Raw genomic sequence first — 57,671 nt, 5'->3', positions numbered from 1 at the left:
TTATTTAAAGATAGAAGAACAAATTCTACTTTTAGAACGAAAAATAGAAGAAACAATTTTAAAGCAAAATGAAGAGCAAATTGAAAAGTGGAATCGAATCATCTGTTCAATTTCTCCTAATGGGAAACCACAGGAACGAACACTAAATATTCTCTACTATATTAATAAATATGGTTTTGATTTTGTTCATGAGCTTTGTGATTTAAACCTATCATGGGATTACGCCCATCAAATTGTAAAAATTTAAGCCGATATTCAAAATATTGCCTTTATTAATATGAATAGTTGTTTTTTATAAGAAACAAACATTGAAATAAGCTGAATTTTATAATAAAAATGAAATCCTGCTGCACTGTTAGCAGGATTTTTTTGTTTTTTAAAGAATTTTTTAGAAAAGGTGGTAAGAAGTGGGGGAATGTGGTAAGTTTGTGTTAGAAAGTGGGGGAATAGGATGTTTATCGGTGAATATCAACATAATATCGATGTAAAAGGACGTCTTATTATACCTTCTAAATTTCGAGACAAGCTTGGTGAAAACTTCATTGTTACAAGAGGTTTGGATCAATGCTTATTTGGCTATTCATTGGCCGAATGGAGTGTAATTGAAGATAAACTGCGCACACTACCACTAACTAAAAAAGATGCGAGAGCATTTACCCGTTTTTTCTTCTCAGGGGCAATGGAATGTGAGATGGATAAGATGGGGAGAATTAATATAACACCTAACTTACGCAGTTATGCAAAATTAGAAAAAGAATGTGTAGTAGTTGGTGTTACAAATCGAATTGAGATTTGGGATTTAACAACTTGGAATACATATATGAATGAATCAGAAGAGTCATTTGGTGAGTTAGCAGAAAACTTAATCGGATTTGACTTGTAAAAATTAACAAATTGAAAGTAGTGAAAGCATCATGTTTGAACATATTACGGTTTTATTAAAAGAAACTGTTGATTCTTTAGATATTAAGGAAGATGGCATTTATGTAGATTGTACACTTGGCGGTGGAGGTCATAGTGAATACTTACTATCTCAACTTTCGTCAAAGGGTAGATTAATCGCTTTTGACCAAGATGAAACAGCAATTAGACATGCAAAAGAGCGATTGAATAAATATGAAAATCAATTAACGATTGTAAAAAGTAATTTTAAGCATATAAAAGAAGAACTTCATAATTTAGGCATTTATGAAGTAGATGGAATCTTATTTGACTTAGGTGTGTCTTCGCCCCAATTAGACGTTGCTGAACGTGGATTTAGTTTTCATCAAGACGCACCACTTGATATGCGTATGAATCAAGAACAAACATTATCAGCATATGAAGTTGTAAATGACTGGCCTTATGAGCAGCTTGTGAAAATATTTTTCCGATATGGAGAAGAGAAATTCTCTAAACAAGTTGCAAGAAGGATTGAAGAATTAAGAGCTAAGAAACCGATTGAAACAACTTTTGAGTTAGTCGAAATCATTAAAGATGCAATACCTGCACCTGCAAGAAGAACAGGTGGACATCCTGCTAAAAGAATTTTCCAAGCAATTCGTATAGCTGTAAATGATGAACTAGGTGTATTTGAAGAAGCTCTAAAGGATGCAATTACCTTAATAAAACCAAAAGGAAGAATAAGTGTAATAACATTCCATTCATTAGAGGATCGCATTTGTAAAACGATTTTTAAAGAAGCTAGTTCACTTCCGCCGTTACCACCAGGTTTACCAATTATTCCAGATGAGTTTAAGCCGAAGTTAAAATTAGTGACAAGAAAGCCACTTTTACCAACAGATGAAGAAGTCGAATTTAATAAGCGAGCAAGATCTGCAAAGTTAAGGGTTGCAGAAAAATTATAAGGAGGGAAAATAATGAGTAATTTGGCTAGAAAGCTTCAACAAAAACAAGTTACTGATTTACAACAAAGACCTTCTAACAAGAAAAAACAAAAGAAAGTATCAAAAATTACACCTTTTGAGAAAATACTTTATTTAATATTTATTTTTGCATGCTTCTTTATGGGTACAAAAATCATTAAAACTCAAGCGGCAATATATGATACAAATTTAAAGATTCAAAATGTGAAAAATGAAATAGCGAATGGAAAACAGCATAACTCTGAGCTTAAAATGAAGATTGATGAATTAAGCACATATGAGCGCATATGGCAAAAAGCAAAAGAGTTAGGTTTAAATATTGATAGTAATAATGTAAAGTTTACCGACACTAGCAAGTAGGAGATTGTGATATGAGTAAGAAAAAGAATAAATACACAAATTATGGTATTCGTTGGTTTTTTCTAGGTACTTTACTCCTTTTTATATCACTTGTAGCTAGACTCGGCTATATACAATTATCAGACACAGTTGAAGGTAAAAATTTAAAAGTTTATGCTGATGAAAATTACAATACATCTCAAAAAATTCCAGCAAAAAGAGGAACAATCTATGATTCACATGGCGTTCCACTTGCGGAAGAGGTGACAGCATATACCGTGTCGGCAGTTCTAGATCCAAGAGCCTCTAAAAACTCGAAAGTGAAAAGGCATGTAGTAGACAAAGAAAAAACAGCTAGAGAATTATCATCAATTTTAGATATCGATGAATCGGAACTTTTAGCGAAATTAGGTAAACCCAAATATCAAGTTGAATTAGGACCAGGTGGAAGAAATATTTCTCAAAGCACAAAAGAACAAATTGAGAAATTAAAGCTACCTGGTATTGTTTTTACTCCTTCACAGCAGCGATACTATCCAAATGGTGTATTTGCTTCTCATACGTTAGGGTATACGAATGTAAATGATAATGGTGACCTAATTGGAGAAATGGGATTAGAAAAAGCATTGAATAATGAGTTAACCGAAAAAGATGGAAAAAGAAGTTTTTTACGTGATCGAAAAGGAAATATTTTACCATATGAAAATGAGAAGGTTACTCCTCCACATAATGGCGATGATGTGTATTTAACAATAGATACAAAGATTCAAAGTTTACTAGAAGATGCAATGACTAGCGTTGAAAAAAAATATGAGCCAGAAAAGATTATGGCAATCGTTTCTGATCCAAAAACCGGTAAAATTGTTGCAATGAGTAATCGACCTAGCTTCAATCCGAATATTCATGACATTACAAACTATACAAATGACCCGATTTCATATGCAATTGAAGCAGGTTCTACGATGAAAATATTCACTTTAGGTGCTGCAATGAATGAAGGCGTTTATAATGGAAATGAATATTTCCAATCAGGTCGATATAAAGTACCAGGTGGAGGCACTGTCCATGACGTGAATCGAAACGGATGGGGTTCAATTACTTTTGACGAAGGGATTCAAAGGTCCTCAAACGTTGGTATTTCGATACTACTTAATGAAAAATTAGGTGCAGATCGCTTTTTACAATACTATAAAAACTTTGGGTTTACACAAAAAACGAATATTAATCTTCCAGGTGAATCAAGTGGTAAATTAGTATTTAATTATCCACTTGAAAAAACAACAACTGCTTTTGGACAAGGATCTACAGTAACTGGAATTCAAATTATCCAAGCTGCAAGTGCTATTGCTAACAATGGAAAAATGATGAAGCCATATATTGTAGATAAAATTGTCGCTCATGATACGAATAAAGTTATTAAAGACTATAAATCTCAGGTTGCTGGTAATCCAATATCAGAAGAAACAGCAAAAAGAGAGAGAGCGTTATTAGAAACGGTTATTACTGCGCCACATGGTACTGGGCATAACTATGCAATTGATGGTTATACTGTCGCTGGTAAAACTGGTACTGCCCAAGTTGTTGACGATCACGGGAAATATCTTAAAGGACGTGGTCAAAACCTTTTTTCATTTATCGGTATGGCACCTGCAGATAATCCAAAATTAGTCGTTTATGTAGCGATGCTTCGTCCAAAACTTGAAGCGACTGAGATCGGTTCAGATGGTGTTTCTGAAATCTTTAGAACTGTGACTAAGGGCGCATTAGAGTATATGAAGGTTGAGCCTGTTGAAAATGCCAAAGTAGACAAATTAATCGATAAAGAAAGTATAGAAATTCCGAATTTGAAAGGTCTAACTTTAGATGAAGCAAAATCTTTAGCTATATCTGAGGGATTGAAACCTGTATTATTAGGAAATGGGTTAGAAGTTACTGGTCAATCAATTAAGGCAAAAACTCAAGTTGTCAGAGGTACAAATATTTATCTTAAGACAAATGGAACAAATACCATGCCATCTATTATTGGTTGGTCAAAATCGGATGTTAACCGTTTAGGTAAATTATTCAAGCTAAATATCTCATCAAAGGGATCTGGATTTGTTACAAGTCAGAGTATTAAAGAAGATTCAGAGCTACGGGATCATGACTATTTAACGATTGAATTAAATAAACCTAATGGAGCGACAGACGAAGAAAAAGATGTAAAAGTAGATGTACAAGAGTAAAATGGCTGAAATAAGTTTAATTAAATAAAAATGACAATAGACCATTCTAGGACAATAAAAAGCTAGAAGGTCTATTGTATTTGGTACAAGCATATATTGAAACGAACATAATGTAGAGGAGTGTTCGTTTCGATGCGAGTATCTAATGTAACAGTTCGAAAACGATTATTTTTTGTATTCATTGGTGGTTTATTAATTTTTTCTATTATTGCAACGAGGCTTGGTTATGTACAATTTGCTATGGGTGATCTTTTAACTGAGCGAGCGAAAAATTCGTGGAGTCGAGATATTCCATTTGAACCAAAGCGTGGTGAAATTTTAGATCGTAATGGTGTTGCTCTTGCTACTAATAAAAGTGCTCCATCTGTATTAGTCGTTCCTAGGCAAATTAAAGATCCTAAGGAAGCGACTGAAAAACTTGCCCCAATTTTAAAAATCTCCGAAGTAAAACTTTATAAAATTTTAACAAAAAGATCTAGTATGGAACACATTCGAACAGAAGGTATAAAAATTACAAATGAGAAAGCTAAACAAATCCGAGATCTTAACATAGCTGGTGTATACATAGCAGAGGATTCTAAAAGATATTATCCTTTTGGTGACTATCTTTCTCATGTTTTAGGTTTTGCTGGAATCGATAATCAGGGTTTAAACGGATTAGAACTTTATTATGATAAGCAATTAAGTGGTGAAAAAGGTAGTGTACAATTTTATTCAGATGCTAAGGGTCAAAGAATGCCGAATATTGCAGATGACTATATTCCGCCAATTAATGGTTTAAACTTAAAATTAACTGTCGATTCGCGAATACAAACAATTCTTGAACGAGAAATGAATAATGCAACTGCTCAATATAATCCTGATTCAATGATTGGAATTGCGATGAATCCAAATACGGGAGAAATACTTGCAATGAGCAGTCGTCCAAGCTTCGATCCTACTAATTTTAAAAATGTTTCGCCTGAAGTATATAATCGAAATTTACCTGTTTGGTCAAATTATGAGCCAGGTTCAACGTTTAAGATTATTACACTAGCAGCTGCGTTAAATGAGGGATTAGTAGATTTGAATAAAGACCATTTTTATGATGATGGGGCTGCTGAAGTAGCTGGAGCTCGTTTGCGTTGTCATAAAAGAGGTGGACATGGCTCTCAGACATTCTTAGAAGTAGTTCAAAATTCATGTAACCCAGGTTTTGTAGAATTAGGTAATCGCTTAGGAGAAGATCGTTTATTTAAATATATTCGTAATTTTGGTTTCGGCAAAAAAACAGGAATTGATTTACAAGGTGAAGGATCAGGGATTTTATTCAGCATGGATCGCGTCGGTCCAGTTGAAGCAGCAACAACTGCTTTTGGTCAAGGTGTATCAGTAACACCAATTCAGCAAGTTGCAGCAGTTTCAGCTGCTATTAATGGAGGAATTCTTTACCAACCTTATATAGCTAAAGAGTTTGTAGATCCAGTTACAAACGAAGTAGTAAGTCGAAAAACACCAATTTCAAAAAGACGAGTTATTTCTCCAGATACATCTAAAAAGGTACGATTAGCTCTAGAAAGTGTTGTTGCACAAGGTACTGGTAAAGGTGCATTTGTGGAAGGGTATCGTGTTGGTGGTAAAACTGGAACAGCGCAAAAAGTAAAGGATGGGCGATACGATGATAGTAGCTTTATTGTTTCGTTTGTAGGTTTTGCACCGGCTGACGATCCTCAAATAGTAGTTTATATTGCAGTTGATAATCCAAAAGGTACTGTACAATTTGGGGGAGTTGTAGCTGCTCCAATCGTAGGGAATATTATTCGTGATAGTATGCAAGTTTTAGGCGTACCACCTAGAAAAAATCAAATCCCCAAAAAATTCATATACGGTGATACACCAACATATGAAGTGCCAAATTTAATTGGTTTGGAGAAAAAAGATTTGCAACCTTTGCTAGATACTTTTACTATTGAATATAGTGGCAGTGGAAATATTGTCGTTGACCAAGCACCAAAAGCAGGTGTTAAACTAAAAGAAGGTTCTAAAATAAGAATTTATTTAGGAACGAAAGAAGAAACTAAATCTAAAACTAAAGATAAAAAATGATTTAGTGAATACGAAAGGAATTACTATGAAACTTCATACTTTACTATCAAGATTAAAGCCTTTAGTGAATCTTCCATCTGAAAATCCGGAAATCACTGGGGTTGAAATGGATTCAAGAAATGTAAAACCAGGTTATTTATTCATCTGTATTGAAGGGTATACAGTGGATGGCCACAAGTACGTAAATCAAGCGATTGAAAAAGGCGCAGTAGCGATACTTGCACAAAAACCAATTGAATCGAGTGTTCCAGTAGCTTATGTGAAAGACACAAATCGTTCGATGGCTGTTGTTGGTAATGCCTTTTATGAAAACCCAACGCAAAAACTAAACCTAGTTGGTATTACTGGTACGAATGGTAAGACCACTACTTCATATATTATTGAAGAGATTGTTAAACATAATAAGAAAAAAACAGGTGTCATCGGCACAATTGGTATGAAAATAGGAGAAGAGGTTTTTGAAACAAAAAATACAACTCCTGATAGTTTAACTTTACAATCAATGTTTGCAAAAATGGTTGATGCAAATGTCGATACTGCAGTTATGGAAGTTTCTTCACATGCATTACACTTAGGGCGTGTTCATGGCTGTGAATATGATATAGCTGTTTTTACAAATCTATCACAAGATCATTTAGATTATCATGGAACGATGGAAGAATATAAAAAAGCTAAAGGTTTATTATTCTCTCAATTAGGTAATAGCTTCTCAACTCAAAAACCTAAATTTGCAATCCTAAATAATGATGATGCTGCTTCTGAAGAATATATGAAGTTTACACAAGCAAATCTAATAACTTATGGTTTAAGTAAAGAAGCTGACTTGTTTGCTGATGAAATTGAATTAACGAATGCGGGTACTAGATTCTCATTACATTTTTTAAATAAACAATATATTGTAGAAATGAATCTAATCGGAACATTTAATGTATATAATGTGTTAGCGGCAATTGGTGCAGGAATCGCATTAAATATAGAAATGGAGACAATCCTAGACGCAGTCGCGACGATTGAAGGAGTACCGGGACGTTTCCAAGCCGTTAATGCTGGGCAAGATTTTACAATTATTGTAGACTATGCACATACACCAGATAGTTTAGAAAATGTATTAAATACTGTTAAGCAATTTGCAAAAAATGATATTTTTACTGTTGTTGGTTGTGGTGGAGATCGTGATCGAACAAAACGACCACTTATGGGTAAGATTGCAGCGGATCTTTCTACAAAAGCGATCTTTACATCTGATAACCCAAGAACAGAAGACCCTACTTTAATTTTAGAAGACATGAAACGCGGATTAGAGCATAATAATATTACGGTAATAGAAGATCGTAAAAAAGCTATAACATTTGCGATCCAAAATGCAAAAAAACATGATATTATTGTTATTGCAGGTAAAGGTCATGAGACATATCAGATTGTAGGAACAAATGTTTCACATTTTGATGATGTTGAAGAAGCTAAAGAAGCTATTTTGCAAAGAAGAGGATAGTATCCTCTTCTTTGTAATGTGAAAAATTGATTTCATAATTCTTTAGAAAAGAATTAAACTATTAAGTAAACAACAAAGAAGAGAACTTAGAAAGGAGGGCGTATAATGCTAGAACCGTCAATTTTAGTTGCTATGATTTCAGCATTTATCATTGCAGTCATTTTATCGCCTATTTTTATACCGTACTTAAGAAAACTTAAATTTGGACAGAGTATTCGAGACGAAGGTCCACAATCTCATAAAAAGAAATCAGGAACCCCAACAATGGGTGGGATTATCATATTAATTGCTTTAAGTTTATCTGCACTTTTAATTTCTATGTATTTTGATGTTTTATCAACACGTACATATGTATTATTATTTGTCACAATTTGTTTTGGAGTAATTGGATTTTTAGATGACTATATTAAGGTTGTTAAAAAAAGAAACCTAGGACTAACATCTAAACAAAAATTCATTTGCCAAGTTATTGTGTCAATCATTGTCTTTTTTGCAATACGTGCTATGGGAATCTCTACATCTATTTCGATACCAGGGACACATTATTCATTTGATTTAGGCTTTATCTATGTATTATTAATTATCTTTATGCTAGTTGGTACTTCAAACGCTGTAAATTTAACAGATGGATTAGATGGACTTGTATCAGGTACAGCAGCAATCGCATTTGGTGCATATGCAGTACTTGCTTATAACCAACACCAGTTGGATGTGGCAATATTTTCAATAGCAGTTGTAGGAGCTGTATTAGGTTTCTTAGTATTTAATGCACACCCTGCAAAGGTATTTATGGGAGATACGGGCTCATTAGCATTAGGTGGGGCGCTTGCTGCAATTGCAATCGTTACACACTTAGAAATTTTACTTGTTATTATTGGTGGTATTTTTGTAATTGAAACACTATCAGTAATGATTCAAGTTGCATCTTTTAAAGCAACTGGTAAAAGGGTATTTAAAATGAGCCCTCTGCACCATCATTATGAATTATCTGGATGGTCAGAATGGCGTGTAGTTGTAACATTTTGGTTTGTAGGATTACTTTTTGCATTATTAGGAATCTATATTGAGGTGTGGATGTAATTGAATAACATATCGAATTTTCAAAATAAAAATGTATTAGTATTAGGAATGGCAAAGAGCGGTTATGCAGCTAGTAGATTATTAAAAAAATTAGGTGCGACTGTAACTGTTAATGATCGAACTCCTTTTGAACAAAATGAAATCGCACAAAAGCTAAAAAGTGAAGGTTTTAACGTAGTTTGTGGTGAGCATCCACTATCATTATTAGATAATCAACCATTTTGTATCGTCAAAAATCCAGGAATTCCATATACGAATCCATTATTAATAGAAGCTGTAAAGCGTAGTATTCCGGTCTATACGGAAATAGAGCTTGCATATTTAATAAGTGAAGCACCATTTGTCGGAATTACAGGCTCAAATGGGAAAACGACAACGACAACTTTAGCATTAAATATGTTACAAGAAGGCAATAAAAACCCACTTGTTGCAGGAAATATTGGTACTGTTGCATGTGAAGTTGCTGAAAATGCAAATGAAGATAATATTATTGTAACTGAACTTTCTTCATTTCAATTGATGGGAATCGAAAGTTTCCGACCAAAAATTTCATTAATCACAAATATTTTCGAAGCTCATTTAGACTATCATGGTACAAAAGATGAGTATATTAAGGCAAAAGCCAATATATTTAAAAATCAAACAGAAAATGATTTTGCTGTCGTTAATTTTGATGATGAGAATGTAATGGCAATGGCTTCTCAAATTAGAGCGAAAATTATTCCATTCTCTACAACTAAAATTATGCAAGATGGTGCATATGTTCAAAATGGCTTTGTTTATTTTAAAGAGAAAAAAGTGATTGAAGTTGAAAAAATTGTCTTACCAGGTAAACATAATCTAGAAAATATTTTAGCAGCAGTAGCAATTTCTAAACTACTTGATGTTGAAAACGATGCGATTGTAAAGGTATTAACAACTTTCACTGGTGTAGAGCACCGACTTCAGTTTGTTACCGAAATAAATAAGAGAAAGTTTTATAATGATTCAAAAGCTACTAATATTTTAGCAACACAAAAAGCAATTTCTTCTTTTCAAAAACCAGTCATTTTAATAGCTGGTGGATTAGATCGAGGAAATGGTTTTGACGATTTAATTCCTTATTTTAAAAATGTAAAAAAAATGGTCACTTATGGTCAAACAGCAGAAAAATTAATTGAATCAGCAGAAAAAGCAGGAATGAAAGCAGTAAAATCGGTAGATAATGTTGAAGATGCTGTAAATGAAGCATTCGCTCATTCAGAAGTTGGAGATATTATTTTATTGTCACCTGCTTGTGCAAGCTGGGATCAATTTAAGACTTTTGAAGAACGTGGTAATAAATTTATACAAGCAGTGCATAAGTTAATGTAAGGCTTGTTTAATTCAAAAGTTGAGGTGTATTTAAGTGCCAACAAAGAAAAATAGTCCTGACATGATTCTTGTTCTCGTTACGCTATCATTATTAACAGTAGGTATGATTATGGTTTACAGTGCTAGTGCAATATGGGCATCTTATAAGTTTCATGATTCGTTCTTTTTTGCTAAACGGCAATTATTATTTGCTGGGGTTGGAGTAGTTGGAATGTTTGTTGTTTCAAATATTGACTACTGGCTTTTCAAAACACATGCAAAAAAAATATTAATCGCTTGTTTTATCTTGTTGGTACTTGTACTTGTACCAGGAGTTGGTCTAGTACGAGGTGGTGCACGAAGTTGGATTGGAATTGGTGCATTCTCGATCCAGCCCTCTGAGTTTATGAAACTTGGAATGATGGTATTTCTATCAAAATACTTAGCAGATAACCAGAAAAATATTACGTCTTTTAAAAAGGGTCTTGTACCAACATTAGGTCTTGTATTTTTGGCATTTGGTTTAATAATGCTTCAACCAGATTTAGGAACAGGTACAGTAATGGTAGGTACTTGTGTAATCATCATATTCGTAGCTGGAGCAAGAATTTCTCATTTTATGGGATTGGGGATTGTTGGGGTTGCAGGCTTTGTTGGCCTAATAGCTTCTGCTCCATATCGAATAAAAAGGATTACATCATTTCTAGATCCATGGTCTGATCCATTAGGAACTGGATTCCAAATTATTCAATCACTATACGCAATTGGTCCTGGTGGATTATTTGGTTTAGGATTGGGACAAAGTAGACAAAAATTTATGTATTTGCCAGAACCACAAACTGATTTTATCTTTGCTATTTTAACAGAAGAATTAGGATTTATTGGCGGAACGTTTGTCATCTTACTATTCTCTTTATTACTTTGGAGAGGGATCCGAATTGCTTTAAGTGCACCTGATTTATTCGGTACTTTTTTAGCAGTAGGAATTGTCTCAATGATTGCAATACAAGTAATGATTAATATAGGCGTTGTAATAGGCTTAATGCCTGTTACAGGGATTACATTACCATTTTTAAGCTATGGTGGTTCATCTCTAACATTAATGCTATTAGCCGTAGGTGTATTATTAAATATTAGTAGACATGCGCGTACATAAAAGGACCGACTCAAATTGAAACAAGTACATTTTGTACTTGAATTTTTCAAAAATGAGTCGGTCCTTTTTATGTAGTAACACAATTGTTCTTGCCTATTTAATTTACAATTAGTGCGTTTTCTTTATTTTTATAGAAAAAACAATTAGAATGATAGTGATAAAATTGGTATAATAACTACTTAAACTGCTTAAAGTTATTTATGTATTGTAATTTAGGAGGATCTTTATGAAAATTTTAGTTAGTGGTGGGGGTACTGGTGGTCATATTTATCCAGCACTTGCGCTAATTAAAGAGTTAAAAAAACAAGATTCCAATGTAGAATGTTTATATGTTGGTACAGAAAATGGATTAGAAAAAGGGATTGTATCTAAAGCAAACATACCTTTTAAATCTATTGTTATTACAGGGTTCAAGAGAAGCATATCATTAGAGAATTTTAAAACAGTCTATCGATTCTTAAAGGGTGTATCAGATAGTAAGAAAATAATTCGTGAATTTAAGCCAGATGTAGTCGTTGGAACTGGTGGATATGTTTGTGGTCCTGTTGTTTACGCAGCAGCAAAACTAGGGATTCCGACAGTTATACATGAACAAAATAGTATACCTGGACTAACAAATAAGTTTTTAAATCGATATGTAACAAAAGTTGCAATTTGTTTTGAAGAGGTTGCTGACTATTTTAATAAAGAGAAAGTAGTGTTTACTGGAAACCCGAGGGCTTCTGAAGTACTTGGAAAATCAAATCCAGCAGTTTTAGAAACATTAGGGCTAAAATCAGGTAAACGCACAGTGCTAATTGTTGGTGGTTCGAGGGGAGCAAGACCGATTCATCAAGCGTTTTTAAAAAGTGTCAATCAATTAGGTGAAAAAGATTACCAAATGATTTATGTAACAGGCGAAGTACATTACGATTCTGTCATTGAGGAAATAAATAAAGTAGGTAACCCAGAAAATGTAGTGGTTAAGCCATTTTTACATAATATGCCTGAAATATTAAGAGAAGTGGATTTAGTTGTATCAAGAGCGGGGGCAACTACATTAGCAGAATTAACTGCATTAGGAAAACCTAGTATTCTAATACCAAGCCCATATGTAACGAATAATCATCAAGAAGTTAATGCTAGATCACTTGAGAAAAATGGTGCGGCAATTGTTATATTGGAAAAAAATTTCAATAGTGAATATTTAGTAACTGAAATTGAAAAAGTATTACTAAATCCTATTAAACTTGAAGAGATGAAAAATGCATCATTAAAAATGGGTGTACCAGATGCTGCAAAAAAACTAGTAAATGTATTAGAGAAAATACGTAAATGAACTTGCACGAACAAGTTTGAAATAAAATAGAAATATAATAGAGGATACTATAAGCTAAAGGGGGAAAATAACGAATGTTTGAATCAAAATTAAAGGAAATATTAAATGACTCGAGTCTTCTAATAAATGAGCCTTTAGCAAATCATACGACAATGAAAATTGGAGGACCAGCTGAGTATTTGGTCATTCCTAAAACTGTGAATGAAATAAAAGAGATTATTAACCTTGCAAATGAACATGGCGTAAATGTGACTGTAATTGGTAGAGGATCAAATTTACTTGTATCGGATCAAGGTATTGAAGGTGTCGTAATTAAAATTAGTGATTGCTTAGACCATATTGAAGTAGAAGGTACAAAAGTAGTTGTAGGTGCAGGATATTCAGTTATTCGTTTAGCTACTCAACTAAGTAGAAAAGGATTATCTGGTCTAGAGTTTGCAAGTGGAATTCCTGGTAGTGTTGGTGGCGGTGTATATATGAATGCAGGTGCTCATCAATCCGATTTTTCAAATATTACTTCTAGAGCACATATTCTATTTCCTGATGGAACGATGGAATGGTTATCAAATGAAGAATTAGACTTTTCATATCGAACTTCAGTTTTACAACATAAACGTAAAGGATTTGTATTAGAAGCAGAACTTCAGCTTCAAGAAGGATCAAAAGAAGTTTCAACTGCTTTAATGCAAAAAAACAAAGATTATCGAAGAGAAACACAACCTTGGAATTATCCATGTGCTGGAAGTATTTTCCGTAATCCATTACCACAGTATGCTGGTAATTTAATTGAACGTGCAGAATTAAAAGGATATCAAATTGGTGGTGCGAAGGTTTCTGAAATGCATGGTAACTTTATTGTAAATGCTGGAAATGCCACTTCAAAAGATGTATTAGATTTAATAGCATTTATTAAGAAAACTATATTAGAAAAATTTAATGTGCAACTTGAAACAGAAGTAGAAATTGTTGGGAAAAAAATGTAAGTTTCTTCTAAACTAACCATATTATATGCTATAATTTACATAGCATATGATGACCAAGATAGAATGGCATTCATTTGCTATTCTATTTTTTATTATTCTATTATTAAGTCAAGAACACTCGTGATGTAAATTATGAGATGAATCGACTTCGGATGCAATATAGTATTAAAAAAACGTCATATTATTTTACTATACTAGTATCCGACATGAAGTATAAGATAAAATCATATCGGACACTTGAACTAGAACGAATTCAAGTATGGTGCTTGTTGCGTGAATAGAACTTGTTTGGTGGCTGTCGTTCGCCAATACCTCTCGAGAGTCGCAAAGAGAACAACCGTAATACCTCTTTAGTATAAAATCAAGCTGAGTGCGTTTCACCTAGCGTTAGGAAAACTTAACCGTAGGGACTACGGGGATAGCTTGGTAAATAAAAGAAACCTCTGCTAGTAAAGAAATATGCTAGCAAGTATGCTTTGTTCCCAAGAATCTCGTAACTTTAGTCATGAGTAGTTCAATATTCTTAAATTACTTCTTAAGCAAAAGTAAATTAAAAAGGTATTTTTAGTTGAACATTGATAATGGAGGCATATTTATGCAGGAAAATAAGATTATTAGTTTAGAAGACCGTGTACCTGTTTTACGTAATAAAAAACGTAAAAAAGCAAATTTGCGATTACTGGTCACAATTCTTGTGTTTTTTTCTTTGCTTTTATGTGTATTGTATTTCCAAACATCAATTGGTTCAAAAATTCACTTAGTAATTAATGGAAACCAACTGTACTCTGATAAAGAAATTCAAAAATTAGCCGATGTAAGCGTTGATGATAGCTTTTTGACAATTAGGTCAAAAAGGGTCGTAGATCAGCTTGAAAGTCAAAACACAATTCAATCTGCAATCGTACATAAAAGATTTCCTAATAAAGTAGAAATCGATGTAAAAGAATTTCAGCCTGTTGGACAAGGTTTATTCAGCGGGAAAAAGTATCTATTGTTAGAAAGCGGAGTCCTTATTAAAGAGAAAAATTCACTAGGAAATACTACAGCACCTGATTTAATTGGTTGGAAACAAGGAGACGAGTTGCAGGAAATGGCTGCGGAATTGAAAAAAATGCCACAAAGTATATTTCAATCAATTTCTGAAATAGATTATACTCCAAGTAAGGATGATCCTTTGTTAATAACGGTTTTTACGAATGAAGGGTATGAAGTAAGGACAACGATTCGAAAATTCTCAAATAAAATGTCAAATTACCCATTAATTCTAAAGTCAATACCTAAAGATCAAAAAGGGGTTATCCATTTAGAAGTTGGTGCGTATTTTTCTCCTTATAGTACTGATCCTAAATAGTCGATTTAACATTAGTTAACAGTACTTTCAAGTCTTTTTTAACTTTACATGTTAGTGTAGACTAGTAGTTAAATAGAAATAATGAAAAAAATTAAAAAGATTATGAAAAATCAAACTTAAAAAAGAGGAAAAACCCCGCAAATGTTGAATAGATGTCATATATGATATTTAAGAATGAATTGATGCTCGATTATAATAGATAGTGAGAAAAAGGAGGTGCCATCATGAACAGCAATGAGATCTATGTGAGTCTTGACGTTGGAACTTCAACAATTAAAGTAATCATAGGAGAACTAGTTAACGACACACTTAACATTATCGGTGTTGGTAATGTTAAATCTTCAGGCTTAAAACGTGGGTCAATAGTTGATATAGATGAAACAGTCAAATCAATCAAAAAAGCAATTGATCAAGCAGAAAGAATGGTTGGCATTCATATTGACAAAGTAATTGTAGGGGTTAGTGCCAATCAAGTGCAATTGATTAGTACTAACGGCGTAGTAGCAGTTTCTAAAGAAAATAAAGAAATTGACAATGAAGATGTTTTAAGAGTAATGGATCAGGCTCAAGTAATTTCTATACCACCGGAAAGAGAAATTATCGATGTTGTTCCACATGAATACATTGTTGATGGCCTTTCTGAGGTAAAAGACCCAAGAGGAATGATTGGTGTACGGTTGGAAATGGAAGGTACATTAATCACTGGTTCAAGAACTCTAGTACATAATATACTTCGTTGTGTTGAAAGAGCGGGGTTAGAGGTAACGGATATATGTCTACAACCTATGGCTGCAAGTACGATAGGACTAAAGCAGGATGAGAAAAACTTAGGTGTAGCACTTGTTGATATCGGTGGAGGCTCAACTACAATTTCTCTTTTTAGAGAGGGTGTATTAATGGCAACGTCAGTCCTACCTGTTGGAGGAGACCATATTACAAAAGACATATCGATTGGACTGAAAACTTCAACAGAAGATGCAGAAAAAATTAAAGTGAAATTTGGACATGCTTTTTATGATACTGCATTACCTGAAGAAGTTTTAAGTGTACCAATAATGGGTAGTGAACAACATCAACAATACAGTCAACAAGAAATTTCCGATATTATTGAAGCTAGATTAGAAGAAATCCTCATTATGGTTCAAAATGAGCTTGTAAGAATGAGGGGAAGCAATTTACCAGGTGGATTTGTTCTAACTGGTGGTACAGTAACAATGACTGGTGTAATCGATTTAGCTCAAAAAGTATTTAAAAACAATGTAAGGGTTGCAACACCAGATTATATAGGTGTAAGAGAACCTCAATACATTACTGGTGTAGGTTTAATCAAGTATGCTTTTTATAAATCAAAAATGCGTGGAAAAAAACTTAGCTCTAATATTGCATTCGAATCAAATGAACGAAAACCTGTAGCTGTTTCAAATTCAAATACAAAACCAAAACAGCAGGATGAAGAGCGCGTCATGAGTAAAGTTAAGAGCATTTTTAAATATTTATGGGATTAAATTTGTTGAATTTGAAAAGTAGGGGGATCAATCATGTTAGATTTTGATACAAATGTAGATGCTTTAGCGAAGATAAAAGTAATTGGTGTAGGTGGCGGAGGAAATAACGCCGTTAACCGAATGATTGAACATGGAGTACAAGGTGTAGATTTTATTGCTGTGAATACTGATGCACAAGCTCTTAATCTATCAAAAGCTGAAGTGAAAATGCAAATTGGTGGCAAACTTACTCGTGGTTTAGGGGCAGGAGCTAATCCAGAGGTAGGTAAAAAAGCAGCAGAAGAAAGTAGAGAACAATTACAAGAAGCTCTTAAAGGAGCTGACATGGTATTCGTAACTGCTGGAATGGGTGGAGGTACAGGAACAGGTGCAGCTCCAGTAATTGCACAAGTAGCAAAAGAATTAGGTGCATTAACTGTAGGTGTAGTTACTCGTCCATTTACATTTGAAGGTAGAAAGCGTTCAACTCAAGCGGCAACTGGAATCGCTGCAATGAAGGAAAGCGTTGATACTTTAATTGTTATTCCTAATGACCGATTATTAGAAATCGTTGATCGTAATACCCCAATGCTTGAAGCATTCCGTGAAGCAGATAATGTACTTCGTCAAGGGGTTCAAGGTATTTCTGACTTAATCGCTGTTCCGGGATTAATTAACCTTGACTTTGCAGATGTTAAGACAATTATGTCTAATAAAGGTTCTGCATTAATGGGTATCGGTGTTGCTGGTGGAGAAAACCGTGCGGCAGAAGCAGCTAAAAAAGCTATTTCTAGTCCATTATTAGAAACTTCAATTAATGGTGCGCAAGGTGTACTTATGAATATCACTGGTGGAACTAACTTAAGCTTATATGAAGTTCAAGAAGCAGCAGATATCGTATCGACTGCATGTGATGCAGAAGTAAATATGATTTTCGGTTCTGTAATCAATGAAAACTTAAAGGATGAAATTATTGTAACGGTTATTGCGACTGGATTTGAAGGTGTTATTACAGCACCACCTACTCCAAAACCAATGGCGAGACAAACAATTTCAACACCAACACCAACTCCACAACCAACTATTAAACGCGAACCAATTCGCGAAGAAGCTCCGGTTGTAGAAACGACTAAAAATGTAACTAGTCTTGATGACTTAGATATTCCGGCGTTCTTACGTAATCGTAAAAGACGCTAATAATTGTAAAAAAACCAAGATAAGATGATTCTCTTATCTTGGTTTTTTTCATTCTTTCGAGTAGTGATTTTGTAAATTAGTTAGATCACTAATGACACTCTTGAACTTTTCGTTATAGCCTTTAGGGAATAAAACACCTAAACCATGTGAGTGTGTAAATTCAAAAGATGGGAGTTGTTGTTTAATGCCTTCCCAAAATTTATAAACCCCAAAATCTTGTATTCGTACTTCAGTATCATGGATTAAAACAATACCTTCTTTAGATACTTTTGGTAGCCAAGTGGTGTAATCATGTAGCACAGCTTCAAAAGTATGAAACCCGTCAATATGAAGTATGTCGATTGTATTATCTTCGAAATTCTGAATTGCTTCATCGAAAGACTTACGTAACATTTTAGCTTCTTTCTGATAATGTTTTTGAACAACTTCATGTACCGTATCAAAAACTTCATTACTATACAATCCACTATGCAGATCACCTTGCCAAGTATCAACTGCAAAACATTCACATGACAGATTATGATCTTTCACACTTTGACAAAAACAGAAAAAAGAAAAGCCAAAGTGGGTACCTAATTCTACAATTTTTTTTGGTTTCACGAATTGAACTAAATCGTAAGCGAATTTAGCGTGACCTTTCCAGGCAGAGTGCTGTCTAATTGATGGTTTAGTTCCATCAAACTCAAAAATGGGTGAATGAAATATCCAGCTTACCAAATCCTCACTCCTTATTGGGCAGATTTAATAGAAATTAAGTGAAAGATTTCTATAAAATATTGACCTGTCCAATCCATATTTCGAAAATGTATTGTCGAAAAACTCTTCAATAAAGCTTCCTTTTTTTGACAGACTTCTTACTGTGCTCATCCTATACTTACATATAAATGAATATTCTATAGAGGATGGCGAACAAAATTGGTGATATATGGCGATCTTGTTTGGTTATTAAACTTGTTAATGGACTTCTTGATCATTCAGTTGACAGGGTTAATTCTAAAAAGAAATGTATCTATTTTGCGGTCATTGTTAGGGGCATTGTTAGGTTCTATCGTTGTTTTAATGACGTTTACTCCTTATGCATATGTTGTTGGTTCACCCTTTATGAAAATATTATTATCGTTTTTCATCGTATTTTTTGCATTTGGACGTCAACGGATAATCACTTTTTTACAGCTATTAAGTATCTTCTATTTTTCAACATTCATTTTAGGTGGCGCATTATTAGGCTTACATTATTTATTTGCTACTAATGAATCAAATTTAACCAAGTCATCCTTTTATGGTGATCCCGTAAGCTGGTATTTTGTAATTGGAATGTTACCAATCGTCATATTTTACGCTAGAAAATCAATCAATCAGATTTCGTTTACAAAATGGAAATTGAATGAGATGTATGAAATGGAAATTGTGTGGCGGAATACTTCGATTAAAATTAGAGGGTTAATGGATAGTGGAAACTCTCTACATGAACCGCTTTCTAGGAAACCAGTTATTATTTTAGATTGTTCTACTAGTGATTATGGATTACCTATAGAACTAGTAAAGTTAGTTAGAGACTCTGAAAATACATTACATAATACTGAAGCACTCGATGTCTTAAGTTTTTTTCAAGGAACTTATATACCTTATAAAAGTATTGGTCAAAGTAATCAATTCCTCGTCGCAATAAAACCTACTGTTGTTAAATTGAAAATTAATGGGAAATGGTATTCATCGAGTTCGGTTTTAGTTGGATTGAGTCATGTTACTTTGTCTTCAGACAATTTATATGAATGTATCCTTCATCCAAAAATGATGCAGGGAACAATTAATGAAATTGCATAGGAGGTAGAAAATGAATCGATTGTTCTTAAAACTTAAGTTAGGTTTGTATAAGCTATTAGTAAAGCTTGGTTTGAAAGCCGACGAAGTATACTACATTGGGGGAAGTGAAGCATTACCACCTCCTTTGACAAGGGAAGAAGAAGAAAAGCTTTTACAGAAACTACCGAATGGAGATTTAGGTGCTAGATCACTATTAATTGAGAGAAATCTACGATTAGTAGTTTATATTGCTAGAAAGTTTGAAAATACGGGCATTAATATTGAAGATCTGATTAGCATTGGTACAATCGGATTGATAAAAGCCGTTAATACCTTTAATCCTGAAAAGAAAATTAAATTGGCTACTTATGCTTCAAGATGTATCGAAAATGAAATTCTGATGCATTTACGTAGAAATAATAAAAACCGTTCTGAAGTCTCCTTCGATGAACCATTAAATATTGATTGGGATGGTAATGAATTATTACTTTCTGATGTATTAGGTACAGAAGACGATATCATAACGAAGGATCTAGAAGCCAATGTCGATAAATCATTATTAACAAAGGCATTAGATCAATTGAATGATCGTGAAAAACAAATAATGGAACTACGTTTTGGACTAGATGGAACTGAAGAAAAAACCCAAAAAGATGTAGCTGATATGCTTGGAATATCGCAGTCATATATATCCCGATTAGAAAAACGTATTATTAAAAGGCTTCGAAAAGAGTTTAATAAAATGGTTTAAAATATAAGAACCGATTAGATTTGATTTTTTCAAATACTAATCGGTTTTTTTCTATGTATGAAGGGGAACCAAATAATTTTTAAAAAATATTTTCATTAGTCCTACATACTAAATTTCATTAATTCAGCATAAGAAAACCTTGATTTTTTCCTATTTGAAAGGTTTTTTTACTCTTGAATTTATTATTTTTGTATATTTTATTTTGTGCATAAATTTTCCACCGAAGGAGATACTTACCTATAGTACAGCAACTCCAAGTAGGAGGGAACATCATGACACGAAACAAAGTAGAAATATGCGGTGTAGATACATCAAAGCTTCCAGTTTTAAAGAATGATGAGATGCGTAAGTTATTTCATGCAATGCAAAGCGGTGATCGAAGCGCAAGAGAAACAATCGTAAACGGTAATTTGCGTCTTGTCCTAAGTGTTATTCAGCGTTTCAATAATCGCGGAGAATTTGTGGATGACTTATTTCAAGTAGGCTGCATAGGCCTTATGAAGTCTATTGATAATTTTGATTTAAGCCAAAATGTAAAATTTTCGACGTATGCTGTACCTATGATTATTGGTGAAATAAGAAGATATTTAAGGGATAATAACCCAATAAGAGTGTCTAGATCATTAAGAGACATTGCTTATAAAGCATTACAAGTAAGAGAACGATTATTAGCAGAGAATTCAAAAGAACCAACTCCTGTCCAAATCGCAGAAGTACTTGGCGTTACACATGAAGAAATCGTCTTTGCATTAGATGCAATCCAAGACCCAGTCTCGTTATTTGAACCGATATATAACGATGGCGGAGATCCAATCTTTGTAATGGATCAGCTAAGTGATGATAAAAATAAGGACGAGCAATGGGTTGAAGAACTAGCACTACGTGAAGGAATGAAACGACTAAACGATCGAGAAAAAATGATCATAACCAAAAGATTTTTCCAAGGAAAAACACAAATGGAAGTCGCCGAAGAAATCGGAATCTCCCAAGCACAAGTATCCAGACTAGAAAAATCAGCAATAAAACAAATGAATAAAAATATACAGGGATAGCAGAAAAGCGGAGGCGACTGTTCAGCTCCGACAAGCATAAGACCTCGAGGAGCTAGGAGCCGGAGCTAGACATCACGAGAAAAGCGGAGGCGATTGTTCAGCCCCGACAAGCATAAGGCGAAGAACGAGGAAAGTTGCTATTTACTTTCATCGGGCTTCGCCTTATGACCTCGAGGGGCTAGGAGCCGCAGCTAGACATCAAACTATTTCCTTCCCTTAATAAAAAGTAATTACTTAAAAGGAAAGTAACTTTTTACTTCTTAAGGCATTGCTTATTATAATGAATGAAATTAAAAAATCAAAATCTATAAAAACTAAGTAATCCAATAACTACTAAATAGTTAGTTAAACTGGAAGAATGAAAATATGATATTAATGTGTTAGACAATGGATGAGCATCGAACAACCTTGTCTAACACATTTTTATTTGAATTTTATCATGATGTTTGGCCCTTACTTCATATATTTTATAAAAAGGATGGTGAAGTTAAATGGCCAGAATTTCAGATTTTCAAGTTAAAGATGTTGTAAATGTTGCCGATGGAAAGAAATTAGGTAATATTGTTGATTTAGATATTGATCAATCAAATGGAAAAATCACTTCGATTATTTTAACAAAGCCAGGGAAGGGCTTAAATTTTTTTAGTAAAGAAGAGGAAATGACAATTTATTGGAATGATATTGTGAAAATAGGTGAAGATGTTATTTTGGTAAAATATCGTTCATCTGTGGATTTGGATGAAAATCAAGCAAGCCCAGTTAAATACACATAAAAAAACTCGTTGACTGACGAGTTTCTAAGCGATGAATGGGGCGCAGTTGCACTTTTAGTTTATTCTTAAAATTGGCTACCACGTCGAATACGATTCCTTGTAGCTAATTTTATTTTTGAAAGTGAAAAAAATAAGTGTGTTTTGTCAAAAATAATCAAAAATGTGAAATCTATGGTAAAATATAGGAAACCATCAACTGGTTTACATATATATTTACTAAATTAGTTTCTGTGAGGTCTTATAAATATGAAAGAGAGCTTCATTCAATCGACTGAAAGTACTTTTATGATTCAACCTTGGGAAGACTCATACAAACATTTAGTTGCAGGATTTACAACAAAAAATGATGGAGTTAGCCAAGGTTGTTTCACTTCTTTTAATCTTGGATTACATGTAAATGACTCGAAGGATATTGTCGTAGAAAATAGAGAACTCCTTGCGAGTAAATTAGAGTTTTCAAAGACGAAATGGGTTTGTTCAGAACAAGTTCATGGGAATAATGTCGTGAAAGTAACAAAAAAAGATTGTGGCAAAGGTGTTACTGATTACGGAACTAGCATCGAGACAACAGATGGTTTTTATACAAATGAGGAAAATATATTATTAACTTCTTGTTATGCAGATTGTGTTCCATTGTATTTCCTTGAACCAACGAGTAAATTTATTGGTTTAGCTCATGCAGGTTGGAAAGGTACTGTTCAAAACATTGGCGGACGTTTAATCGAAAAATTGATTAAAGAAGAAGACTTACAACTAAAAAATATCCAAGTTGCAATCGGGCCATCAATTGGCGATTGTTGTTATGAAGTGGATGATTTTGTGATGAATAAGCTAAATGATGCTTTTGAACACAAGATTCCTAATAATATTTTAACCACTTTACAAAACGGGAAATTCAAATTGAATTTAAAAGAAGCAAACAAACAATTACTCATTAGATCGGGAATTAGTGAAGAAAATATAATAATGACAAATTATTGTACAAGTTGTAACCCGAGCATATTTTTTTCTCACCGTAGAGATGGTGGGAAAACAGGTAGAATGATGAGTTTTATTGGTTGGAGGAATTAGCATCATGACAGTCAAACAAAATTATGAACGTATTAGTGAACAAATTAATGCAGCCAAAGTCAGAGCAAATCGAAATGATGAAGTAACTTTAATAGCTGTAACTAAACAAGTATCTACAGAAGTGGCTAAAGAAGTTTTAGTAGAAGGTATACTTCAATTAGGCGAAAACCGTTTTGAAGGTTTAAAGGAAAAACAAGATCATATTAAAAGTGATGTTGTTTGGCATTTTATTGGTTCACTTCAAACTAGAAAAGTAAAAGACGTCATACATAGAATAGATTACTTACATTCTTTAGATCGACTATCCTTAGCAGAAGAGATACAAAAAAGAGCAGCAGAACCATTAAAATGTTTCCTACAGGTCAATGTATCTGGAGAAGACTCAAAGCATGGCATACATCCAAATGATGTAATCGAATTTGCTAGACAGCTTTCAGAATTTGATAAAGTACAAGTTGTTGGGCTAATGACAATGGCACCCTTCACGGAGGATGTAACGATCATTCGAAATAGTTTCAAAGGATTAAAGGAACTACAAGAAAAAGTAAAAGATCTACAGATTGCAAATATTCCATGTTCTGAATTATCAATGGGTATGTCTAATGATTTTGAGATCGCAATAGAAGAAGGTGCTACATTCATAAGAATAGGTACTGATTTAGTTGGAAAGGGAAGGTAGAGAAGATGAGTATTATTGGGAAAGTAAGAAACTTTTTTGCAATGGAAGACGAGTATGAAGATGATTATGAATACGAAGAGCAACAACAGCAACAACAACAGCAACAGCAACAAAAACAATATCAACAACAGCATCAACAACAACAATTTTCTAAACATGTAAATGAAGAAATTAACCATGAGCGAAATGCATCAAAGCAAAAATTAGTAAGTATACCAGGAGGAGCTTCTTTGTCGTCAAAAGTTGTATTAGCGCAGCCGCGTGAATATGCAGAAGCACAGGATGTTGCAGACCATTTAAAATCAAAAAAAGCAGTTGTGATCAATTTACAACAAATGCAAATCGATCAAGCTAAACGCTTTGTTGATTTCTTAAGTGGTACAGTTTATGCAATAAGTGGAGATATAAAAAAAATTGGTACAAATACGTTTATTTGTACACCCGATAATATTGATATTTCTGGAACGATTACAGATATGTTATTTGAGGAAGACAATTCCATTAAAAGGTGGTAATTAAATGGATATACTTTTTTTAATTTTATACAAATTAATCCAGTACTATAGATACGTTATCGTAATTCATATCATTTTATCTTGGTTCCCTCAAATTAGACAATCAGGCTTCGGTCGCTTAATTGGTAGGCTATCAGAACCATATTTAGAGCCGTTCCGTCGAATTGTTCCGTCAATCGGTATGTTTGATTTTTCACCAATTATTGCATTATTTGCTTTAGAATTTGCTGGATATGGAATAGCAAGTCTTTCTCATTACTTTTAAAAAGAGAATCTAACCGGTTCTCTTTTTTAATTAATATTGATAGTTTGATGAAAAAGAGGATTGTATCAATGAGTATTTATGATCATTTTCGAAAAGAAGAGCATGTTTTCGTAGACAAGGTTATCAGTTGGAAGGAAGAAGCAATTGAACGCTATTCTATTAAGTTGACGGATTTTCTTGATTTAAGAGAACAAATGATTATGCAATCAATTATCGGTAATCAAGGAGAGTGTTTTGTTGCTTTTTTTGGTGGTCGTGAGGATTGTGAACGAAAGCGTGCAATTATTTATCCGAGTTTTTATACACCAGTGGAAGAGGACTATTCTTTGGTTGCATTTGACTTAGTTTATGCAACTAAATTTCACACTTTATCTCATCGGCAAGTATTGGGAACATTAATGTCTTTAGGAATCACAAGAGGAAAATTTGGTGATATTCTACTTAAAAATGATATGATCCAAGTAATTGTTGCTGATGAAATAGCAAGTTTTGTAGAAAGTAACTTAAATTCTGTAGGAAAATCGCCAATTAAATTAAAGAGAATTTCGTTTAAAGAATTGATTGAATCAGATGATGTGTGGCAAACTAATAATGGGACTGTATCATCACTAAGATTAGATGTCTTATTGAGTGAATTCTATAATATATCGAGACAAAAAGCTCAAAGCTTAATTAAAGCCGAAGACGTTAAGGTAAATCAGCGAGTTATTGATGCTACTTCGTTTTTATGTGAAGAAGGAGATTTATTCTCTGTCAAAGGTTTTGGAAGAGGAATGTTAATGTCAATTGACGGCTTATCAAAAAAAGAAAAATGGCGGATAAACTACGGTGTTAAAAAATAGTCAGAAATTGTAGAAGGAAAAACGTAGAAACTGTCGAAAATTTATTATAACCTATTAATAAAGAAAATACATACATGGAGGTGGCTTAATTGCCTTTAACACCACTTGATATTCATAATAAAGAATTTGGTAAAAGTTTTCGTGGCTATGACGAAGATGATGTTAATGAGTTTTTAGATCAAGTCATTAAAGATTATGAATTAGTTATTCGTGAGAAGAAACAATTAGAAGAACAAATTCTTGATATGAAAGAAAGATTAAAGCATTTTTCTACTATAGAAGAAACTTTAAATAAGTCAATTTTAATTGCGCAAGAAGCTGCTGAAGATGTAAAAGGTAGTGCCCAAAAAGAAGCTAAATTGATTATTAAAGAAGCGGAGAAAAATGCTGATCGAATTATTAATGAAGCTTTAATTAAATCTAGAAAAGTTACAATGGAATTCGAAGAGCTTAAGAAGCAATCAAAAGTTTTCCGAACTCGTTTAAGAATGGCAATTGAAACTCAATTAGAAATGTTAGGTCATGAAGATTGGGATCATATTTTAGATGATAAAGAAACAGAAGAAATCGCAAACTAGTCGTATAAGCCTTGACGATTTGTAAAGTTTTACATATAATTTATTAGATATTAATAGTAAATCGGTGACAGGGAAGAGTACTTCTATAAAACTAGGTAGCGAGTCAAGGATAGTGTAAGCTTGATATAGAAAATAGAAGGAAAATCACCCTAGAGTGCTTTTCTGAAAATGAGTAAGAAAAGACGTTTCATTCACGTTATGAATGCTAAGTGGACAATGAATTAATGAAATTTATTGTCAATTAGGGTGGTACCACGGGAAACCTTTCTCGTCCCTTTTTTGGGATGAGGAAGGTTTTTTGCGTCTTATACGGTTTATTTATTATACATAATAGACAACTCCACTAATAAAAGGCTTGTAAGATGGATACAATGCGTTAAAGTGGAATTTAAAAAATGTAAAGTAAGCTAGCATAGAGTAGTTGACTTGCCTAAAACAGCTAGCTTTAGATCAATTAAGTTTAATAATGGAGGAAAGCAAATGGAGTACAAAGATACGTTACTTATGCCAAAAACTGAATTTCCAATGAGAGGAAATTTACCTCAACGTGAGCCACAAATTCAAGAAGAGTGGAACAAAAAAGATATTTATGCAACTGTTCAAAAACATAACGAAGGAAAACCGTCATTTATCTTACATGATGGACCACCTTATGCAAATGGTGACCTTCATATGGGACATGCGCTTAATAAAGTATTAAAGGATTTCATTGTACGTTTTTATAATATGAATGGATACCGTTCTCCTTACGTTCCAGGTTGGGATACTCACGGTTTACCGATTGAACAAGCATTAGCAAATAAAAAAGTAAATCGTAAAGAAATGTCAGTAGCAGAATTCCGTAAACTATGTGAAGAATATGCTTACGAGCAAGTAGAGCGTCAAAAAGAACAATTTAAACGATTAGGAATTTTAGGTGATTGGGACCGACCATATATCACACTTGAAAAAGAATATGAAGCTGAACAAATTAAGGTATTCGGTAAAATGGCTACTAAAGGTTTAATCTATAAAGGTCTTAAACCAGTATATTGGTCTCCATCAAGTGAATCTGCACTTGCAGAAGCGGAAATCGAATACCAAGATAAGCGTTCAGCATCAATCTATGTTGCATTTGCAGTTGAAAATGGGAAAGACGTTTTAAACGGTGGAGAGAAATTCATTATTTGGACGACTACTCCATGGACGATCCCGGCTAACTTAGCTGTATGTTTACATCCTGACTTAAGCTATGATGTTGTATCTGTAAATGGTGACAAGTTCGTAGTTGCTAGTGAGTTAAGAGATGCAGTAGCAAAAGAACTAGGTTGGGAAGATGCAGTAGTTGAAAAGACTTTTAATGGTTCTGAACTTGAAGGAATCATTTGTAGGCATCCATTATATGATCGCCAGTCAGTCGTTATTTTAGGTGATCATGTAACAACTGATGCGGGTACAGGTTGTGTTCATACTGCACCAGGTCATGGTGAAGATGACTTCCGTGTAGGTCAACAATATGGTTTAGAAGTACTTTGTCCAGTTGATGAAAAAGGTGTTTTAACGAAAGAAGCTCCTGGATTTGAAGGTTTATTCTATGATGAAGCTAATAAAGAAATTACTAAAGCATTAGAAGAAAAAGGTGCTTTATTAAAACTACAATTTATTACACACTCTTATCCACATGACTGGAGAACGAAAAAGCCAATTATCTTCCGAGCAACTGCACAATGGTTTGCTTCAATTGAAGCAATTCGTAAGCAATTAATGCAAGCTGTTCAAGATACTAAGTGGTTCCCAGCTTGGGGTGAAACTCGTCTATTTAACATGGTTCGTGATCGTGGAGATTGGTGTATTTCTCGTCAACGTGTATGGGGAGTTCCGATCCCGGTATTTTATGCTGAAGACGGAGAAGCAATTATTACTGAAGAAACAATTGAACATGTTTCGAACTTATTTAAAGAGCATGGTTCAAATATTTGGTTTGAAAAAGAAGCGAAAGAATTATTACCAGAAGGCTATACACATCCAGGTTCACCAAATGGTAACTTCACTAAAGAGAAAGATATCATGGATGTATGGTTTGATAGTGGTTCATCACATCAAGCGGTATTAAACACTCGTGAGGAATTATCTTTCCCAGCTGATATTTACTTAGAAGGCTCTGACCAATATCGTGGTTGGTTTAACTCTTCTTTAAGTACTAGCGTTGCTGTAACAGGTCAAGCTCCTTATAAAGCTGTAGTAAGCCATGGTTTCGTTTTAGATGGTGAAGGTCGCAAGATGAGTAAATCAATCGGAAACATCGTCCTACCATCAAAAATTATGAATCAGTATGGTTCAGATATTTTACGTCTATGGGTAGCTTCTGTAGATTATCAATCAGATGTTCGTATTTCTGACGCATTAATGAAACAAGTTGCCGAAGTATACCGTAAAATCCGTAATACGTTCCGTTTCTTACTAGGAAACTTAGATGGATTTAACGCAGAACAAGATGCTTTAAAATATGAAGAGCTACGCGAATTAGATCAATACATGCTAGTTAAATTAAACAATGTGGTTAAAACTGTTCGTGAATCATACGAGAAATATGAATTTGCAAATGTTTATCACACAATTCAAAACTTCTGTACTACTGAATTAAGTTCTTTCTATTTTGATTTATCAAAAGATGTTTTATATATCGAGCCAAAAACGAATAAAGATCGTTTAGCAATTCAAACAGTATTACATGAGTCATTACAAGCACTAACTCGTTTAGTTGCTCCAATTTTACCTCATACAGCTGAAGAAGTTTGGTCACATATGGCAGGAACTACAGTTGATAGTATTTTCTTAACTGAAATGCCAGCTGTTAAAGACTTCGGCGGTACTCAGAGCTTAGAAGCTAAGTGGGAAAAATTCATGGATTTACGTGATGGCGTATTAAAAGCACTTGAGGTTGCACGTAATGAAAAAGTAATCGGTAAATCTCTAACTGCATCAGTGAAAATCTATCCTAATGCAGAAGTAGCAGAGCTATTAAATTCGATTAATGAAGACTTCAAACAATTATTAATTGTTTCTCAAGTAGAAATTGCAAATAGTGACGAGCAAGCTCCTGAAACAGCTCAAAAATTTGATACATTAAGTATTGAAGTAAATCCTGCGACAGGTGAAACTTGTGAACGATGCTGGGTAGTTACTGAAGAAGTTGGAAAAGATGAAGAGCACCCTACACTTTGCTTACGTTGTGCAAGTGTTGTAAAAGGTATCTAATTAATAAGTGGTTAAACACTGAATAGAAGAGTGGAAAGTTTAAACTTTCCACTCTTTTATTTTAGATTTGTTTTAATATTTTTCAAAAATTGTAAAAAAGTATGTATTGGTGTATGTTATGTATAACAGTACTAAAAATAAGATATAAGGAGTTTCTTAAGTAATGAATTATGAAAATAATCCAAATTGGGATAAATTAACTGATTTAATGAAGAAGAGAGTGGATTTAAGGGAAAAGGGATACAGTTACCAAGAAATAGCTGACTTAGAAAAGAAAAGCCGTTCAAGTATACAACAAAGTATCAAGCGCTCATATTATCTTTTAGGAATAAAGGAACCAGATATTAAAGGAATCCTAAAAAAAGAAATCGATCATTCTGTTCATATTGAAGGAATTAGGAATGAAATGCTTGAGGAAATGAAAAAACAAGGAATTAGGGAATTTGTAAAAGAGTTTATAAAAAGAGATGATGTAAGAGAGATACTAAAAGAAGAATATAGAAAAGAATTCGAAGATGAAAAAGGATGATCGTTAGTAAAATCTTCCTTTTTTTATTTTGGGTTGTATGTATGTATGTGTTGGTGTAAGATTGTTCTTGTAAGCGATAACAACAACTAAAAACAAACATTGGGGGAATACAATTTGAATAAAAACATCAAAAAAGTAACTCAAACAGTTTTAGGAATTGCGATCGCAGCACCAATGGTTTTAGGATTAGGATCATATGCTGGAGCAACTTCAGGTGCGGTAACTGCTACTAAATTATCAGTGAAAGAAAGACCATCGAGTAGCTCGAAAACAGTAGGATATCTAGCTAAAAATAAAAAAATTAACTACTCAGGTTACAATAGTTCTTATGTAAAGGTTAGCTATAAAGGTAAGACAAGATATATTCTGAAAAAATACGTAAAATATGATCCGCCAACTAAACCAACAACAACACCATCAAATCCAACAACACCATCAAATCCTACTACACCAGCTAGCTCAAATGCCTCGATTCAACAACAAATATTAGACCTAGTAAATATCGAGCGTGGTAAAGGTGGATTAAAGCCATTAACACGATCTAGCTATTTAAACGGAACAGCTCAAGCATGGTCACAAACGATGAGTAATGCGAACAATATGTATCATTCAACATTAAGCTTTAATGGTGGATATAAAGGTGAAAACATCGCGCATGGTCAAACAACAGCAAAAGAAGTAATGACGGATTGGATGAATTCACCAGGTCATAGAGCAAACATCATGAGCCCTAACTTTAAACAACTTGGAGTAGGTAAAGTAGGAACATATTGGACGCAACAATTTACTGATTGATAAACACATTATTGCTAGTAAAATCTTCCTTTAATAAATTTTGTATTGTATGTATGTATGTGTCGGTGTAAGATTATTCTTGTAAGCGATAACAACAACTAAAAACAAACATTGGAGGAATATAATTTGAATAAAAACATCAAAAAAGTAACTCAAACAGTTTTAGGAATTGCGATCGCAGCACCAATGGTTTTAGGATTAGGATCATATGCTGGAGCTACTTCAGGTGCAGTAACTGCTACTAAAGTAGCTGTAAAAGACCGAGCAAGCAATAGCGCTAAAACTGTTGGATATCTAGCTAAAAATCAAAAAATTAACTACTCAGGTTACAATAGTTCTTATGTAAAGGTTAGCTATAAAGGTAAGACAAGATATATTCTGAAGAAATACGTAAAATATGTACCACCAACAAATACAACAACAAAACCAGCAACACCATCAAATCCAACAACACCATCAAATCCGACTACACCAGCTAGCTCAAATGCCTCGATTCAACAACAAATTTTAGACTTAGTAAATGTTGAACGTGGTAAAGGCGGATTAAAGCCATTAACATTATCTAGCTATTTAAACGGAACAGCTCAAGCTTGGTCACAAACAATGAGTAATGCGAACAATATGTATCATTCAACTTTAAGCTTTAATGGTGGATACAAAGGTGAAAACATCGCACATGGTCAAACAACTGCAAATGAAGTAATGACTGATTGGATGAATTCACCGGGTCATAGAGCGAACATTATGAGCCCTAACTTTAAACAACTTGGAGTAGGTAAAGTTGGAACTTATTGGACGCAACAATTTACTGACTAATAATAATACTAAATGTTTTGGAATTTTTGGAAAACCCGTAGCCTACGCGGGTTTTCTTTTTTTTGTGAGATCTAATCTCTGATTTATATTCTTTTTTATAAAAAGAATTTTTCCTTTAGAGCAATAATTACAAATACATCACAATTATGAATGGAAATATCTTTAGCCATTTCCTTTAAAGGAAAAAGTTTCACCTATTATCGACTCCAGTTTGAGGGAAAAGTATTTGTAAATAAATAAATTGGGAGTGAAGAAGATGAGGAGCAATGAAATTTTCTATATTAAACAAGAGCTCGAACTAATTAAAAATGAATTGCTACATCGTTTATTTTCTGAACCAATAAGTTCTTCTGATATTGAGCAGCATCAGTCAATTTTCGAGGAGACAAATAAACATCACATTCTCGTTGAAGACATGCAAAATGATTTAAATGATATTGAGATTGCCTTGCAAAAAATTGATCATGGATTATTTGGTTATTGTGAAGTAACTGGGCAAGCTATTCCAATTGAAAAGTTAAAAGTGCTTCCAACCGGTCGAACATTAGAGGATTTTAGTTTTGTAAGAAATCATTACTAATACTATTCATTGTATAAACGTTTCCCCTATGCTAAAATTTGATGAGATATTTAATAAGGTAGGGGATAAATATGGCATATATTATTGCGGTAATTGTCATTCTAATTGATCAACTGACAAAACTTGCAGTATTAAAGAAGATGTATTTAGGAGAAAATATTGAAATTATTAAAAATATTTTTTACATAACATCACATCGCAATCAAGGAGCGGCTTGGGGAATGCTCCAAGGAAAAATGGGCTTCTTTTATTTAATTACTTTAGTCTTTGTGGTAGCAGTGATTTACTTTATCCAAAAGCACGCTAAAGGAGATCGCTTACTTGGTTTATCTTTAGGGTTAGTCTTAGGTGGTGCAATTGGTAATTTTATTGATCGATTCTTCCGTAAAGAAGTAGTTGATTTTATTCATGTTTATATTTTTAATTATGATTTCCCTGTATTTAATATCGCAGATTCAGCGCTTTGTGTAGGAGTTATTTTATTATTTATTATTACTTTATTGGAAGATAAAAGAGGAGTTAAGAAATGACAGTTTTTGCTTTTACAGTTCAAGAGGATCAACATTTAGAAAGAATCGATACGTTTATTGCAACTCAAAACGATGAGTGGTCAAGGTCACAAGTACAAGCATGGTTAAAAGAAGATTTTGTATTAGTGAACGGTGAAAAAATTAAACGTAATTATAAAGTGAAACAGGGCGATGAAATATCAGTTTCAGTACCTGATCCAAAGCCATTAGAAGTTAAGCTTGAGAATATTCCACTGGAGGTTTACTATGAGGATGCGGATGTTATTGTCGTAAATAAACCACGTGGAATGGTAGTTCATCCTGCATTAGGTCATGAAACGGGTACTTTAGTGAACGCTTTAATGTATCATTGTAAAGATTTATCTGGCATAAATGGTGTATTGAGACCTGGTATCGTACATCGAATCGATAAGGATACTTCAGGTTTATTAATGGTTGCAAAAAATGATGTAGCTCATGAGAAGCTTGCAGAGCAATTACGTCAAAAAACCACTGTACGTAAGTATATTGCGATTGTACATGGTGTAATTCCGCATGAGGAAGGTACAATCGATGCGCCAATCGGACGAGATAAAAGTGATCGCCAAAGTATGACGGTTACTGAAGATAATAGTAAAGAAGCAGTGACTCATTTTAGAGTATTAGATCGATTTGATGAGTTTACTTTAGTTGAATGTCAGCTTGAAACAGGACGTACACACCAAATTCGTGTTCATATGAAATACATTGGATACCCGTTAGCTGGTGATCCTAAGTATGGACCTCGTAAAACATTGGATATAGATGGTCAAGCACTACATGCAGCTGTTTTAGGATTTAAACATCCAAGAACAGATGAGTATTTAGAGTTTTCATCACCTATTCCAAAAGTACTAGAAAATATTATTGAACAATTAAGCAGATAACTGTTGACAATGATTGAAACATAGGTCATAATGAGGACAGTTGAATGAACCTTTAACACAACCCCGTGAGGTTGAGAAGGAAGCGGAAAAATGAAAAGGGATAATTGTATCCTTTTGCGCTACCCTCTTGTCCATCGGGCAAGAGGGTTTTTTGCTTCTACACGATAAAAGTAGGAGGTAAGGTAAATGACTGAAAAAGCAATCATCTTAGACGAACTAGCAATCAGACGTGGTTTAACAAGAATTGCACATGAAATGTTAGAAAATAACAAAGGTATTGAAAACATCGTTTTAGTTGGAATTAAAACAAGAGGTGTTTATCTAGCACAACGTATTGCAGAAAGAATTAAACAAATTGAAGGTAAAGAAGTTCTCATGGGTGATTTAGATATTACTCTTTATCGAGACGATTTATCGACTAAGACAGAAAACAAAGAACCATTAGTGAAGGGTTCAAATGTTCCTGTTGACCTAACAAACAAAAAAGTAATCTTAGTTGATGATGTGCTTTACACAGGTAGAACAGTTCGTGCCGCAATGGACGCTGTAATGGACCTAGGTAGACCGGCACAAATTCAATTAGCAGTATTAGTAGATCGAGGACATCGTGAACTTCCTGTTAGAGCAGACTATGTTGGAAAGAATATTCCAACATCGAGTAATGAAAAAGTAGTCGTAGCATTAAAGGAAACAGATGACCACGATAAAGTAAGTATATTTGAAAAATAGAAGTCCCTTTTAAATTTGGTCCAGAGAGGCTAACAAAGGGTCTAGTTAGTTGCTGCCTTATTAAGCAACGCACTTGGACTCTTTGTGTACAATCACAAAGAGTTTTTTTATTGGGAAAATTGGGGGAATCAAGATGATAAAACAAAAACCTGTCCTAGAGATAAATGAAAAACCGAATGTAGGTCAATGGATTTTCCTAAGTTTACAACATTTATTCGCAATGTTTGGATCGACAGTATTAGCTCCAATCTTAATCGGCATAAATCCTTCAATCGCATTAATTTCAAGTGGGATAGGAACAATCGTGTTCATACTAATCACAAGAGGTAAAGTACCATCTTATCTTGGATCATCATTCGCCTTCATTGCTCCGATGATCTATGCGAAAACAAATTTAGAACCTGGTGCAGCGTTCGTAGGAGTTTTCATCACAGGTATTATATATGCAGTAATCGCACTAATCATTAACAAAGTAGGCGTCAAATGGTTATTCAGAGTATTACCACCAATCGTTGTTGGCCCGGTAATCATCGTAATCGGATTAAGCTTATCATCAGTAGCAGTAGGAATGGCAATGAATGGGGCTAACAATAAATACAGCACAACATCAATCACAATCGCACTCATTACATTAGCAATTACAATCATAACAGCATTATTTACAAGAGGTTTCTTATCAGTCATACCAATTTTAGTAGGAATTATCGGTGGATATATTACATCAATCTTCTTTGGAGTAGTAGACTTCACAAAAATAGCAGAAGCAAAATGGATTGCAGTACCTGATTTCTCAGTCCCATTTGTTCATTACACACCACATGTCACTTTCCAGCTACTAATCATCTTTGTACCTGTAGCAATCGTGACAATCTCAGAACATATTGGACACCAAGTTGTACTAGGAAGTGTCGTAGAGAAAGATTTAATAAAAGATCCTGGATTAGATAAGTCATTATTCGGAGATGCAGTTTCAACAATGATAGCAGGTTTAATTGGTGGACCTACAACAACAACATACGGTGAAAACATCGGTGTTCTAGCAATCACCAGAGCTTACAGCGTATACGTATTCATAGGTGCTGCAATTTTGGCAATGTCATTCGGATTCATCGGAAAAATATCAGCGGTGATTAGTTCAATCCCGACACCTGTAATGGGTGGTATCTCAATCTTACTATTCGGAATCATCGCTTCAAGCGGATTACGAGTACTAGTTGATAACAAAATCGATTTCGCTAAACAACGTAACTTAGTAATCGCTTCAGTCATTCTAGTACTAGGAATCGGTGGAGCAGCAATACACATTGGTAAACAATTTGCATTAGAAGGAATGGCTTTATCAGCTTTAATTGGAGTTGTACTAAATTTAGTCTTACCAGAAAACATTGGTGGCGATCGTACAATTGAAAGCAAAGATGAGAGCTTAACATCATAATTGACATTTAAATGGGGCATTCTTACAGTGATAAGAATCCAAAAATAAAAGAGATGAAATTCATTTAGGGGGATGACGGATGAATCATTTATTAACCATGTCTGATTTAACAATCGAAGAAATTCAAGATTTGCTTAACGAAGCACAAAGCTTTGCAAATGGAGAAATAAGTAGCCTAAAACGTCAGACATTTGTTGCAAATTTATTTTTTGAGAATAGTACGAGAACTCGCTTTAGCTTTGAGGTAGCTCAAAAGAAACTTGGACTTGAAGTTATAAACCTAGCTGTTGAAAGCTCAAGCATTCAAAAAGGTGAAACTTTATATGATACAGTTAAAACCCTTCAAGCAATTGGAGTTGAAGCAGTCGTAATCCGTCATACACAAGACGAGTATTTTCAAGAAATAAAAGATGCAGGAATGCCAATCCTGAATGCCGGCGATGGATGTGGAAATCACCCAACACAATGCTTACTTGACTTACTAACGATCAAACAAGAATTTGGAAGCTTTGAAGGATTAAAAGTAGCAATTGTTGGAGATTTAAGACACTCAAGAGTTGCTCGCTCTAATGCTGAAGCACTAACTAGATTAGGTGCAGAAGTATACTTCGCAAGTCCTGATGAATGGAAAGACGATAAAAATACTTATGGAACATATAAAAATTTAGATGAATTAGTCGAAGAAGTTGATGTCATGATGCTACTTAGAGTACAGCATGAAAGACATGACGCTGAGACAAATCACATAATGGAAAATTATCTACAAAAGCATGGCCTAACGGTTGAAAGAGAAGCAAAAATGAAACCTACAAGCATTATCATGCATCCAGCACCATTTAATCGAGATGTTGAAATTGCAAGTGAATTAGTAGAATGCGAGCGATCAAGAATCTTTAAACAAATGGAAAATGGAGTATATGTAAGAATGGCTGTGTTAAAAAGAGCCTTACCAACAGTATGGGGAGAGATGAAAAATGAAGTACTTGTTTAAAAACGGTGTCATCTTACAAGAAAATGGTGAACTTCTAAATCGAGACGTATTAGTAGTTAATGGAAAGATCTCAGTAATCGCTGCAACAATCGTTGATGAAGAGGCAAAGCAAATTGAATTAGACGGCAAATTGCTTTCACCAGGTTTAATAGATGTTCATGTGCATCTTCGTGAGCCGGGTGGTGAACATAAAGAGACAATCGAAACAGGTACGAAGGCTGCCGCAAGAGGAGGATTTACAACAATTGCTGCAATGCCAAATACTCGACCAGTACCAGATACAATCGAGCACCTTAGCACATTAAACAAAAAAATAGAAGAAACAGCAGTCGTAAACGTATTACCATATGCATCAATTACGATCCGTCAAGCTGGTGAAGAACAAACAGACTTCGAAGGTTTAAAAGAAAATGGAGCTTTTGCATTCACAGATGACGGTGTAGGAGTTCAATCTGCTGAAATGATGTACAAAGCAATGCAAAAAGCAGCTGAACTAAATGTATCAATCGTTGCACACTGTGAAGAAAACACACTGATTCAAAAAGGTTGTGTCCACGAAGGTAAGTTTTCAAAAGAAAATGGTTTAAATGGAATTCCTTCAATTTGTGAAAGTGTTCAAATTGCTCGAGATGTACTATTAGCAGAAGCTACAGGTTGTCACTATCATGTTTGCCACATCAGTACAAAAGAATCAGTAAGAGTAGTACGAGATGCAAAACGTGCTGGAATTAATGTAACGGCTGAGGTTTCTCCACACCATTTAATTCTTTGTGAAGATGACATCCCAGGCTTAGACACAAATTTCAAAATGAATCCTCCATTAAGAAGTGCAGTCGATCGTGAAGCATTAATCGAAGGATTACTTGATGGAACAATCGACATGATTGCAACAGATCATGCACCTCATACAGAAGAGGAAAAAGCTCAGGGAATGCAATTAGCACCGTTTGGAATTGTAGGGTTAGAAACTGCTTTTCCATTATTAAACACTCATTTTGTCCAAACAGGTAAAATGACTTTACAACAAGTAATAAACTTTTTAACAACTAAACCTGCTGAAGTTTTTAACTTAAACAGAGGGAAAATTGAAGTTGGAGCGGTAGCAGACTTAACTGTAATCGACTTAGATTTAGAAGAGGAAATCGATTCAACAACATTCCTTTCAAAAGGTAAAAACACACCATTTAATGGTTGGAACTGTAAAGGTTGGCCAGTAATGACAATGGTAAATGGCAAATTAGTATATGAAAGAGAGGAACTAACAGTATGATGCGTCAATTAATATTAGAAGACGGAACAGTTTTTGTAGGAGAAGGATTTGGTAGCGAAGTTGAAACAACAGGAGAAATCGTATTTACAACAGGTATGACAGGATATCAAGAGGTATTAACTGACCCATCTTACTGTGGACAAATCGTAACATTCACTTTCCCTTTAGTAGGGAACTATGGTATCAACTTAGAGGATTTTGAAAGCATCGTACCAGCAGTACATGGCTTAATTGTAAAAGAATATGCTGAGCATCCATCAAATTTCCGAAACAAAATGAGCTTGGATCAATATTGCAAAGATAAAGGAATTCCAGGTTTAGCAGGAATCGATACACGTATGTTAACGAAAAAGCTTCGTGAAGTTGGAACGATGAAAGGTAAATTCTGCAGCATGGAAGCAAATGTTGATGAAGTAGTAGCAGAATTAACAAATACACCATTATTCACAAATCATGTTGAACGAGTTTCAACACAAAAACCTTATAGAAGTCCAGGTAGAGGACACCGAGTAGTATTAGTAGATTTCGGTATGAAGCACGGTATTTTAAGAGAATTAACAAACCGTAAATGTGACGTAACAGTCGTACCATATAATATTTCAGCAAAAGAAATTTTCTTACTTGCTCCAGATGGAATTATGTTAAGTAATGGACCTGGAGATCCAAAGGATGTTCAAGTAGCAATCGAAATGATTAAAGAAGTAGTAGGCAAAGTACCGTTATTCGGAATTTGCTTAGGTCACCAATTATTTGCTCTAGCAAATGGAGGCGATACTTCAAAGCTTAAATTCGGTCACCGTGGTGCGAACCATCCGGTTAAACACTTAGAAACAGGAAAAGTAGCAATCACTTCACAAAACCACGGTTATGCTGTAGAAATGGATTCAATTGAAGGAACTGATTTAGAAGTAACGCATGTTGCACTAAATGATGGAACTGTAGAAGGGCTTAAACATAAGACATACCCAGCATTCACAGTACAATATCACCCAGAAGCTTCACCTGGACCAGAAGATGCAAACTATTTATTTGATGAATTTATGAGCATGATGGAAGCACAGAAACGAGAGGGGAACTTACAATGCCAAAACGCGTAGACATTAAAACAATCTTAGTAATCGGATCAGGACCAATCGTAATCGGTCAAGCAGCAGAATTTGACTATGCTGGAACACAGGCTTGTCAGGCATTGAAAGAAGAAGGATACAAAGTAATTCTTGTAAACTCAAACCCTGCAACAATTATGACGGATGTACAAACAGCAGATAAAGTATACATCGAACCACTAACAGTAGATTTCGTTAGTCGAATCATTCGTAAAGAACGTCCAGATGCTCTTTTACCAACATTAGGAGGTCAAACAGGGCTAAATCTAGCGGTAGAATTAGATAAATCTGGCGTATTAAAAGAGTGTGGAGTAAAAATTTTAGGAACAACTTTAGAAGCGATTAACCGTGCAGAAGATCGCGACCTATTCAGAACATTAATGAACGACTTAAGCGAGCCAGTACCAGAAAGTGAAATCATTCATACTTTAGAAGAAGCATATGACTTCGTAGAAGAAATTGGCTACCCAGTTATCGTAAGACCTGCCTTTACTCTTGGAGGAACAGGCGGAGGAATTTGTAATAATGAAGAAGATTTAAAAGAAATCGTAGCAAGCGGATTAAAAAATAGCCCAGTAACACAATGTCTATTAGAGAAAAGTATTGCTGGTTTTAAAGAAATCGAGTATGAAGTAATGCGTGATGCAAATGACCATGCGATTGTAGTATGTAACATGGAAAACATCGATCCAGTTGGTGTTCATACAGGAGATTCAATCGTAATCGCTCCTTCTCAAACGTTAAGCGATCGCGAATATCAAATGCTACGAAATGTATCATTAAAAATCATCCGTGCTTTAGGAATTGAAGGTGGATGTAACGTACAGCTTGCACTAGATCCAGATAGCTTCCAATACTATGTAATCGAAGTAAATCCACGTGTATCACGTTCAAGTGCGCTTGCTTCAAAAGCAACAGGCTATCCGATTGCAAAATTAGCGGCAAAAATCGCAGTAGGCTTAACATTGGATGAAATGATTAACCCAGTTACAAAGAAAACTTATGCTTGCTTCGAGCCAGCATTAGACTATATCGTATCAAAAATTCCACGCTGGCCATTTGATAAATTTGAAACAGCAAACCGTCAGTTAGGAACTCAAATGAAAGCAACTGGAGAAGTAATGGCAATCGGTAGAACTCTTGAAGAGTCATTATTAAAAGCAGTGCGCTCTCTAGAATTAGGAATTAGTCACATCGAGCTTAACGCAGTAAAAGAACTTTCTAAAGACGAAATGATTACTCGAATGGCAAAAGCTGACGATGAAAGACTATACATTGTCGCTGAAGCAATGAGAACAGGTATGACATTAGAAGAAATACACGATATTACTAAAATTGATTTCTTCTTCCTACACAAAATTGAAAATATCATTAAAATGGAAAAACAAATTAAAGAAAACCATTTTGAACTAGATGTACTGTTAAAAGCTAAGAAAATGGGCTTCAGTGATGATTACATGGCATCACAATGGAATGCAACAAATAGAGAAATATACGAATTTAGAAAACAAAATCAAATCATTCCAGTATATAAAATGGTTGATACATGTGCAGCTGAATTTGAATCTTCAACACCATACTTCTATGGAACATATGAAATCGAAAATGAATCAATTGTAACGGATAAGAAGAGCGTAGTAGTTCTTGGATCTGGTCCAATTCGAATCGGTCAAGGGATCGAGTTTGACTATGCAACAGTACACTGTGTAAGAGCAATTAAAGAGGCTGGATACGAAGCAATCATTATAAACAACAACCCAGAAACAGTTTCAACTGACTTCAGTATCTCAGACAAACTGTATTTCGAGCCATTAACAATTGAAGATGTAATGCACATTATCGATTTAGAAAAACCGATAGGAGTAGTTGTTCAATTCGGTGGTCAAACAGCTATTAACTTAGCAGGCAAATTAGTAGATCGTGGTGTGAAAATTCTTGGAACTTCACTTGAAGATTTAGATCGTGCTGAAGACCGTGACAAGTTTGAAGAAGCACTTCAACAACTAGGAGTACCACAACCTCTAGGTAAAACAGCAATGACACCTGAACAAGCAGCTGATATCGCTGATGAAATTGGTTATCCGGTATTAGTAAGACCATCATATGTACTTGGTGGACGTGCAATGGAGATTGTATACCACCGTGAAGAAATTCTTCACTACATGCAAAATGCAGTTAAAATCAATCCAGAACATCCAGTATTAGTCGACCGCTACTTAACTGGTAAAGAAATTGAAGTAGATGCAATCTCTGACGGAATCGATGTATACATCCCTGGTATTATGGAACATATCGAACGTGCTGGAGTTCACTCAGGAGATTCAATCGCAGTATACCCTACACAAAATGTATCAGCAGCTGCGAAGGAAAAATTAATCGACTATACAATTAAACTTGCAAAAGGCTTAAATATCAAAGGATTACTTAACATCCAGTTTGTTGTAACAGATAAAGATGAAGTATTCGTACTAGAAGTAAACCCAAGATCAAGCCGTACAGTACCATTCTTAAGTAAAATTACAAATGTACCAATGGCGAATATCGCAACAAAAGTTATCTTAGGTCAAACATTAGCTTCATTCGGATATGCAACAGGCTACCATCCAGAAGAAAATGAAGTATATGTAAAAGCACCAGTGTTCTCATTCGCTAAACTACGCTCAGTAGATATAACATTAGGCCCTGAAATGAAATCAACTGGAGAAGTAATGGGTAAAGATGTAAGTCTTCAAAAAGCATTATACAAAGCACTAATTGCTGCGGGAATGCAAATCCCAACACACGGTTCAGTAATCATTACAGTAGCTGATAAAGATAAAGAAGAAGTAGTAAATATCGCAAAACGCTTCCATGAAATTGGATTTACAGTATTCGGTACAGAAGGAACTAAAAATCATTTAGAAAACCACGGTGTACCTGTAAAAGCGGTAAACAAAATTAACGAGCATGAAGACAATATGCTAGATATGATCAAGCGTGGAGATGCACAGTTTGTTATCAATACGTTAACAAAAGGTAAAAAACCAGCTCGTGATGGATTCAGAATTCGTCGTGAATCAGTTGAAAACGGAGTAGTTTGCTTAACTTCACTAGACACAGCAACTGCAATATTATCAGTAATTGAAAGCTTAACATTCTCAACTTCTGCACTACCAAACAAAGAAATGAAGGCTGGCGTATTAGTATGATAAAAAAAGAACTCATGACAATTGTCTCAAATAGAGAAATTGCCCATCAAATTGTCGAAATGACATTAAAAGGTGAACTAGTTCAGGAGATGCACTCTCCTGGGCAGTTCGTCCATATAAAAGTGACTGGTGGACTAACGCCACTATTAAGAAGACCAATCAGTATATGTTCGATCGACAAAGAGAAAAGTGAGTTCACGATGATATTCCGCGCAGAAGGTGAAGGAACGAAGCTTTTAAAAGAAGCAGGCGTTGGACAACAAGTTGATGTATTAGGTCCTCTAGGTCAAGGTTATGATGTTGAAACTCTTTCAGAAGGAGATACAGCACTACTAGTTGGTGGTGGAATTGGAGTACCTCCGATGTATGAACTTTCGAAGCAATTTAAAGCTCGCGGTGTAAATGTAATTCATGTATTAGGATTTGCATCAAGTAACGTAGCTTTTTATGAAAAAGAATTTTCGGAATTAGGACCAACCTTTATGGCAACAGTAGATGGAACTCTAGGTACGAAAGGATTCGTAACAGATGTAATTCGTGAAAAAGAGCTTCAATTTGATCAATACTTTGCATGTGGTCCAACTGTAATGTTAAAAGCTTTACAACAGCAATATAAAGGTATGAAGGATGGCTATATTTCACTTGAAGAACGAATGGGCTGTGGAATCGGAGCTTGTTTCGCATGTGTATGCCATACTGAAGACGGGTCATATCGTAAAATTTGTAGCGATGGACCAGTATTCCAAGCTGAGGAGGTAGTACTATGATTTCATTACAAACAAAACTTCCTGGCTTAGATTTAAAAAATCCTATTATGCCAGCTTCTGGTTGCTTCGGATTTGGTAGAGAGTTTGCAAATCTTTACGATCTAAGTATTCTTGGAGCTATTATGATAAAAGCAACAACAGTTGAAACACGATACGGAAATGAAACACCTCGTGTAGCTGAAACTCAAGCGGGGATGTTAAATGCGATTGGACTTCAAAATCCTGGTTTAGAAAAAGTAATTAACGGTGAATTAAAATGGTTATCAAATTATGATGTACCAATCGTTGCAAATATTGCTGGATCAACTATTGAAGACTATGTAACAGTCGCAAAAGAAATTTCAAAAGTAAGTAATGTAAAAGCACTAGAATTAAACATTTCTTGTCCAAACGTAAAATGTGGTGGGATTGCATTTGGAACGGATGCACAAACAGCGGCTGAAGTAACTAAGAAAGTTAAAGAAGTAAGCGAAGTTCCGCTATACGTAAAATTATCGCCGAATGTAACGAATATTGTTGAAATCGCAAAAGCAATTGAAAATGCAGGAGCAGATGGTTTAACAATGATCAATACATTACTAGGGATGAGACTAGATTTAAGAACTGGTAAACCAATTCTAGCTAATAAAACTGGTGGATTATCAGGTCCTGCAATAAAACCAGTAGCCATTCGTATGATTCATGATGTGAGCCAAGTAGTAAATATTCCAATCATCGGAATGGGTGGGGTTATGAATGCAGAAGATGCACTAGAGTTTTTCCTAGCAGGAGCAAGTGCAATCGGTGTAGGTACGGCAAACTTCGTTGATCCATTTGTTTGTCCAACAATCATCGATGAACTGCCTGAAGTGCTACACAAATATGGTTATCAGTCAATTGAAGAATGTATTGGAAGGAGCTGGAAACAACATGTCATCACAAGTGGTCATCGCGCTTGATTTTTCATCAAAAGATGAAGTAATGAATTTTGTAAAAAAATTTCAAAAGTCTCTATATGTAAAGGTAGGGATGGAACTATTTTACAAAGAGGGTCCAGCGATCATAAAGGAATTAAAAGAATTAGGACATCAAATCTTCCTAGATTTGAAACTTCATGATATTCCAAATACAGTAAAACATGCAATGAAAAATATCGCATCTCTAGAAGTAGACATGGTTAATGTTCATGCAGCTGGTGGAACGAAAATGATGAAGGCAGCATTAGAAGGGCTAGAAGAAGGCACTCCTGCTGGTAAAAAAAGACCTTTACTAATTGCAGTAACTCAACTTACAAGCACTTCAGAAGAACAAGTAATCCATGAACAAGGAATATCTTCTTTACAGGATTCGATTAAACTATATGCTGCTATAACAGAAGAAAGCGGTCTTAACGGTGTAGTTTGCTCTCCACTTGATGTAGAGTTAGTTCAAGCAGCAGTTGAAGGTGAGAACTTCCTTACTGTAACACCTGGTATTCGCTTAGCAGATAATAGTGTAGATGATCAAGTACGTGTAACAACTCCAGCGAAAGCTAGACAATTTGGAAGTAGCTATATTGTAGTAGGACGCAGTATTACAAAAAGCGAAAATCCAGTAGAAGCATATGAAGAAGTAATTGCACAATGGGAGGGCGTAACAATATGAAAAAGAATATCGCAGCAAACTTATTAAGCATTGGGGCAGTAAGCCTTCAACCTGAAACTCCATTTACTTGGGCATCAGGAATCAAATCTCCAATCTATTGTGATAATCGCCTAACTCTTGGCTATCCAGAAATTCGTAAAAACATTGCAAAAGGCTTAGTAGAACTAATCCAAACTAAATTTGGTAACGTAGATGTAATCGCTGGAACTGCAACTGCTGGAATTCCACACGCAGCATGGACAAGTGATTTAATGGAATTACCAATGGTTTATGTACGTAGCTCTGCAAAAGGCCACGGCAAAGGAAACCAAATCGAAGGTCCAATTAAAACTGGACAAAAAGTAGTAGTAGTAGAAGATTTAATCTCAACTGGCGGCAGCGTAATTACATGCGTTGAAGCTTTACGCGAAGCGGGCTGCGAAGTACTAGGAGTAGTCTCAATCTTCACATACAATCTTCCAGCAGCAGTAGAGAAATTTGATGCAAACGACGTAACTTACTATTCTCTAACTGACTATGACACACTAGTTGAAGTAGCAAAAGAACAAGGCTCAATCGAAGCAGAACATGTAGCAAAACTAACTGCATGGAGAAAAAATCCACAAGATGCTAGCTGGATGACTGTTGAAGTTTAATACTTAGAATAGGAAAGATGACTTTTTGGAGTCATCTTTTTTTTGTGGAGTGAAGATACAAACTTGTGCTGCGGAAAAAGTGGACTGCAAATAAATCGACCGAAAGTGCAAATAAAAAAGAGAAAACTGCAATTAGAAATGACATAAGTTCAAATAAATAAAGTAGTAGTGCAAATAAAAAGTGGACTGCAAATAAATCGACCGAAAGTGCAAATAAAAACGTCGAAACTACAATTAAAAAAGGCAAAAGTGCAAATAAAAAAAGTGAACTACAATTAAAAAAGGCAAAAATGCATAAAAAAAAAGAGAACTGCAATTAAAAAATTCAAAAGTGCAAATAAGTCTTAGAATTAATTTGATTTTAAAAAAGAGAGAGGGGAAATAAGTAAATCCTAAAAAAACTATGTGTTGTCACATGAAAAAAATGAGGATTAAGAGTAAAAATTGGAAATCGGATATAGAAATGAGTCATCGCAAATAAAAACTGGTAATGGCAAATAAAATGAGCCATCGCAATTAAAAATTGGAAATCGCAAATAAAAATAGGCCATCGCAATTAAAAATAGAGAACAGCAATTAAAAATCAAAAATGACAATTAAAATTAAGTAATCACAATTAAAAATAGTAAAATCGCAAATAAACCATAAATATCACATCAACTTGACTGCTCCACAATAGTAAATTCTCCTAAAAAATCTTCTAAACTTTAAACCACCTAAAATGATTAGGATTCACATTAAAAATCATACAAAATGAAAAATCTTCACCTGAAAATCTAACTAAAATACTGTTCTTTCACACCCTATACCCAAACAAATTATTTGATAAATAATTAATAAGTTTTTAAACTATTCATACAATTGATTGAAAGAAACTTTAAAATTGGAGGGTCAAGTATGTCAATCGCAAAACAATTTCTTTCGAATAGTTTAAAGGAATTCAAAGGGATAAAAAAGCTTGGTGATCGTTCTATGGATCAGCTAAATAATGAGGAGTTGCACATACAACCATCAAGTGAATCGAATAGTATTTCCATAATTGTAAAGCATTTAAGTGGTAATATGATTTCTAGATGGACAGATTTTCTCACGACGGATGGTGAAAAACCATGGCGAAATCGTGATGTTGAGTTTGAGGGGATTTACCAATCAAAGGATGAGTTATTAGCTGATTGGAATAAAGGATGGAATGTTGTTTTTAACACGCTAGAGAGTCTACAAGAAGAAGATATATTAAAAACGATTAAAATTCGTGGTGAAGATCATACTGTTTTACAAGCAATACATAGACAAATTAGTCATTACGGAAGTCATATTGGTCAAATCGTTTATATTGCTAAGTTAATAAAAAATGACGAATTTAAGAGTTTGAGTATTCCAAAAGGAAAATCTCAAGAATTCTTAGAATACAAACTAAATGAAACAAATAAAAAATCTTAAAATCTACGACTTAGGTTGTAGATTTTTTTCATATTAAGTAAGTATAAATTGGCAGCAATGAAGCAGGCTCGTCGTAGTAGGCAATTTTAGTAAAAATATTATTGCAACTACGCCTCTGACTTCGCCTAAAGGCTCTCCAATTGCCGAGTTTTCTTTATGTTTATTAAGCTGTTTGATAAAGGTGAGAAGGTAGCTAGGAATTTTTTTTCTTTAAAAATTTCTAGCTTTCTCTTTCTCTTTACCCTGTACTATTACGGATTGAAGTATGTCTATCCACATTTCAAGTACTTAAAAAGTGTCACAAAATAGACTAAAATTTAGTAAATATTAGTAAAATTTTCCTTATATAATATCCTTGTATAGAATTGTGATGAATGATTCGACAGTAAAAATAATAAACAACACTTATCACTCTCTATTTCAAATACAGAAAATATTTGTAAAAGGAGATGTTTAAATGAAAAAATTAATCGGAGTAAGTGTCTTATCTGCAAGTTTAGTCTTAACTGCAACCCCTATTAGCTATGCTAGTACAAACGATTTACCTTATGTAAAAGAAATTTTAGTATTACAACCGAATGTTTCAGAAAAAGAATTGTTAAAGGATGTAGAATCCATTTCTAAAAACACTGGTGATACGCAAGAAGCTATATTAAAACAACTTTTTAGTGAACTTAAACAAGACGAAGCTCAGGGATTGTCAGAAAAAAAATTGCAAGCTAGAGGGGGCGGTGGTGGTACTGATTCTGTTGGAAAAGGAGTAAAAGGCCAGATTTACTATACGGCATCACAAACTGCTTATTTAAATCATGGACATGTAGGAATGTATTATAGTGCTGAAAAAGTAGTCGAATCTGTTCCAAAAGTGGGAGTTCGAAAATTAGATTACTTAAAAAGACTAGTAGACAAAGGTGATGCACAAGTCAAATCCGTTAACACTACAACTGCTAAACGAAATGCAGCTGCCGATTGGGCAAACAGTCGAGTAGGTAAAGATGACTACTCTTACAATTTCGCAAATAATCGTAATACAAGTCATACTGGTGATAAAAATTGTGCAAAGTTAGTATGGTCTGCATATAAGTTAAAAGCGGACTTAGATTTAGATAAAGACAAAGGATCAGGTGTATATCCGAGGGATGTTCGTGATGCAAAAGATACAACTCTAGTCCGTAAAATATAAATTTAATAAGGCGATAAGTTGAACAGTTTGACTTATTGCCTTTTATTATAGCCTAGGAGAAAAAATGAAAAGAAAGTATAAATATATCATACTATTTCTAACTTGTTTCCTTCTTATTTACAGTTGTTATTTTGTTGTTAATAAGATTAGAGTTTCTCCATTTATTGTAAAAGAGGAGACCATTCGTAAGAGTAACTTTTTAGATGATAAACAAGCCGTCTTATATTATTCCACTACTGCGGACCAAGATATGGATGATAGAGGGATTAGTATCGCGATTTTTGTTGATGATGACGGTGTAGCTAGAGGGTATAAAATGAAAGGGTTAGAACTTGGTAGTGTTGGGTTAGGAGAATCTGGCCTTTTATTAGAGGATAAGGAAACACTACGTTTAATCGGTAATAAATATAAAGAAGTTAAAATGAAGTATCAACATACAGGGGAAATAACAGGATATTTAAGAAGTTCAAATCTTTATTTTACTATTTTTAATTCAGGTTTTGTAAAAAATGGTTATGCCTCAAATGTTTTATATGGAAATGACAAAGGATTTAAAAAAGGAAATATCCCCCATTATATTTATACATCGGGTGTAGATAAAAATGACATAATTATTTTAACAGAAGATAATGAGACTTGTCATTTACGTAAAGTTGGTTTCGACGACAACAAACTAAAAATAAAAGATTTAACTCAGCTTAAAAAGCGATCTGGTTATAACAGCTACGGTCCTAGGTCACAGATTGTTAGTGATGAAAATTATTACTACATGGTACTTGGGGAAAGTAAACAAGAGAATTTGAAGGATGAGAATGAAGTACTAGTTCGAATAAATAAGAAAACATTAAAGCAAGATAAGATCACACTTGTTTCCTATAAAAATAAAACCATCAATCAATTGAATGCAACAAGTCCTTACAGCCTTGATCATTCAATCTATATTTATGGAAATGAGCTTTTCTTCGCAAATGGATTAGGGGATGTTTACACAGTTGACATTACTAGGAATATAGTAAAAAAGAAATTTACAATTAAAAATCCACGAAAAGGTCCGTATCGCTATGGAGAGCAAACATATTTCAAAAATGATTCACTGTATGTGGTAAGGTATGATTCAAAAAAGAAAGTTAAATATTATTTTGAACAATATTCGCTAGAAACTGGCAAAAAAACAAAGGTAGTTCAAATGAAAGGTGTAGAGGAAATTTTGTCATCAATAAAAGGGAAATCAGTTCATTCATACGATTTTCAAATATTGAAATAGAAAAAGGAAATATTATTTCATAAGTCTATATTGTATATATTTTCAAATAAATAAAAAATCTTAAAATCTACGACTTAAGTTGTAGATTTTTTTTATGTCCCTAAAGACTAATAGTGTACGAATGTTCAATCAATTTAATGAAGAAATAGATTAATTGAAAGATTAAAATGTATTTGAGACCAGATAAAAGGAATAACGAAGAACGCATTACTTTAATCCTGGTAAAAATTTTAATAGTGAAAATAGTTCGAAAATATTGTAAAATGTTACAGGTTAGGGGGATGGCAATAGATGAAAATTTTAATCGAAACAGTTAATCATTTTAAACCGTATTGGAAAGTATTTCTAATTGCTTTTGTATGTTCATTAATTGCTGGCGCATTTGCGATTATTCCGCCGATTTTGACTGGTAAATTGGTCGATGAGATTGTTGGTGGTCCTGATTCAAAAATTATCTTTTATTTAATTTTAGGGATTATGCTTTCATTCTTATTTAAGGTCGGTTTTGAATCATTACAAGAATTTATTCAAGTAAAAATTGGTCTAGATGTAATTACAGATATGCAATTACGTGCATTTACAAAGCTTCAAAAAGCACCGATGACGTTTTTTTCGACAACACCACGAGGGGATATGTTATATAGGTTAACGCATGATGTAGAGTCTGTTCAAAACTTGAATAATACAGTTATACCACGTTTTATTCAACAAGTAATTGCGGCAATTGCAGCATTTATAGCGGTGATTCCTTTATATTGGCCAGCTGCAGTGGTTATGCTTATTGTATTTGCAATTTATTTAGTTCCTTCTTTTATGATTGGTAAAAAAGTAAGAAAAATGGGAGCTATAGCTCGTGATATGAGTGCTGATCTGTATAATCATACTCAAGAAAGTATTGAGTCAGTTCGTTTAGTGCGAACGTTTCAAACGCAGGATATAGAAAATAAAAAGTTAGAAGATAAGCTGTCTGTTTGGAAAAGATTTGCTATTCGTTTGGCTTTAATCGGTAAGGTTAATTGGCGTTTAGGAAATGTGTTTAATAATGGTGCACCAGGGGTCATTATGTTAATTGGTGGTTATTCGATCTGGCAGCATGAAATTACAGTTGGTACATTAATTGCTGTTCTAGGTTTTATCCCAACAATGTTTATGCCTGTCCGCTCGTTAGCTGAAAATGCCTTAACCATTCAACAAGCAATTCCAGCACTTCAAAGAATTTATGAGTATTTTGATTTGCCTGCAGAACAACCTGATGATTTACCTAAATTTGGAGAAGTGAAAGGTGATATAGAAGTTAAAAATATTCGATTTACTTATCCGAATTCAACTGAAGAAGTTCTAAAAGATGTTTCATTCTCAATTAGAGCAGGCCAACATATTGGGATTGTTGGTTCAAGCGGTGGAGGAAAAAGTACTTTAATTCAGTTATTACTCGGATTATACCAGCCTTCTTCAGGATCGATTTCAGTTGATCGTAAAGATTTATCTTCTCATGATTATCAATCATTACGCCAAAATATTGGTGTCGTTTCTCAAGAAACATTTCTTTTAAATAGTACATTAAAGCAAAATTTACTATATGCCAAACCTAATGCAACTGATGAAGAACTTGGGCTTGCTGTTGAAGCGGCGGATTTATCTGATTTAGTTGAGTCACTACAGGAAGGTTTTGAGACGATTGTTGGTGAAAGAGGGCTAAAATTATCTGGTGGTCAAAGACAACGAGTAGCTCTTGCAAGAGCAATATTACGTCATCCTCCAGTATTAATTTTCGATGAGGCTACATCATCATTAGATGGAGAAACAGAGGAAAAGGTACAATCTTCACTTGAAAAGTTAATCCCAGGTCGTACAACAATTACAATTGCACATCGACTTGTTACAGTAAAGGGTGCGGATTGTATTTTATTATTAGATAAAGGACGTATTGCTGAACAAGGTACACATGAAGAATTATTATCATTAAAAGGTCAGTATTATCAATTATATATGGCACAATACAGTGAACTAGAAAAGGAGAGTGCTGTATGATGCAGAAAAATACAAAAAAAATAGGCGATGGGAAAAGAGTCATAAACTTTCTCAAGCCCCATAAAAAATGGGTATTTGCAGATTCATTTGTTATTGCTTTAAGTCAAATTTGTGCAGCATTAATACCAACTCTAGGAACGGGTTGGTTAATTGATCATATACTTCCAAATCATGACAATGCATTACTATGGGGATTAATGTGGTTGCTTGTTATTGCTGCAATTCTTGATTTAATTTTAATGGTCATTGATGAGTATTTTTGTCATCATATTGCTAAATCTGTTACAAACTGGCAAAAACTACGCTTATTTAAGCACTTGCAAATTTTACCTTATTCATATTTTCATCAGTCTAAATCTGGTGAATTATTAGCACGAGTTTCTGATGACCCAGATACACTGCATAACTTTTTAGCATGGGAAGGCTCTACTTTTATGGCTTCTGTTCAAGGAGTATTTATATATAGTATTGTCTTACTTTGGATTAATCCTTATTTAATGATTACAAGTGTTGTTTTAGGTGTTTTATTTTACTGGACATCTAATAAAGTCGGAGCTCGTACCAGAATTGCTTCGGCTAAAGCTAGAACTGAAGCGTCACGTTATTTAGAAAGATTACGAGAATCAGTAACAGGGATCCAACTTTCGAGAATTCTTGGTGCAACGGATTATGAAATTCAAAGTGTTGCCGATATCCGTAAATCATTTATTAAGGAATCAATTATCGAATTAAAAGCAAGAATGCAATCAATAGTCGTAATTGGTAGCTATAATGGTTTTGCTTTAGCTGCTGTCTATTTTATAAGTGTTTTACTAATTTCAAATGATCAAATCACAACGGGACAAATGTATACGGCAGGGGGACTTGTGACCATTGCCGCTAATGAGATTCAAAGAATGCTAAGAAACTGGCTCTCAGTACGTAGAACTGGTCCAGCATTAGATCGTTCTGAAAAATTGTTAGCTGAAGAAGTTTCAGAATTTGAAGTACAAGAGGGTGAAAAATTAAATTCTGTTAATGGGTTAATTGAATTTAAAGATGTTAAATTTGCTTATCCAACGAAGGAAGAATTTGTGTTAAATGGATTGTCATTTCATGTGAAACCAGGGGAAGCAGTGGCCGTTGTAGGACCAAGTGGTGCTGGAAAATCAACAATTGTAGATTTATTATTAGGTTTCTATCCGTTAAATAAGGGAACAATTGAAGTAGATGGTTTACCAATTGAAAAAGCGAATGCAAAGTGGATCAGAGATGCAATCTCGTTTGTTTCGCAAGATGTACAGCTAAGAAATGGTAGTTTAGCTGATAATATTCGTATAGGAAATGAATTGGTGACAGATGATGAAATGATTAAGGCTCTAAAAGATAGTGGATTATCAGACTATCTAAATTCATTACCAGATGGTCTAGAATCATCAATTGGTGAACGAGGGGCATTATTATCTGGTGGTCAAAAACAAAGATTATCATTAGCAAGAGCTTTAGTTAAAAACTCTCCTATACTTATTTTAGATGAAGCAAGTTCGGCTTTAGATCCGATTACAGAGTTACAAATTAATGAAGCGATTCAAAAGCGAAAATCAAAACAATCTGTCATCGTAATTTCACATCGATTATCTACCGTATTAACAGCGGACAGAATCGTTGTACTAGAAAATGGGAAAGTAGTTGAAGAAGGTACGCATCATTCCTTATTAGAAAAAGATGGCGTTTATTCAAGATTATTTAAAAGAGAAGCTGAAACTGGTGAAAATGTAATTAGTGTATCGTAAAAAGATTAAAAAGGAGTGTTAGAATGACTAATATTTCAGTAAAACTTTACGAAACAAAAGAAGAGTTAAGAAAAGGCTTTGAAGTATTAAAACAACTTCGTACACACTTAAATGAAGAATCATTCTTTAATTTGTACGAAGAAATGCAAAAACAAGGGTATCAATTATTTGGCTTAGAAGATCAAGGAGTGACGGTTGCAGTCGCTGGAGTTAGTATTTTAACAAATTTCTATAATAGTAGACATGTATTTGTTTACGATTTAGTGACGGATGAAAGTAAACGATCAAATGGATACGGCAAGAAATTACTAGATTTTATTTCTGATTTTGGAAAAAGAAATGGCTGTCAATTAGTAACACTACAATCCGGTGTCCAAAGAATTAATGCGCATCGTTTTTATGAACATAAAATGGAGTATAAAAAACTATCTTATTCTTTTAGTAAAGATATTGAATGAACTTAAAAACCCTAATAATTTAGGGTTTTTTGATGCTGTTGAAAAACAACCTTGCAATTAAATTATCAAATTTTCAATAATTAAGAGCACCATACAAATTTAGGGCTCTTAAAATTAGAATTCATTAAGTATGTGATTTTTTATTAATTTAACAACATCTAAAAGATAATTACTTTCGTGAGATACAAACTGATTTTTATCTACTGATTTTTGAATTGGAATTTTTTCATCTGTTTCAGTAATTTGAAAACCATCAACTTCTACTGTATCTCTTAATCCATTTGCGAATTGATAAAATTGATTAAAATCAGCTTTCACTATGCCTGAAACTTCTTCTTTTTGTAGGTTGAAATCAGTAAATGGTTTATCGCTTTTTAGTAAAAAAACATGACTCAATTCTTGATCATTAATCGTTTCTAAAATGATCGAATTTTTAATGATGCCAAGAGGGATTACATCTTCCATTTTTACTTCTATTCCAAGTTCTTCTTTTACTTCTCTTAATCCATCTTGAACTGTTTCAGTAGATAATATATGACCAGCAGCAGTAATATCAATTAAATTCGGATAATCCTTTTTTAGATGACTACGGATTTGAAAATAGATTGAAGCTTGGTCTTCTACTATACTAAGTAACCAGCAATGAAATGTTTCGTGCCATAATCCCTTTTTATGTACTTCACTTCGAGTGGCTTCTCCTATATGATTACCAGATTCATCAAAAATGTTAAGTAATTCTTCTTTCATTTAACTAACCACCTTGTTTTTGATCTATGAAACATGTACTTCATTATAAAATAAATTTTGTCGGATTGAAGTATATTTTTGATTGATCAAGATATTTTACAATTCCACATCATTAGAAATAGAATAAGGCGGTACCCCTAAGACCGCCGTTTACTAAAGATGATGTTTAGAAGTATTCACTCTGTATCTATTTAAAAGTCTGCCCTTATTCAATACTGATGTTGCTAGTGCTATAAAGGTCATACCCATAATAGCGGGTGCGGCATGACCAAGTGATACGTAGATTTGACCTCCTATAATCGGCCCAATTATTCTTGCTAAAGCCTGAATAGATTGGCTACCTCCTTGAATTCTGCCTTGTTCACTAGGATCAACAGTCTTGGAGACCATCCCATTAAATGAAGGTCCGAAGATTGAATCGCCAAATCCAAATATAAACATACCAACAATAAGTAGAGGGCAGTATGTGAACAAAGCGGACGCAGCAATAAGACTGTAGCCTATAATTTCTGAAACCATACCAAGAATTGCTATTTGTGAATCACTAAATTTAATTAACAGCTTTGGCATGATGAAACCTTATGAAATGATATCCTGGACACCCATAATTGAGAACATTAGCCCAATAAGCACAGGCTCCCATTTGAACGTATCGATTGTAAATTGGGAAAAAACTGCCTGTAATGATCCATTGGGTATCCAAAGTAGGAACGCTGAGATGAGTAGCCATTTTAGGTTTTTTATGGAAAGTATGTTGACAAGCTGGGTGAATGGATTCAGCCTTACAAAAGGAATCTTTTTCAGTCTGTTATTCAGATCAAGGCTCTCTGGCATATATAAGAATCCAAAAACAAAATTTAGTAAAGTTATGATTGCTCCAAAATACATGGGTACTGAATAGCCAAACTTGGCAAGTAATCCACCTAGAGTAGGTCCAATGGCGGCGCCTACACCTGCAACGGCACTTACCCACCCGAAGTATTTGGTTCGTTGGTCACTAGGAGTGATGTCTGCAAAATATGCGAAGATTGTGCTTATGCTCCCACCAGTTATCCCTTCTATTATACGCCCAGCAAAAAGGACCCACACGGCTCCTCCTATGCCAAAAACTAAGTAGCCGATAGCGGAACCTAAAAGGGATACTAAAAGGATTGGACGGCGGCCATAACTGTCACTTAATGCTCCAAGTCCGGGAGCTGCAAAAAAAACGCATATTGCATAAACAGAAGTCAACAACGTAACAATTATGGCTTGATCTCCTGGATTGCTTATAAAAGGCTGTACTAAGTATGGTACGACTGGTGTGATGATACTGAAGCCTATTCCGCAAAGAAAGACGGACATAAGACCGAAGAGTAAAGCCTTTTTATCTATGGTTTGTTCCAGTTTCTGTTCCTTTTGTGATCTAAATTTGAACAATAAAATTCTCCTCTCAAAAACGATATTTTTGATTCCTAGGAAACATATTTATCGTACGAGGATTTTGTTTCCTTGTCAACAATGATTTCTAAATAAAAAAGCAGCCGCTCCTTTAGTAGAGTTGGGCTGCAAGTGAATTTTTACTATTCAAATTTATTCGACTTTTCGATCGATATCGATACCTTGTTTCTTTATTTCTGCATCTAAATGATTACAATAATTGTTCACGAAGTTAAGCATACTGTCGAATTGTTCTTCGGTTATTTGATCAAATACAGTTTGATCTCGCTCACGAAACTCTTTATGTAGTTCTTCATGGATACTGTCAATTACTTTTCCTTGCTCAGTAAGCCTAAAATAGATTTCTTTCTTATTATCCGGTTTCTGGTAACTTTCAATCAGTCCTTTATTGATTAGCTTCTTCGTTATTTTAGTAATGGCACCTCTTGTCATATATAAGGAATCAGCGAGTTTGGTCACATTGGAATCTACATTTTTTCCAATGTATTCGATACAATGTACTTCGGAAGATTGATACCCCTTAAGAGCTTCTTCCATCTTAAACTTATTAAGCCAAACCATTTTGTTAAATACGTCCCTGAAACCCATTAAAAGCTGTTCTTCTTTGTTCATGGTCAATCCTCCCACCGTTGGTTCATTAACAATATTATATAAAATATTGTTTCTAATTCAACAATATTAAAATCATTATTTTAGGAATAGGTGACAAGAGGACTACAGACAATAAAGTGAATTAAATTGTTCTATAAGTTGGAAAACACGAAATGAGAACCTTTTCATTTTTAAAAATAATCAACCGTAGAGTTAACTATTTTCTGAAAAGTTTACATTCATCCATAATTAGGTTAATTTAGTATTATATATTTGTAAAAGTTTGTCTTTAGTTGAGTAATGTTATGATTTGTAGACACTTTCACAAATGACTTCATTAAATTTAAATTATTAGGTGAATTGAAATGAGAATAGCTTTTTTTGACTCAGGAATTGGTGGGTTAACTGTCTTAAATGAGGCACTGAAAAAATTACCAAATGAAGATTTTTTATATTTTGCTGATACTCTCCACGTTCCTTATGGTACAAAGACGAAGGAAGAAGTAAGTGCATTTGTAAAAAAGTCTGTTGAAATGATTATTAAAGAAGATGTAAAAGCACTTGTAATTGCATGTAATACGGCGACTAGTATTGCAGTAAATGAATTGAGAGAAATGTATGATTTTCCGATTATCGGTATGGAACCGGCTGTAAAACCAGCTGTTGAAATGAACCGAACAACTGGTAAGAGAGTATTAGTTTTTGCGACTCCACTTACGTTAATGCAAACAAAGTATAATGAGCTTATTTCTAGAGTGGACGATCTAAGTATTGTCGATTCATTACCTTTACCAGAGCTTGTTCATTATTGTGAGGAATTAAATTTTGATGAAAATTTTATGATTGATTATTTTAAAAGTAAACTTTCATTATTTAATATTGAGCAATATGGAACAATTGTTTTAGGTTGTACACATTATCCATTTTATAAAAACATCTTACAAAAGATTTTACCTGAAGATGTTCAAATTGTTGATGGAAGTAATGGTACTGTAAAAAGATTAATCCAGCTTCTTGGAGAAAATGGCCAATTATATGAAACTGGTCAAACAAATGTCAAATTTATGTGTTCGAATAATGATATAGAATATATTGAGAAGACAAAGCAGGCGTTAACCTACTTACAAAATGAGAGATAAGAGATAAGCTAAATTTTAGCTTATCTTTTTTTTATGTTTAAAATAGGACTATAGCTGTTTATTCTCGAATAGGTGTTAAAGGCAATCTTTTTGAAAACTAATTAATAAGGAAGGTTGTGTTTAATTGGTAAAAATAAGGGATGTTTTAAAGTATTTCGGCATCATTACGATGCTATTTTTTGCTACTTATTTAATTATTAAATATATAAGAGAAGATGAGATTTACTCGAATTT

Annotated in this window: 53 protein-coding genes, 1 pseudogene and 1 other annotated feature (2 of these 55 only partly in view); of the genes and pseudogenes, 50 read left to right on the top strand and 4 right to left on the bottom strand. The window is 34.0% G+C overall.

The features are described from left to right. The 15 genes from bshC to ftsZ form a co-directional block, all read left to right on the top strand. Window positions 1-247: the end of a bacillithiol biosynthesis cysteine-adding enzyme BshC gene (bshC, locus tag CN946_RS14795; RefSeq protein ID WP_098861867.1), read on the top strand. It extends 1,382 nt beyond the left edge of the window; 247 of the gene's 1,629 nt are visible here — the last part of the coding sequence; its start codon lies beyond the left edge, outside the window; its stop codon occupies window positions 245-247. Between the two features lie 204 nt (window positions 248-451). Then, the gene (gene mraZ, locus CN946_RS14790; protein WP_098427056.1) at window positions 452-883 is read left to right on the top strand and encodes a division/cell wall cluster transcriptional repressor MraZ; all 432 of its coding nucleotides are present in this window, start codon (window positions 452-454) and stop codon (window positions 881-883) included. A 31-nt stretch (window positions 884-914) separates the two neighbouring features. Beyond that, the gene (rsmH, locus tag CN946_RS14785; protein ID WP_056471111.1) at window positions 915-1,847 is read left to right on the top strand and encodes a 16S rRNA (cytosine(1402)-N(4))-methyltransferase RsmH; all 933 of its coding nucleotides are present in this window, start codon (window positions 915-917) and stop codon (window positions 1,845-1,847) included. A gap of 12 nt (window positions 1,848-1,859) precedes the next feature. Then, window positions 1,860-2,225 (top strand): cell division protein FtsL, encoded by a 366-nt coding sequence (gene ftsL / locus CN946_RS14780; RefSeq protein WP_098861866.1) that lies wholly within the window; start codon window positions 1,860-1,862, stop codon window positions 2,223-2,225. An 11-nt stretch (window positions 2,226-2,236) separates the two neighbouring features. Then, on the top strand, window positions 2,237-4,429 hold the full coding sequence (locus CN946_RS14775; protein WP_098861865.1) for a penicillin-binding protein: 2,193 nt from the start codon (window positions 2,237-2,239) through the stop codon (window positions 4,427-4,429). A gap of 132 nt (window positions 4,430-4,561) precedes the next feature. After that, on the top strand, window positions 4,562-6,514 hold the full coding sequence (locus tag CN946_RS14770) for a stage V sporulation protein D (RefSeq protein WP_098861864.1): 1,953 nt from the start codon (window positions 4,562-4,564) through the stop codon (window positions 6,512-6,514). A 25-nt stretch (window positions 6,515-6,539) separates the two neighbouring features. Further along, entirely contained in the window at window positions 6,540-8,006 is a 1,467-nt protein-coding gene (locus CN946_RS14765; protein WP_098861863.1) for a UDP-N-acetylmuramoyl-L-alanyl-D-glutamate--2,6-diaminopimelate ligase, read from the top strand. A gap of 105 nt (window positions 8,007-8,111) precedes the next feature. Continuing rightward, the gene (gene mraY / locus CN946_RS14760) at window positions 8,112-9,086 is read left to right on the top strand and encodes a phospho-N-acetylmuramoyl-pentapeptide-transferase (protein WP_025569060.1); all 975 of its coding nucleotides are present in this window, start codon (window positions 8,112-8,114) and stop codon (window positions 9,084-9,086) included. Then, a complete protein-coding gene (gene murD, locus CN946_RS14755) occupies window positions 9,087-10,439 on the top strand; it encodes a UDP-N-acetylmuramoyl-L-alanine--D-glutamate ligase (protein ID WP_098861862.1) in 1,353 nt (450 codons plus the stop codon). 34 nt (window positions 10,440-10,473) lie between these two features. Continuing rightward, window positions 10,474-11,574 carry a stage V sporulation protein E gene (spoVE, locus tag CN946_RS14750; protein WP_141546920.1) on the top strand — a complete coding sequence of 367 codons (1,101 nt, stop codon included), beginning with the start codon at window positions 10,474-10,476 and terminating at the stop codon, window positions 11,572-11,574. A 226-nt stretch (window positions 11,575-11,800) separates the two neighbouring features. Then, window positions 11,801-12,892, top strand: a complete 1,092-nt coding sequence (murG, locus tag CN946_RS14745; protein ID WP_098427049.1) for an undecaprenyldiphospho-muramoylpentapeptide beta-N-acetylglucosaminyltransferase — start codon at window positions 11,801-11,803, stop codon at window positions 12,890-12,892. Window positions 12,893-12,966: 74 nt separating this feature from the next. Next, window positions 12,967-13,875: a UDP-N-acetylmuramate dehydrogenase gene (gene murB, locus CN946_RS14740; protein ID WP_098861861.1), complete on the top strand. Its 909-nt coding sequence runs from the start codon at window positions 12,967-12,969 to the stop codon at window positions 13,873-13,875. A gap of 595 nt (window positions 13,876-14,470) precedes the next feature. Then, entirely contained in the window at window positions 14,471-15,226 is a 756-nt protein-coding gene (locus CN946_RS14735; protein WP_098861860.1) for a cell division protein FtsQ/DivIB, read from the top strand. 224 nt (window positions 15,227-15,450) lie between these two features. Further along, window positions 15,451-16,731 carry a cell division protein FtsA gene (gene ftsA, locus CN946_RS14730; protein ID WP_098231881.1) on the top strand — a complete coding sequence of 427 codons (1,281 nt, stop codon included), beginning with the start codon at window positions 15,451-15,453 and terminating at the stop codon, window positions 16,729-16,731. Between the two features lie 33 nt (window positions 16,732-16,764). Beyond that, window positions 16,765-17,907: a cell division protein FtsZ gene (ftsZ, locus tag CN946_RS14725; RefSeq protein ID WP_098861859.1), complete on the top strand. Its 1,143-nt coding sequence runs from the start codon at window positions 16,765-16,767 to the stop codon at window positions 17,905-17,907. A gap of 48 nt (window positions 17,908-17,955) precedes the next feature. Here the strand turns inward: ftsZ and CN946_RS14720 are convergent, their stop codons facing one another. After that, the gene (locus tag CN946_RS14720) at window positions 17,956-18,624 is read right to left on the bottom strand and encodes a class I SAM-dependent methyltransferase (protein WP_098427044.1); all 669 of its coding nucleotides are present in this window, start codon (window positions 18,622-18,624) and stop codon (window positions 17,956-17,958) included. A 201-nt stretch (window positions 18,625-18,825) separates the two neighbouring features. Between CN946_RS14720 and spoIIGA the strand changes: the two genes are divergently transcribed. From spoIIGA to CN946_RS14555, 33 genes are all read left to right on the top strand, one after another. Next, a complete protein-coding gene (spoIIGA, locus tag CN946_RS14715) occupies window positions 18,826-19,731 on the top strand; it encodes a sigma-E processing peptidase SpoIIGA (protein WP_254664651.1) in 906 nt (301 codons plus the stop codon). 10 nt (window positions 19,732-19,741) lie between these two features. Further along, window positions 19,742-20,461 (top strand): RNA polymerase sporulation sigma factor SigE, encoded by a 720-nt coding sequence (gene sigE, locus CN946_RS14710; protein ID WP_069035602.1) that lies wholly within the window; start codon window positions 19,742-19,744, stop codon window positions 20,459-20,461. Window positions 20,462-20,733: 272 nt separating this feature from the next. Beyond that, window positions 20,734-21,513 carry an RNA polymerase sporulation sigma factor SigG gene (sigG, locus tag CN946_RS14705; RefSeq protein WP_098861858.1) on the top strand — a complete coding sequence of 260 codons (780 nt, stop codon included), beginning with the start codon at window positions 20,734-20,736 and terminating at the stop codon, window positions 21,511-21,513. Between the two features lie 491 nt (window positions 21,514-22,004). Next, entirely contained in the window at window positions 22,005-22,286 is a 282-nt protein-coding gene (locus tag CN946_RS14700) for a YlmC/YmxH family sporulation protein (protein ID WP_069035603.1), read from the top strand. A 246-nt stretch (window positions 22,287-22,532) separates the two neighbouring features. Next, window positions 22,533-23,357, top strand: a complete 825-nt coding sequence (gene pgeF, locus CN946_RS14695; protein WP_098861857.1) for a peptidoglycan editing factor PgeF — start codon at window positions 22,533-22,535, stop codon at window positions 23,355-23,357. Window positions 23,358-23,361: 4 nt separating this feature from the next. Beyond that, entirely contained in the window at window positions 23,362-24,036 is a 675-nt protein-coding gene (locus tag CN946_RS14690; RefSeq protein ID WP_098861856.1) for a YggS family pyridoxal phosphate-dependent enzyme, read from the top strand. 5 nt (window positions 24,037-24,041) lie between these two features. After that, entirely contained in the window at window positions 24,042-24,551 is a 510-nt protein-coding gene (locus tag CN946_RS14685; protein ID WP_098861855.1) for a cell division protein SepF, read from the top strand. A gap of 4 nt (window positions 24,552-24,555) precedes the next feature. Continuing rightward, window positions 24,556-24,816 carry a YggT family protein gene (locus CN946_RS14680; RefSeq protein WP_098427038.1) on the top strand — a complete coding sequence of 87 codons (261 nt, stop codon included), beginning with the start codon at window positions 24,556-24,558 and terminating at the stop codon, window positions 24,814-24,816. A gap of 68 nt (window positions 24,817-24,884) precedes the next feature. Continuing rightward, window positions 24,885-25,658, top strand: a complete 774-nt coding sequence (locus CN946_RS14675) for a YlmH family RNA-binding protein (protein WP_098861854.1) — start codon at window positions 24,885-24,887, stop codon at window positions 25,656-25,658. 89 nt (window positions 25,659-25,747) lie between these two features. Then, complete coding sequence (locus CN946_RS14670; RefSeq protein WP_069035609.1) at window positions 25,748-26,236, top strand: DivIVA domain-containing protein; 489 nt, start codon at window positions 25,748-25,750, stop codon at window positions 26,234-26,236. 55 nt (window positions 26,237-26,291) lie between these two features. Next, window positions 26,292-26,515: a binding site (T-box leader), on the top strand. A gap of 201 nt (window positions 26,516-26,716) precedes the next feature. Next, a complete protein-coding gene (ileS, locus tag CN946_RS14665) occupies window positions 26,717-29,473 on the top strand; it encodes an isoleucine--tRNA ligase (protein ID WP_098861853.1) in 2,757 nt (918 codons plus the stop codon). Window positions 29,474-29,636: 163 nt separating this feature from the next. Continuing rightward, window positions 29,637-30,002 carry a hypothetical protein gene (locus CN946_RS14660; protein WP_098861852.1) on the top strand — a complete coding sequence of 122 codons (366 nt, stop codon included), beginning with the start codon at window positions 29,637-29,639 and terminating at the stop codon, window positions 30,000-30,002. 114 nt (window positions 30,003-30,116) lie between these two features. Then, on the top strand, window positions 30,117-30,797 hold the full coding sequence (locus tag CN946_RS14655) for a CAP domain-containing protein (protein WP_098861851.1): 681 nt from the start codon (window positions 30,117-30,119) through the stop codon (window positions 30,795-30,797). 126 nt (window positions 30,798-30,923) lie between these two features. Continuing rightward, on the top strand, window positions 30,924-31,613 hold the full coding sequence (locus tag CN946_RS14650) for a CAP domain-containing protein (protein ID WP_098861850.1): 690 nt from the start codon (window positions 30,924-30,926) through the stop codon (window positions 31,611-31,613). Window positions 31,614-31,869: 256 nt separating this feature from the next. Then, window positions 31,870-32,193, top strand: coding sequence for a TraR/DksA family transcriptional regulator (locus CN946_RS14645; RefSeq protein ID WP_098861849.1), 324 nt, complete (start codon window positions 31,870-31,872; stop codon window positions 32,191-32,193). A 71-nt stretch (window positions 32,194-32,264) separates the two neighbouring features. Then, the gene (gene lspA / locus CN946_RS14640; RefSeq protein ID WP_098861848.1) at window positions 32,265-32,723 is read left to right on the top strand and encodes a signal peptidase II; all 459 of its coding nucleotides are present in this window, start codon (window positions 32,265-32,267) and stop codon (window positions 32,721-32,723) included. Beyond that, the gene (locus tag CN946_RS14635) at window positions 32,720-33,628 is read left to right on the top strand and encodes an RluA family pseudouridine synthase (RefSeq protein WP_098861847.1); all 909 of its coding nucleotides are present in this window, start codon (window positions 32,720-32,722) and stop codon (window positions 33,626-33,628) included. The genes lspA and CN946_RS14635 overlap by 4 nt, the downstream gene beginning before the upstream one ends. Before the next feature lie 186 nt (window positions 33,629-33,814). Then, window positions 33,815-34,357, top strand: coding sequence for a bifunctional pyr operon transcriptional regulator/uracil phosphoribosyltransferase PyrR (pyrR, locus tag CN946_RS14630; RefSeq protein ID WP_098861846.1), 543 nt, complete (start codon window positions 33,815-33,817; stop codon window positions 34,355-34,357). A 136-nt stretch (window positions 34,358-34,493) separates the two neighbouring features. Next, a complete protein-coding gene (locus CN946_RS14625) occupies window positions 34,494-35,792 on the top strand; it encodes a solute carrier family 23 protein (RefSeq protein WP_141546931.1) in 1,299 nt (432 codons plus the stop codon). A gap of 79 nt (window positions 35,793-35,871) precedes the next feature. Further along, window positions 35,872-36,783 carry an aspartate carbamoyltransferase catalytic subunit gene (locus CN946_RS14620; RefSeq protein WP_098861844.1) on the top strand — a complete coding sequence of 304 codons (912 nt, stop codon included), beginning with the start codon at window positions 35,872-35,874 and terminating at the stop codon, window positions 36,781-36,783. Beyond that, window positions 36,767-38,053 carry a dihydroorotase gene (locus CN946_RS14615; RefSeq protein ID WP_098861843.1) on the top strand — a complete coding sequence of 429 codons (1,287 nt, stop codon included), beginning with the start codon at window positions 36,767-36,769 and terminating at the stop codon, window positions 38,051-38,053. Before CN946_RS14620 ends, CN946_RS14615 begins: the two co-directional genes overlap by 17 nt. Continuing rightward, window positions 38,050-39,150, top strand: a complete 1,101-nt coding sequence (locus CN946_RS14610; protein WP_098861842.1) for a carbamoyl phosphate synthase small subunit — start codon at window positions 38,050-38,052, stop codon at window positions 39,148-39,150. Before CN946_RS14615 ends, CN946_RS14610 begins: the two co-directional genes overlap by 4 nt. Continuing rightward, complete coding sequence (gene carB, locus CN946_RS14605; protein ID WP_098861841.1) at window positions 39,135-42,347, top strand: carbamoyl-phosphate synthase large subunit; 3,213 nt, start codon at window positions 39,135-39,137, stop codon at window positions 42,345-42,347. Before CN946_RS14610 ends, carB begins: the two co-directional genes overlap by 16 nt. Then, window positions 42,344-43,114, top strand: a complete 771-nt coding sequence (locus tag CN946_RS14600; protein WP_098861840.1) for a dihydroorotate dehydrogenase electron transfer subunit — start codon at window positions 42,344-42,346, stop codon at window positions 43,112-43,114. The genes carB and CN946_RS14600 overlap by 4 nt, the downstream gene beginning before the upstream one ends. Next, window positions 43,111-44,052 (top strand): dihydroorotate dehydrogenase, encoded by a 942-nt coding sequence (locus CN946_RS14595; RefSeq protein ID WP_098861839.1) that lies wholly within the window; start codon window positions 43,111-43,113, stop codon window positions 44,050-44,052. The genes CN946_RS14600 and CN946_RS14595 overlap by 4 nt, the downstream gene beginning before the upstream one ends. After that, window positions 44,024-44,737 carry an orotidine-5'-phosphate decarboxylase gene (gene pyrF, locus CN946_RS14590; protein ID WP_098861838.1) on the top strand — a complete coding sequence of 238 codons (714 nt, stop codon included), beginning with the start codon at window positions 44,024-44,026 and terminating at the stop codon, window positions 44,735-44,737. The genes CN946_RS14595 and pyrF overlap by 29 nt, the downstream gene beginning before the upstream one ends. Then, window positions 44,734-45,372 (top strand): orotate phosphoribosyltransferase, encoded by a 639-nt coding sequence (gene pyrE, locus CN946_RS14585; RefSeq protein WP_088013014.1) that lies wholly within the window; start codon window positions 44,734-44,736, stop codon window positions 45,370-45,372. Before pyrF ends, pyrE begins: the two co-directional genes overlap by 4 nt. A gap of 897 nt (window positions 45,373-46,269) precedes the next feature. Beyond that, a complete protein-coding gene (locus tag CN946_RS14580; protein WP_098861837.1) occupies window positions 46,270-46,812 on the top strand; it encodes a DUF1572 family protein in 543 nt (180 codons plus the stop codon). A gap of 457 nt (window positions 46,813-47,269) precedes the next feature. Next, window positions 47,270-47,995: a YiiX/YebB-like N1pC/P60 family cysteine hydrolase gene (locus CN946_RS14575; RefSeq protein ID WP_098861836.1), complete on the top strand. Its 726-nt coding sequence runs from the start codon at window positions 47,270-47,272 to the stop codon at window positions 47,993-47,995. A gap of 64 nt (window positions 47,996-48,059) precedes the next feature. Next, window positions 48,060-49,259, top strand: coding sequence for a hypothetical protein (locus CN946_RS14570; RefSeq protein ID WP_098861835.1), 1,200 nt, complete (start codon window positions 48,060-48,062; stop codon window positions 49,257-49,259). Window positions 49,260-49,550: 291 nt separating this feature from the next. Continuing rightward, window positions 49,551-51,290, top strand: a complete 1,740-nt coding sequence (locus tag CN946_RS14565) for an ABC transporter ATP-binding protein (RefSeq protein ID WP_098861834.1) — start codon at window positions 49,551-49,553, stop codon at window positions 51,288-51,290. Further along, window positions 51,287-53,062, top strand: coding sequence for an ABC transporter ATP-binding protein (locus CN946_RS14560; RefSeq protein ID WP_098861833.1), 1,776 nt, complete (start codon window positions 51,287-51,289; stop codon window positions 53,060-53,062). The genes CN946_RS14565 and CN946_RS14560 overlap by 4 nt, the downstream gene beginning before the upstream one ends. Before the next feature lie 23 nt (window positions 53,063-53,085). Further along, on the top strand, window positions 53,086-53,520 hold the full coding sequence (locus CN946_RS14555; RefSeq protein WP_098861832.1) for a GNAT family N-acetyltransferase: 435 nt from the start codon (window positions 53,086-53,088) through the stop codon (window positions 53,518-53,520). Window positions 53,521-53,634: 114 nt separating this feature from the next. Here the strand turns inward: CN946_RS14555 and CN946_RS14550 are convergent, their stop codons facing one another. The 3 genes and pseudogenes from CN946_RS14550 to CN946_RS14540 form a co-directional block, all read right to left on the bottom strand. Next, entirely contained in the window at window positions 53,635-54,267 is a 633-nt protein-coding gene (locus tag CN946_RS14550) for an NUDIX hydrolase (protein ID WP_098861831.1), read from the bottom strand. 153 nt (window positions 54,268-54,420) lie between these two features. Next, window positions 54,421-55,686: pseudogene (locus CN946_RS14545) on the bottom strand (MFS transporter). A 153-nt stretch (window positions 55,687-55,839) separates the two neighbouring features. Next, on the bottom strand, window positions 55,840-56,319 hold the full coding sequence (locus CN946_RS14540; RefSeq protein ID WP_098861830.1) for a MarR family transcriptional regulator: 480 nt from the start codon (window positions 56,317-56,319) through the stop codon (window positions 55,840-55,842). A 344-nt stretch (window positions 56,320-56,663) separates the two neighbouring features. Between CN946_RS14540 and murI the strand changes: the two genes are divergently transcribed. Then, on the top strand, window positions 56,664-57,437 hold the full coding sequence (gene murI, locus CN946_RS14535) for a glutamate racemase (RefSeq protein ID WP_098861829.1): 774 nt from the start codon (window positions 56,664-56,666) through the stop codon (window positions 57,435-57,437). A 124-nt stretch (window positions 57,438-57,561) separates the two neighbouring features. Next, on the top strand, window positions 57,562-57,671 hold the 5' portion of the coding sequence (locus CN946_RS14530) for a hypothetical protein (protein ID WP_098861828.1). It continues 76 nt past the right edge of the window; 110 of the gene's 186 nt are visible here — the first part of the coding sequence; it begins with the start codon at window positions 57,562-57,564; its stop codon lies beyond the right edge, outside the window.

This window comes from Bacillus sp. AFS053548 (assembly GCF_002575105.1).
Classification (GTDB): Bacteria; Bacillota; Bacilli; order Bacillales; family Bacillaceae_G; genus Gottfriedia.
The sequence above is the reverse complement of the archived record's forward strand: the minus strand, read 5'-3'. Positions and strand labels throughout refer to the sequence as shown.

What these genes read in the sequence shown, in the direction of transcription:
- mraZ (WP_098427056.1), top strand. Translation starts at nt 452, where the DNA reads ATGTTTATCGGTGAATATCAACATAATATCGATGTAAAAGGACGTCTT.
- rsmH (WP_056471111.1), top strand. Translation starts at nt 915, where the DNA reads ATGTTTGAACATATTACGGTTTTATTAAAAGAAACTGTTGATTCTTTA.
- ftsL (WP_098861866.1), top strand. Translation starts at nt 1,860, where the DNA reads ATGAGTAATTTGGCTAGAAAGCTTCAACAAAAACAAGTTACTGATTTA.
- CN946_RS14775 (WP_098861865.1), top strand. Translation starts at nt 2,237, where the DNA reads ATGAGTAAGAAAAAGAATAAATACACAAATTATGGTATTCGTTGGTTT.
- CN946_RS14770 (WP_098861864.1), top strand. Translation starts at nt 4,562, where the DNA reads ATGCGAGTATCTAATGTAACAGTTCGAAAACGATTATTTTTTGTATTC.
- CN946_RS14765 (WP_098861863.1), top strand. Translation starts at nt 6,540, where the DNA reads ATGAAACTTCATACTTTACTATCAAGATTAAAGCCTTTAGTGAATCTT.
- mraY (WP_025569060.1), top strand. Translation starts at nt 8,112, where the DNA reads ATGCTAGAACCGTCAATTTTAGTTGCTATGATTTCAGCATTTATCATT.
- murG (WP_098427049.1), top strand. Translation starts at nt 11,801, where the DNA reads ATGAAAATTTTAGTTAGTGGTGGGGGTACTGGTGGTCATATTTATCCA.
- murB (WP_098861861.1), top strand. Translation starts at nt 12,967, where the DNA reads ATGTTTGAATCAAAATTAAAGGAAATATTAAATGACTCGAGTCTTCTA.
- CN946_RS14735 (WP_098861860.1), top strand. Translation starts at nt 14,471, where the DNA reads ATGCAGGAAAATAAGATTATTAGTTTAGAAGACCGTGTACCTGTTTTA.
- ftsA (WP_098231881.1), top strand. Translation starts at nt 15,451, where the DNA reads ATGAACAGCAATGAGATCTATGTGAGTCTTGACGTTGGAACTTCAACA.
- ftsZ (WP_098861859.1), top strand. Translation starts at nt 16,765, where the DNA reads ATGTTAGATTTTGATACAAATGTAGATGCTTTAGCGAAGATAAAAGTA.
- sigE (WP_069035602.1), top strand. Translation starts at nt 19,742, where the DNA reads ATGAATCGATTGTTCTTAAAACTTAAGTTAGGTTTGTATAAGCTATTA.
- sigG (WP_098861858.1), top strand. Translation starts at nt 20,734, where the DNA reads ATGACACGAAACAAAGTAGAAATATGCGGTGTAGATACATCAAAGCTT.
- CN946_RS14700 (WP_069035603.1), top strand. Translation starts at nt 22,005, where the DNA reads ATGGCCAGAATTTCAGATTTTCAAGTTAAAGATGTTGTAAATGTTGCC.
- pgeF (WP_098861857.1), top strand. Translation starts at nt 22,533, where the DNA reads ATGAAAGAGAGCTTCATTCAATCGACTGAAAGTACTTTTATGATTCAA.
- CN946_RS14690 (WP_098861856.1), top strand. Translation starts at nt 23,362, where the DNA reads ATGACAGTCAAACAAAATTATGAACGTATTAGTGAACAAATTAATGCA.
- CN946_RS14685 (WP_098861855.1), top strand. Translation starts at nt 24,042, where the DNA reads ATGAGTATTATTGGGAAAGTAAGAAACTTTTTTGCAATGGAAGACGAG.
- CN946_RS14680 (WP_098427038.1), top strand. Translation starts at nt 24,556, where the DNA reads ATGGATATACTTTTTTTAATTTTATACAAATTAATCCAGTACTATAGA.
- CN946_RS14675 (WP_098861854.1), top strand. Translation starts at nt 24,885, where the DNA reads ATGAGTATTTATGATCATTTTCGAAAAGAAGAGCATGTTTTCGTAGAC.
- ileS (WP_098861853.1), top strand. Translation starts at nt 26,717, where the DNA reads ATGGAGTACAAAGATACGTTACTTATGCCAAAAACTGAATTTCCAATG.
- CN946_RS14660 (WP_098861852.1), top strand. Translation starts at nt 29,637, where the DNA reads ATGAATTATGAAAATAATCCAAATTGGGATAAATTAACTGATTTAATG.
- CN946_RS14645 (WP_098861849.1), top strand. Translation starts at nt 31,870, where the DNA reads ATGAGGAGCAATGAAATTTTCTATATTAAACAAGAGCTCGAACTAATT.
- lspA (WP_098861848.1), top strand. Translation starts at nt 32,265, where the DNA reads ATGGCATATATTATTGCGGTAATTGTCATTCTAATTGATCAACTGACA.
- CN946_RS14635 (WP_098861847.1), top strand. Translation starts at nt 32,720, where the DNA reads ATGACAGTTTTTGCTTTTACAGTTCAAGAGGATCAACATTTAGAAAGA.
- pyrR (WP_098861846.1), top strand. Translation starts at nt 33,815, where the DNA reads ATGACTGAAAAAGCAATCATCTTAGACGAACTAGCAATCAGACGTGGT.
- CN946_RS14620 (WP_098861844.1), top strand. Translation starts at nt 35,872, where the DNA reads ATGAATCATTTATTAACCATGTCTGATTTAACAATCGAAGAAATTCAA.
- CN946_RS14615 (WP_098861843.1), top strand. Translation starts at nt 36,767, where the DNA reads ATGAAGTACTTGTTTAAAAACGGTGTCATCTTACAAGAAAATGGTGAA.
- CN946_RS14610 (WP_098861842.1), top strand. Translation starts at nt 38,050, where the DNA reads ATGATGCGTCAATTAATATTAGAAGACGGAACAGTTTTTGTAGGAGAA.
- carB (WP_098861841.1), top strand. Translation starts at nt 39,135, where the DNA reads ATGCCAAAACGCGTAGACATTAAAACAATCTTAGTAATCGGATCAGGA.
- CN946_RS14600 (WP_098861840.1), top strand. Translation starts at nt 42,344, where the DNA reads ATGATAAAAAAAGAACTCATGACAATTGTCTCAAATAGAGAAATTGCC.
- CN946_RS14595 (WP_098861839.1), top strand. Translation starts at nt 43,111, where the DNA reads ATGATTTCATTACAAACAAAACTTCCTGGCTTAGATTTAAAAAATCCT.
- pyrF (WP_098861838.1), top strand. Translation starts at nt 44,024, where the DNA reads ATGTCATCACAAGTGGTCATCGCGCTTGATTTTTCATCAAAAGATGAA.
- pyrE (WP_088013014.1), top strand. Translation starts at nt 44,734, where the DNA reads ATGAAAAAGAATATCGCAGCAAACTTATTAAGCATTGGGGCAGTAAGC.
- CN946_RS14580 (WP_098861837.1), top strand. Translation starts at nt 46,270, where the DNA reads ATGTCAATCGCAAAACAATTTCTTTCGAATAGTTTAAAGGAATTCAAA.
- CN946_RS14575 (WP_098861836.1), top strand. Translation starts at nt 47,270, where the DNA reads ATGAAAAAATTAATCGGAGTAAGTGTCTTATCTGCAAGTTTAGTCTTA.
- CN946_RS14570 (WP_098861835.1), top strand. Translation starts at nt 48,060, where the DNA reads ATGAAAAGAAAGTATAAATATATCATACTATTTCTAACTTGTTTCCTT.
- CN946_RS14565 (WP_098861834.1), top strand. Translation starts at nt 49,551, where the DNA reads ATGAAAATTTTAATCGAAACAGTTAATCATTTTAAACCGTATTGGAAA.
- CN946_RS14560 (WP_098861833.1), top strand. Translation starts at nt 51,287, where the DNA reads ATGATGCAGAAAAATACAAAAAAAATAGGCGATGGGAAAAGAGTCATA.
- CN946_RS14555 (WP_098861832.1), top strand. Translation starts at nt 53,086, where the DNA reads ATGACTAATATTTCAGTAAAACTTTACGAAACAAAAGAAGAGTTAAGA.
- CN946_RS14550 (WP_098861831.1), bottom strand. Translation starts at nt 54,267, where the DNA reads ATGAAAGAAGAATTACTTAACATTTTTGATGAATCTGGTAATCATATA.
- CN946_RS14540 (WP_098861830.1), bottom strand. Translation starts at nt 56,319, where the DNA reads ATGAACAAAGAAGAACAGCTTTTAATGGGTTTCAGGGACGTATTTAAC.
- murI (WP_098861829.1), top strand. Translation starts at nt 56,664, where the DNA reads ATGAGAATAGCTTTTTTTGACTCAGGAATTGGTGGGTTAACTGTCTTA.